This is a genomic window from Actinoplanes sp. NPDC051343 (genome assembly GCF_044455125.1).
In the GTDB taxonomy this organism is placed as follows: Bacteria; Actinomycetota; Actinomycetes; order Mycobacteriales; family Micromonosporaceae; genus Actinoplanes.
The window spans coordinates 113,181-168,547 of sequence record NZ_JBITEL010000014.1; the positions used below are offsets into that span (position 1 = coordinate 113,181).

Below are 55,367 nucleotides of genomic sequence, written 5' to 3' on the forward strand. Positions count from 1 at the left end.
GGGCGTCCCGCCACGGACAGAGTCGTGGACACTGTGGTCAATCGCCGGTGTAGCGCTGTTCGCGCCGGGGGTGGCCGCAGATGTGGTAGCCCAGGTTCTCCCAGAAGGCGGGCCGGCGGTCGGGTAGCCTGGCGGCCGTGGTCGACCCGGCGGTGAAGAGCGAGGGCGCCCGGCTGACCGCACGCGGTGCGGCCACCCGGGAACGCATCGTGCTGGCGGCCGCCGAGCTGATGGCCGTCAAGGGCGTAGCCGCCACCACCTTCGACGAGGTCCGGGTCGCGAGCGGCACCAGCAAGTCCCAGCTCTACCATTACTTCACGGCCAAAGAGGCGCTGGTCCGCGAGGTCGTCGCATATCAGGCCGGCGTGGTGCTGGAGCGTCAGGTCCAGTTGCTGCGGGGCGTCAGCTCGTTTGCCGGGTTGCGCCGATGGCGCGACGCCGTGTTGCAGCGCAATGTGCTGCGCAGCGGCGCGTACGGGTGCGAGATCGGCACGCTCGCGGCAGAGCTGTCTGATACCGACGAGGAGGCCCGGCAGGCATTGGCCGGCCACTTCGCCACCTGGGAACGGTTGCTCGCGGACGGCTTCCGGCGGATGCGCGACAACGGCACGCTGCGCGCCGACGCCGATCCGGCGACGCTGTCCGTAGCCGTGATGGCCGCCGTTCAGGGCGGCTACCTGCTGGCTCAGACGGCGCACGACGCCGAACCCATGCGGGTGGCCTTGGACATGGCGCTGGCACATGTCGAGACATTCCAAGCGAGCACAACCGGACTATAGAGTCCAACGAAGCCGAGCGTCCAGTCGAAGCACAGGCGCTGACTCCACCGCAGTGCTCAGTTCAGGACACACGCTTATTCAAGTTTCTCTCTCATGCCGACCGGCAGCTCTCCGGCAGATACAAGTGGACTTTTTAGTCCAACCGCAGGTGGTCTACGATGCGGGCGTGCCGAACACCGACAGGGAGGAATCATGAGCGGGAACACTGTCACCGATGCCTCGTTCGAAGACGACGTGCTGCGGGCCGACCGGCCGGTCCTCGGCCGACACCTACCAGGTCCAATCCATCCCATTGATGGGTCTGTTCTCCGGCGGCGAACTGGTCAAGTCGATCCTCGGCGCGCGGCCGAAACCGGCCATCATGGACGAGCTTGCGGAAATCCTGCGGTGACGGCCGGAGCGAATCCGGCCGGGCCGGCCGACGCGGGCCACCAGTTTCCCCGGGCCGACGCCGTACTGCCCGCCCCGGGCGGCGCGTCATGACCGGACCCCAGGAAAATGTCAAGATTTTCGACCTCCGCCCGCTGGAGGCGGTCGCGGGGCTCGTCCCAGGCGGCCGGCACTGCGTACCGATCATGGCGGCCTTGCCAGAGCTGAGCATCGAGACAGATGTCGTCGGCGTCCTGCACGGCGCGGACGGCCTACGCATTCTCGACCCCGAGCCCCATGGGATCGGGCAACGAGTCCTCAAGTTCTTCGAGAGCTGGGGCTACCAGGCCGAGATCATCAAGCTGTACGACGAAGGCCTGCGCAAGGGCGAGTCGATGATTGTCGTGCCGGCGTCTTACCCGGAACGGGTCGCTATTGCCCGGCTGATGGCCGGCAACGGCGGCCACGCTGTCTACTACTTCGGCGTCAGCCACGTGGAGTCACTGACCGGCCCCTGACCGAGGCGCCCTCCACCCGCGACCGGCGGCCAAGACGCAGCCGACGCGCCGCTACACGCTGACTAAGTTGTCCGCGCTTTCGGGTATACCGGCGAGTACGGCTGCTGCTGCGCCTGCACACCGAAACGGCCTGTTGGCGGGGCGGCGCTCTCGCCCTGCGCCTCGCCGACGTCAACGCCGAACGCGGCCTGACCCGGTTACGCAGGCAAGGCCCATCGTGACGATCCTGATCACCTAGGTCACTTGGGCTTCCAGTTCAGCGGCCGATTAGGATCCGTTCAGCATGGCGCGGTTGGCAGCCTGCGCCCCCAGGTCTTGGTGCAGCCACTCCGGTGCGGGCGGCACCTTGTTGCGGGTGCCCGAGACGAGGAATTCTTGCGTTTGCCGTCGGGCCTCGGGCGTGCTCAGGGCGCCGCGGTAGAACCGATCGAGAACACCCTGGATGCGGTCGAGCTCGGCGTCGACCTTCTCAACGTCACCTGGTGCGCTGCTGGCCAAGGTCTCGAATAAGTGGTCGATCTCGCTGCCCAGGTTACCGGGCTCGGTCCCGACGAACAGACGGCTCGCCTGGTAGCGCATCCGCACCTCAGCACCGAGGAGAGCTGGCGCATCGGAGCCTGCCCGGGCCGCCTGCTCGAGGACCTGGCCAGCCAGCTCATATGCGCCCAGCCGTGCATGGAGGGCGCTGAGCTCGACCATGGAGTCAACCAGATGGGAGGCTAGACCTCGGCGTTCCCAGTGCTCGATCGCCCGCTTCCGCAGTCGGACCGCGGCGGACGTGTCCCCGACTTGCTCGGCGGAAAGCGCCGCGTTCTGAGCGGCGACAGCGGAGTTCCACCAATTCTTCTCCACTTGATAGAGCATCTCTGCCCGGCGGCCGGATTCGATGGCGACGTCGTGTCGCCCGGCGTGATGTTGTGCCCGGGCCAGATTAAATGCCGCGGAGGCCCGCAGATTCCCGTCGGACAATCGATCGGCCAACTCGGTCGCCGTGCGGCCCCAGGAGAGCGCCTTTTCGATATCGCCCATCTCGCGTGCCAGCTTGCAGTTGTTGATCGCGACTGGCACCAGGACCGAGTCTTGGCCGCCCACGTTGATAAGGGCGCCGGCCCTTTCGCCGGCGGCCAGCGCACCCGCGTGGTCGTTGTCTGCCCACAACAGCAGGCTCACCTTGAACTCGGCCTCAGCGACCCGGCGGAGCAAACCATGTTCGGCAGCGATGCCGGCCGCCCGCCGCGCGCAGTCCACCGCCTGCGGCCGCGCGTTCTCGCCGAGCAGGTCGGCGTTGAGCAGGCAGAGCGTCACCGCGGCGTCCGACTCGCCGAGGGACAAGTGCAGGTGAACGCGGGTTTCATTGACTGCCACCACCCGGTCGAGCTCGCCACGTTGCTCGTAGAGGTCGTGCAGGCCGGTGGCCAGCTCCAATGCGAGGTCCAACCACTGCCGGCTTTCGGCCAGACGCTCGGCGGCGTGGAAGCGGGACGGGTCCAACTCCGCCGACAGGTCTACGCCACGATCCGTGCCTGCCACCTCGGCTAGACGGTCACGCAGATGGGAGACCGCCCGGAGCTGGAAATCGCGCACCGTCTCCTCGGTCTCCTCGTCAGCCAGTCGTTCTTTGGCGAACAGTAAAACGAGATCGAAGAGGTTGAAGGTGGCGAGGATGGAGCCGGCAAACGATCGGACCACGTGCTGCTCGGCGAGGCTGCGGTCGACCAGGCGGTTGAGCAGCAGTTCCTGTTGCAGGGCAACGCCGCCGACGCAGTGACCGAGCTCGGTGCCAGTGAGGGCCGCTCCGGGGGAGGCGGCAACGAGTCGCATCACTCGCTGGGCGGCCTGATCCAGGTTGTCGTAACTCAGCTTGATCGCGGCTCGGACGGCTCGGTCGCCCGCGTCGAGGTAGTCGAGCCGGGTCGTTTCCTCCTCGAGGATATGGAGGAGGTAGTCGAGAGACAGATCGGGCCGGCTGACGATCCGGGCGCCGATCATCTGCAGCGCCAGCGGGACGTCGGCGCACAGGTGCGCGATGCGCTGCAGCAGACGACGCTGGGTCGCCTGCTCGCCGGTCAGTATCGACAGCATCTCTACCGATGCGTCGCGGGCCAGGGGCTCGACGCGGAAGACCAGGCCACGGTCGGCGTAGCTCTGCATCCGGTCTCGCGAGGTGACGATGATTGCGGCACCAGTCAGGGCGCCGGTGAGCATCGAGACATGGGCGGCGTTCAGGGCATTGTCGAGGACGAGCAGCACTCGCCGGTCACGGAGCCGAGCGGCGAACACGGCTAGTCGGCCGGCCTGGTCGATTGGTCCTTCGCCGAGGTCGAGCCCGAGCGCTTCGGCCAGGATGCGGATCACCGTGGGGATGTCGCGCCTGGTGTCGGCGGCGAGGCCGTGCAGGTCGACGTGGAAGACGCCACCCGGGAACACCTCAGTCAGCCGTCGCGCCGCTTCGATGCCCACCGTCGAGGTGCCGACGCCGGGTTGCCCGGACAGGAACGCGGTCGCCGAGCCCTTGCGTGCCATCTGGTCGGTGATCGCCCGAACAATCTTGCCGATCAGGTGGGAGCGGCCGGTGAGGTAAGGATCAGGGTCCGGCAGCCTGCACATCTGCGCGGCGATCGAGGCCTTCTCGCGCCGGTAGTAGGTCGCGGGAGGCTCCGCGGTCGCACTGGAGCCGTTCTCGGAATGCACTAGCACCGCTTCGACCGACGTCGACCGCGGCGGTGGGAGGATCGCGGCCATGGCGCTCAGAAATGCGGGGAGGCTGGGGGAGTCCGTGCTGAGCAGCGCCTCCCGCAGGTATTGCCGGCAGGCGGACGACAGACCAGCGAACATCGGCGACTTGAGTTCGTCGGTCAGGGCCCGTGCCAGGGAGCCAAGGAGGCGCGTGGCAACGGCGACGGTGACCGGACCGGAGGCGCCGGGGGTCGGCTGCGTCCATCGTTGCCATGCCTCGTCGTGCCCAGCCAGGGCGGGGACCAGGACCCGCGGATCGAGGCCGCGGACACGGAGACGGTCCCGCAGTTCGCGGTCCTCCCGTTCGTCGTGCTGCCCGGCCCGGACCGCGGCGCCGACCAGCGACTCGACCACATCGTCGAGCTTGCCGAGTCCTTGGCAGGAGTCGTCGAGGGCCATGAGCACCTTCGTCGCCTCGAGCGCCGCCTCGTGCGGACCCTGGAGTGCCAAGATGGGGGCGGCGGTGGTAAGCCGGGACAGGGCGTACCTGGCGGGCGTCACCACCGAGAGCACCGTCCGCACCGGTTCGGCGAGCAACACCCGGCGACTGACCGTGATTTCCGCTATCCCCTCCATCAGGTCCATCAGGTCCTCGATGCGGGCCACCCATACCGAATCTCGCAGCCAGCCGTCAACGCTGTTGTAGCGGGCGGAGACGACCCCAATGGCGGCGTTGTCGGAAATCCGGAGAACCGGGGCGCCGCTCATCCCGCGAACCAGCGCCGACGAGCTAAGACGGCCCAGGGACACGCCGTCGCGCAGGGTGCCGCCCTCCCAGGTGCCGGTGGCGTCGAGGTGCCGATAGACGTGCTCGCGGTCGTCGACCTGTGCCACGCCGGTCGCGACGACCCGTGTCAGCGGGTCGACGCTGTCGGTCGGCACCAAGCCGGAGACGGACGCCGGCAACGGCTCGGCGCGGTGTAGCACCGCGAGATCGTGGCGCGCGTCAGAGACTATGACCACCGTCTCGATGGGATCTACCGGGCCGTCAAGGGGATTCGCGGCCAATGCATCCGTCCTCAAGGCTGCACCGAGCCGATCACAATCCAGATCAGCCAGGATGTGGCAGGCGGTAACCAGGAAGCCAGACGCGACCTGGAATCCGGTGCCTGCTGCCCTGCCGTCCGGACCGAGAATTCGCGCGAGGAATTCCGGTACCTGCGCCATTTGTCGTTCCCGCCTCCGCGTTTGCTGCTACGAGGCCGGCGTGTCGGGATCTTCCGCTTCGCCGCGGTAGACGATCTTGACCTTCAGCGACGCCTCGCCGGACGAGCCGGCCACGATCACGTCCCCCTTCGCCGACACCTTCACCCCGAACTCCACCTCCACCGACTCTGGCCGGCCGACCCGGCGGGAGACCCGGTCGATCGTCCGCGCCGTCGACACGGCGATCGCCTCGACCGCCGATTGCGCCCTCTCGAACGCGCCTGCCACATAGTCGGTGGCGCGTCCGGCGGCCGAGGTCTGCTCCGAGCCGGTCGCGGGGGTGACCTCCAGCAACACCTCGATCGCATCCACTTGCACCGGAATCGCCTGTACCACCGGGCCTCCAACCGTTGCCAGGTAGGAATGATCCCAGGGTTGAATGATCCTCAGCAACTCGCCCGAAAGGGCTCCGACTCGCGGCCGCCGACGATGGCAGTCCGGACGCAGAGCTGCTAGCGCTGGCCCTGCGCGTTCGGACTTGTTGGCATGTAGCCCATGCGGAGAAGCAGATAGGACGCACCGCGCAGCGTGCTAGCGACCGCCAAGCGGCGCTCGATTACCTCGGCGGCCCGGGCCAGAGCCCAGCGGACATCGTTCCAGCCGTGCAGCGCCACGACATGCCCCACCTCACGTCCACAGAAATCCCCGCCGTCAACCCCAGCGATGCCTCACCGTTCTAGTGCTCATTTAGGTTAGACCGTCAGTGAAATCCGGCGCCGGTGCTATGGCGAAAGTGGTCGGGCAACCGATCAGCGATCTATCCCCCGATACAGCCATACCGATGCCTATCAGGAGCTTCCACGAAACCGCGACCTGCGAAAACGAGATTTCCTCCGACCAAGATGGACAAGGTCCTGATGCCGATGACCTGATCAGCGCGCAGCTTCACGTCTTGTTCCAGCCCGCGCAGGCTCGCCGAGTGCGGATGATCTGTCGCCGAAGCTTTCGATACACCGGCGAAGCGCTGCTCAGACTCGCCAGCTGCTTCCGGTCCCGTTCGTGTTCGCGGTGATCCGGGCGCGGAACGAAGTCATACGTGACGCGCGTAAGCAGACGAAAGCTGCCGCTGAGCTGGTGGTCTTCCGTCGAATCGGATCGCCGGGTATTCCGGATCTGTGTGCGTTAGGTGTACTTGGTTCTGGGCCTGAAGGCCTACGGCGAACGCGGCAGCAGCATGAGTGGCTTCCCGTGGCTGAGACGCTGCGACCCAACCCAGGGCCCTGTCCGCGCGGACGTCATCGACCACTACCGTGATATCTCGGTCCGTGATCGCGTCACGGGCGAATCGCATGCCTCGGCGGAATGCGCTGTGCAGGCGGCTCTGGCGATGGTTTCCGTCGGCATCGTGCCTTGTTTGACCGCGCTGCGCAGGGCCGTGACGAAGGCCGCCGGGCGCGGCGCGGATATAGCACCGTGGCGGCGCGACGCGGACTCGTACCGGTCACCGAGGTCGGCGCCTCGCCGGCAGGTTGACCGACCCCGGTGATCGAAGCGTCGTGCTTGCCGGTGCCGCGTAGCAGAGTAGACGGTCCGGCATGCCGACAACCGTTCCTTGTTCAAGGAGCCAAAGGCTTCGTCGGACATCGCATGCCAGCTAAGCGATACCCGGCCGGGGGACCTCGGCGCGCGGCGTACGACGGAGAAGCCTCTTTGTCCTAATTTGGAGCTTATCTGATCCGGGATGAGGGAGCTGCCGTGAAACATCCTGCCTTGCCGATCGTGCTGGCCGCCGTGCTCGGTGTTTCTGCCGGGGCCGTTCCGGCGCGCGCCGACAGCCCGGACGAGTGGGGTCAGGCCGCCGCGCACGCCACCGGCGACTCCTTCAACCCGGGCGAGAGCAGGTTGACTCCAGCCGTCGCGGCCCGGCTCAAGCCGCGGTGGACGGTCCCGCTGAGTACGGTCAAGTGCGCCGACCCGTCGGGCCCCCTGGTCGGTGCGAACCGACTGGTCACCGCCGATGCGTACCGGATCAGTGGGTACGACGCCGGCACCGGCGTACTCAAATGGCGGACCCCGGTCGACGGCAACCGTGATATCGATCTTGCCGCCGTGGTCGGTGGCACGCTGATCGCCCAGTACCGCAAGTGCACCTCGGGCAAGGCGTACCTGATCGCGCTCGACGTGAAGACCGGCGAGATCCGCTACACCCGGCAGATCGCCGCACCGATGTACGGGCTGCTGGCCGACCGCGGCGTCCTGGTAGGCGGCGCGTGGGACGCCTCGATCAGCACGTACGTGCTGCGGGGCTACCGCATCGCCGACGGCGCACCGGTATGGTCCCGGGTCGGCACGGTGAACGGCGCGACGGTGTCGGCCGGCGGCCGGTTGGTGGTCAACGGCGACGACGGCCCAGCCGCCGCCATCGACGTCACCACCGGCAAGACGGTATGGCCGGCCGGCGACAACTGCTCCACCCCGATCGGCGCCTCCACCGACGGTTCCAAGTTCTACGTGCGCTGCAACCCGGACGACCGGATCCAGATCATTGACGCATCCACCGGCAAAGTGCTCGCAACTTTTCCCGACTACGGTGCGACATTCGGCTTCGCCACCGACGGCAAGCGGGTCTACCTGCACACCTTCGATGATGAGGGCCTGCTCGCGGTGGACGCGGCCACCGGGAAGAAGACCTGGAGCGCCTCGTTCGCCGACGACGGCCCAGTCGAGTTCACCCTCGGCGGAGGCGTCATCTACGGCTGGCGCGCCGACGGCAAGCCGCTGGCCGCCTTCGCAGCGAGCACCGGCAGCCCGATCAAGCTGACCGCCGACACCAGCACCCTCCGGAGCGCACCGGTGGTTGCTAACGGCAGGTTGTACGGCCGGACCGGCTCAACGCTGACCTCCTTCGCGCCGTAGTCCCTCGAATCAGCCAACCGTGACGTGCGCGTGCCGGCGCCGCTTCGCCTGGTACATCGCGGCGTCGGCCCGGGCTACGAGCGCGGACGGGTCGGCGTGCGGATCGGCCGACCAGGCGACGCCGACGCTCGCCGACGGCCGGATGGTGCCGCATAGATGCAGGGGACGGCGTACGGCGCGGGCCAGGCGCCGGCCGAGGTGTTCGGCGTGCTCCGGCGACGGGACGTTCCGTGCGATGACCAGGAACTCGTCGCCGCCGAGCCGGCCGATGCTGGCGTTACGGGTGCTCTGCCGGAGCCGGTCGGCGATGGAGACGAGCAGGCTGTCACCGGCGGCGTGGCCGTAGGTGTCGTTGACGGCCTTGAACTCGTCGAGATCGATGAAGATCACGGCCACCCCGGTATCGTCGGCGCAGGCGGCGGCGAGGGCGTCGAGCACGGCGGGCCGGTTGAGGCACTTGGTCAGGTCGTCGTGCATGGCCAGATGGAGGATCTCGTCCCGCTGCCGTGCCTGGTGGGTGATGTCGGTGAGGCACAGCAGGGCGCCGGTGGTGCCGTAGCCGGAACGGCCGACAAGCGTGCTCAGCACCGCACTGCACCTCCGTACGCCCAGGTGGGGCCGAGTCATCGACAGCTCGATCTCGACGTCGTCGCCCGCCAGTACGGTCCGGACCGCCTTGTCCAGCGCGAGCTGGTCGGCAGGCCGTACCCGATCCAGCCGGTCGGCGAGGTGCTCGCCGTCGGCCCGGCCGGTGATCTCGTCGAACTTGTCGTTGGTGAAGACGATGCGGTGATCGGTGTCGATCTGGGCGATACCGAAGGGCAGCGCTTCCCAGAGGTGGTGCAGCAGCTGAGTGCTGACCGACGTACGGTCGTCCGGCGGCCGGTCGATCAGAACGATTTCGGTATTCACCATCGCGGGGTCCGCCGCGTCGGCGGCGTTCGTGACCTCGACCCAGTCCACCGGCCGGCGGAATTCCGGTGCCGCACCTGGATCGCGCGCGAGAACGAGGCGTCACCGAGCATTTGAACCCAGGCCGAGAACGCCTCCTGGTGATCGTCGGGGTGCAGAAAATCGGTGGACCGCTTCCCGAGCATGTCCTCTCGCGTGAAGCCCAGCACGCCCAGCACCAGGTCGTCGACTTCGACGATGACGCCCGTGAGGTTCTTGCGCATGCGTCCGGGTGCAGCGGTCATGACCGCACATTCGGCGGTCCGCGTGCCGATGTTAGCCATTTCGACGTCCCGGGCCCCATTCCGGGTGCTTCAATTAATACATTGACGTACTCGAATGTATGAGGAAGTATTGTCCCGCACGCCACAGGAGGTGCCCCTCCGCCTCTCGCAAAGCCTGAATTCGGACGAAGGTCGCATGCGGTGACCATTCCACGTCCGGATCGGGGCGCGCGCCGGGAGGGAATCTCATGCCACATCGCCGCCTGCTCTATTACGTCAACACCGAGGGATGGCTGGCGAGCACCGACTTCAGCGACGGCACGCACCCGAACGACGGCGGACACCGGAAGGTCGCGGCCGCCTCGGCCCGATCATCGCCGCCAAGATCTGACAGAACTTGATCCCGGGTAACGCGGTTGCACCGACGAACTGCCGCCCTTACATTGCGTCGGGTGGACCTTTCCCGTCTCGGCACGCCGATCGGTCCGATGATCCGGATCCACGGCGGGTTCGCCAACCGGATGTACCGCCTCGACACCGATCAGGGGTCGTTCGCGGTGAAGGAGTTGAACCTCCTCGATCGCCGCTGGACCTACCGCGCCGAGGACGTGTTCAGGTTCGAACGGGCGGCCTTCACCGCTGGCATCGCGATGCCGGAGCCGATCTCGGCGAGTCAACACACACTCGTACATCGATGGGTCGACGGCGAGAAGATGCCCGAAGCGCCGGTGCCGGCGGCGTACGCGTTCGAGATCGGTGAGATGCTCGCGCGCCTCCACGCGCTCGACGTCGCCTGGACCGACGTCTCGAGCGAGGACCCGACGTCCCGGGACTGGCCCGAGCTCGCCGAGCGGGCGACGGCGACCGGACAACCTTGGGCCGACGAACTCACCTCCCAGGTCGAGACGTTGCTCGCGATCGCCCAGTTCGTCGACACCTGCGAGCGACCGGGCCCCGCCGTGTTGACCCACAGGGACATCCAACCGTGGAACCTGCTCTCCCGAGGGGGCCGGCCGGTGGTGCTCGACTGGGAGCTCTCGGGAATGCTCGACCTGTCCGGTGAGCTCGGCTCGACCGCGCTGAGCCTCGCGAAGGGACCTGGCTTCGACGACATTCGGCCCGCCGTCTTCCGCTCGGTCCTCGACGGCTACGTCGCCGGGGGCGGCGCGCTGCCGACGTGGGGCCCAAGCTGGTTCGTATTCATGATCGGCGGCTGGCTGGGGCACACGAGGTGGAACATCCTCCGCTGCCTCGCCGGTGTCGAGGCGAGCACCGGCCCTGACCTCGCGCTGTCGCACGAGTCCGTGCGCAACGGCGTACGCGGCCTGCCCGTCCTGTTCGCTCGGCTTCCGGAACTGCAGGCGCTGCTCGTGTCCTAGCGACCCGGCCCCTGCGGCGGGTGCGGAAGAGTTCGACGCGGCGGCCCTTCATAGACTGCGGCGGTGAAATACGACGAGCTCGAAGCTGCGATTCTCCAGCTGGTCCGTGGGGCCGACGACGACACCCTCCGCCGCTTCGGCGCCGAGACGGTGGCCCGGCTCGTCCGGGAGGAACTACTGCTCGACATGGACCCCGGACTTCTGACCATGATCTCGGCACTCGAGCATTGGACGACCTACCTGGAGACGGGCCAGAAAGGCGAGCTCTACGAGCTTGCTATCCGCTCCATCGAGCAGGTCGACTTCCACGTCTCGGCCGATCTCAGCGACTTTCTGGCCAAACCGGAGATGGCCGCCGAGTACGAGCGGATCGAACGTCTGCTCACCGCCTGATGGGGACTGCTTCTCAGACGTGGCCGCCGCTCGCCGGCCACCTGGGTGGCCCGCTGCGAGTCGCGCCCGGTGATGATGACATTCGCGCCCCGGCCGGCGTACTCGGCCGCCAGCAGGCGACCGGTTCCCTGCGTTGCTCCGATGATCAGTACCGACTTCACGGTTCCCCATCCTTCTGACGATGTCTCGCAGGGAGCGCGGCGTTCACTGAAGTGGTTGTTCGGTGAGGTTGCGCAGCACGAGGGCGTTGGGTGCCTGGATGAGGCGGCCGCCCTCGTCGACCCGGCCCAGTTGCACGGCGGCCAGCCCGAGTTGCCCGGCGAGGTCGGCGATCCGGTCGCCGGCCCGTGGTGAGTCGGTCGCGATGAGGATGACCCGCCGGCCCAGCTTCGGGTCGAGTTCGGCGGCCAAGGTGTTCGCCGGCAGATGGTTGAAGGCCTCGACGACGTCGGCGCCGGAGAGTTGTTCGGCGACGTACCGAGTGGACAGCCGGCCCCGCAGAACTTCGGCCGAGCCGGGCGCGTAGTGCGCGTTCATGGTGTCGACGACGGTCTTGCCGGTCCAGTCCGGCAAAGACTTGGCGAACTGCTCGACGGCCAGAAACGGGATCGCCACAAAGATGATTTCGCTTTCCAGTGCCTCTTCCAGCGGTACGGCGTGAACGCCGGCGCCGAGCGATGCGGCGAATTGGCGGATCGACTCGGGTCCGCGGGTGCTGGCGATGCTGACCGGGATGCCGGCCCGCACCGTCGTCGTCTCCATCACCAGCGGCGAGATCCAAGCGCGCAACCACGACCTCGAGGACGCCGGCACCTTTGCGGTCGACCAGCTGGTCGGCGCGGTGGCGGTCGACGACTTCGAGGCCCTGCTCCTGCCGGGCGGGACCGTGAACCCGGACAAGTTGCGGATGGAACCGGCCGCGGTGCGGTTCGTCCGGAACTTCGTCCAGTCGGGCAAGCCGGTCGCCTCGATCTGCCACGGGCCGTGGAACTTCGTCGAGGCCGACGTCGCGCGAGGCCGCCGGCTGACCGGGGCCGCAGGTCGGGCCTGACTCGTCGGTGAGATGGCGCTGCTGGAAGGTATAGAGCAAGGTGAACGACGGGCCGACGAAAGCGACCGCCACCCCGACGATCACCACCACGGCGACCATGGTGGAGTCGGACGCGGCCTCGTCGGCAATGCCGGCATGGGTGCCGAGCAGGTACGGGTTTTGCGCGACGCCCCAGCCGACGACCATGGCGGCGACCGCCAGCCCGGCTACGAGTCGCCCTTCTCGTCGAGCCAGCCGCCGGGATCGGGGTGATAGCCGTACGCCGCAGCCCGTACGGTCTCCTCGTCCTCCAGCCCCGAACCGATCGCACCGCCGACCGTGGCCAGCGAGCTGACGATCCAGGCCAGGGTGAGGTAATCGGCGAGCCCGATGGGCGCTTGCAGCGAGTGCTGCAGCACCGACGGGCGGATCAGCAGCCATGCGGCGGCCGCCGTCCCGACGAACAGCGCAACGTAGGACAACGCGGTGGCCAGGCACAGCGTGAGCACCGTACCGATGTTGAAGAGCCGGGCCAGCTCGGGCGGCGTACCGTTACCGGACTTTTCCCAAAGGTCGTGCGCGATGATGAGCCAGCCGATCAATGACCCGATGCCCAGCATCATGATCACTGTCAGGCGCACTGCGCTCAGCGCCTCGGCCATCTGCCAGATGGTGCTGGTAGTGAGCGCGAAGGCCGCGGTACCGAACGCGCCGACCAGAAGCTTGGACAACCCGAGCAGGGCCCGGCCGGGCCGGTTGGCCCGTACCATTCCGGTCACCAGCCGCAGCCCGCCCCGGACACGGGAGGCGACCAGGCCACTCTCGCCGTTGCCGCCGGCAGCAAGGACGCGATGGATAGCCGATACGACATTTACGAGATGCCCCAGCGGTTCCCGGTCCTCCGGCGCGCCGTCGAGCGTGGACGGTTGCAGCAGTCCCTTGACGAGGCCGGGCGCGACGGCTCGCACTGCTCGTAGTTGGCCGAGGCCGAGGGCGGGCAACGACAGCACGGCCGCGTGGCGGGCGGTCGACGTCCGCACCACGATGGGCACCCGCTGCATCTGCAGCGGCAGGTCGGTCAGGCAGATCGCGACGTCCCAGCCCTCGTGTTCTCGGCGCTCGGTCACGTCGTCGAGCAGGGCCTCGACACCCCCGTCGCGGCGCGGCGCGATCGAGCCCCACCCGGTCCGGACCTTCCACCGCACGTGGTCGTCGATTTCCCGGTCCAACAGGTCGGCGAGCTCGTCGGCGAGCCGCCGCGCGACCCGGGCGGGGTGGTCGGGTGGCGTGGCGATCAGGCCTACCACGACTGTCCGGTAGCCGTCGGCCGTGTCTTCGCTGTTCGGGTCGTCCGTCGTCACCATTGCCGACGCATGCCCTCGCGGCGCCGGCTCATGCCGGTGGATTGCCTTCGGCTCGGCTCGGATGGCTTCTTGTCGCCATGCGGGTTCCTTACAGCGGTCGATAAAGGGTTAGACAGGGTTCCCGGGGGCACCCGAGGTCTGAACGCTCCACCCTTGGTCGTGGGCGACGCGATGGACCTCACCTCGCTCGGTGCGGCTTCGCCCCTGTGACGGACGCCGCCGGCGGATCGTGGGTGTCACCGGCGCCGTTGTCGGGATCACGGTGGTGGACCTACCTATTGACCCCAGCGCAGACCGCCCGGGCGGATGAGATCGGCTCCGTGCCGGGTGCGGGGAGCTGCGCGCGAAGGAGGATCCATGGATCTGACGGCCACAACAACCATTCGCAAATCCGTGCCGGAGGTGTATGCGTTCTGGCACGATCTGGCGAACCTTCCGACCTTCATGGCGCATCTTGACGAGGTCCGCGCTACCGGTGACCGAACGAGCCACTGGATCGCCGGCGCCCCGTTCGGCAAGAACGTCGAGTGGGACGCGGAGATCGTCGACCAGACGCCCGGCAAGAAGCTCGCCTGGCGGTCGACCGGAAAACCGGACGTGCCGAACGCCGGTACGGTCCTGTTCGTGCCCGCCCCGGACGGTGTGAGCACCGAGGTGCACGTCGTCCTGGTCTACGACATCCCGGGCGGCGCGGTCGGCAAAGCGGTCGCCAAGTACTTCGGCGAGGAACCGCACCAGCAGCTCGACGATGACCTGCGCCGGCTCAAGCAGGTAATGGAGACCGGCGAAGTGGTCCGGTCCGACGGCGCCCCGTGGGGCAAGCGGGCCCGCAAGGAGTTCCCGCAGCGTCCGGCGCAACCGTTGTCGGACGTCGAACTCGAGAAGGGAGCGGACGCGTGAGGGCGAACACCTGGGCGGGCCGCAACAAGGTCGAGGTCCGTGACGTGCCGGACCCCAGGATCTTGAACAAGCGCGACGCCATCGTACGCATCACCTCCACTGCGATCTGCGGCTCGGACCTGCACCTGGTCGACGGGTATGTGCCCACGATGCAGGATGGCGACGTCATGGGTCACGAGTTCATGGGTGAGGTGATCGAGGTCGGCGCCGGCGTCGATCATGATCGTCTGCGCATCGGGGACCGGGTCGTCGTGCCGTTCCCGATCGCCTGTGGCGCCTGTGGCGCCTGCGCCGCCGAGCTGTACTCCTGTTGCGAGAACTCGAACCCCAACGCGGGGATCGCGGAGAAGATGTTCGGCCACCCGGTCGCCGGGATCTTCGGCTACTCCCATCTGACCGGCGGCTTCGCGGGCGGCCAGGCGCAGTACGCGCGGGTGCCGTTCGCCGACGTCGGTCCACTGAAGATCGAGTCCGATCTGACCGACGAGCAGGTGCTGTTCCTCTCCGACATCCTGCCCACCGGGTACATGGGTGCCGAGATGTGCGACATCCAGTCGAGCGATGTGGTGGCGGTGTGGGGTGCCGGCCCGGTCGGCCAGTTCGCCATGGACAGCGCCCGGGTGCTCGGCGCCGCGAAGGTCATCGCCATCGACAAGGAGCCGTACCGGCTGCGGATGGCGGAACAGGCGGGCCACACCGCGGTGAACTTCGAGGAGGTCGACGTGCGGTCCCAGCTGCTGGAACTCACCGGGGGGCGGGGACCGGACAAGTGCATCGACGCGGTCGGCCTTGAGGCCACCCACGGCAGCGCGCACATTGCCGCGTACGACCGCGTCAAGCAGGCCGTACGGTCGGAGACCGATCGCCCGCACGCGTTGCGCCAGGCGATCATGTCGTGCCGCAGCGGCGGCGTGGTCTCGGTCATCGGTGTGTACGGCGGCCTGCTGGACAAATTCCCCGCCGGCGCCTGGATGAACCGGGCACTGACCCTGCGCACCGGACAGTGCCACGTGCAGCGCTACATGAGCCCGCTACTGCGCCGCATCGAACGCGGAGAGATCGACCCGACCCGGGTCATCACCCACACCATGCCGCTCGACGAGGCTGAACGCGGCTTCGAGATCTTCAAGAACAAGCAGGACGACTGCGAAAAGGTTGTCCTCAAACCCTGACGGCCAACCACAGCCGGCGTGCAGCCAGGAGGGTGTCCTCCTCGAAGAAGTCCCGGCCGCTGCAGGAGATGACCGCCGTCATCTCCTGCTTCAACCGCTCGACGGACGCCTCGATGATCTGCACCGAATCACCGCTGTGATCGCCGGCCCCTTCGGTCGTGCTCAGGTCGCCTTGACCTCGATCTGCCGGGGACGGCTCGCGGCGGCCTTGCCCAGCCGTACCGTCAAGACGCCGTCGTGCAGGGACGCCTCGACCTTCTCCGGGTCGACGTCACCGGGCAGTGTCACCATGAACTCGAACTGCCCGACCCGCCGCGTCTGGCGGCGCAGCACCCCGGTACGTTCCTTTTCCTTGATCTCGCCGGTGATCCGTACCTCGTTGTCACGCAACTCGATGTTCAGTTCGTCCCGGTTGACGCCGGGTAGGTCGAGCTGGAGGACATACGCGTCATCCGTCTCTTCGATGTCGGCCGGGGGAGCCCACACCGGCGGCTGCTGGGAACCGAGAGCCCCCACCGGATCGCGGAAGAAGTTGTTGATGATCTGCCCCATCTGATCCTGGAGCTGTTCGATCTCGGCTACCGGGTCCCCGCGGCGCGCGGGCGTGGCGTACTGCCGATACCGGCGCGGAAGCGTCATGGTCACGGTCTGTCCTTTCTTTCGAGCGCCTTTCCGGGCGGCGGCGCTGCACTGTTCCGTGAATCGCCACCATCGTCGTCGCGGCGGGGGTGGGGCCGCCTCACCCCGCGAAGGGGATCGGGCGCTCCTGCAGGACCGCGCCGCGAGGTGATACGGGACCGGATCGGCGCGCTGCGCGGCCGGTCCTGTCCGCCGATCGATTCCACCAGCACGACCGCTGTTTCGTGCTGGCGCATTTCCGGTGCGTGGTCCTCGGCACCACGGTGTTCTCTCCGTTCGTCGCAATCTGATTCCGGTTCCCGAACATGCCGGCCGAATGCTCGACGGGCGACTCGACAAGGCCAGCTCCTGGACCGTGTTCCTGGGCTTTCACATGACGAGTTCAGGTTCCTGAGAGGTTCTCCGTCCGAGGAGGGGCGCGGGCCGTTGAGGTGCCCCAGCTGCGAAAGGCTCGCGTCGATGATCACTCCGGCAGCACGCCGAATGATCCGCCCGGCTCGGGCGAAAGCGGCCGGGGGACCGAACCGCCGGACGATTCAGTCCGATCCGGTAGTCCTGATCCGGTCTTTTCCGAACGGTGCATAGTGCCTCGGCTCGCTCCGATGCCGGCAACGCGCGACCTCGCCGCGGACCGCAACGGTGACTGTGTCGTCCGCGCGTTGATGCGACGTCCAAATCGTCGATGCCGTGGCAGTTCCCGGCACTACGCAGGTGGCGCCGAATCATCGAGTATCGCCGCTCGGAGCCACGTCGGTCCGCGCATCAGCAGGTGGCAGAAGTGCACCTGTGATACACCGAATTCGGCGGCGATATGCGCCTGGGCCAGATCGTCGTAGAAGCGCGGCACCCTTATCCGTTGAATGCGATCCGGCAACCGTGAGCAGCTCGATAACCGCGATCTGGTCGGTGAGTGTTCCGGCGATTCCTGCCGACCCCGTCACCATCTCGTACAAGCGTTCGGGATCGGCTGGGTGCCGAATGGAACCGGGAAGTAACCAGCGGGGCACTCCTGGTCCAGCCACCGCTGACCTCGGGGTACGCCGCATCGCCGATGGCAGGTCGTACTTCTCGAGGCAGCCGCGGAGGTTTCGACGGTCGCCCGCAGTGGCCGGTGCAGGAGGGCCGGCGGCTGCTTAACTGCGGCGACCGTACCGCCTCTTCCCACCGCTTTCAATGCGGCCGGTACCGTGTAACTCAAGAAGCTCGATTCTTTTCGCGGCGCAAAGGTGTACCTGCTTCCCCGACGTGGTATGTCTACGTCGGAACCTCGTCCGGCGCGGCGTCCTGCTCTGCGCCTACCGGCTACATAAGGGTGTGCGGGGTGCGACGAAGAAAGGGAATTCGAGAAATTTGCGGGGCTATGATCACGCCGCCGAGCGACGTCAGACATAGCTGTGTCCGGCGCCGCCCGGAAAATGATCCGACCTTTATGGCGCATCCCGACAAGGTCAATCAGGCGGCTGCCGCTCGATCAGGCGCCGCACGGCTTGGATGTTCAAGAACAAAGCAAGACAACCGCGAGAAGGTCGTACTCAAGCCTTGACGCCGGGGCTGCCGGCGCGGGAGGGCCGGGGCTGCGGCCATCGAATGCTGGTGGGATGGAGCGTCATGCCAGATGTTCTGGCAAGCGCAGTGCAACTTGCGGTGGAGATCAGTCACATGTCCGCCTCGGCCGGCGACTCGAGTCATTTGCTGGACGTCCTGTGGGAGCCGCTGGAACGGCTGGTGCCGTTCGCCGCGGGCTGGATCGGGATGTTCGCTCCCCAGCAGCGGCGGCACGTGACCGCGGCGGTGGTGGGTCACGACGGCATTGGCCGCTCGTACTTAGAATCACCCACGTTCACCGAGCAGATCGATGCGGTCGCGCTGTTTAAGCGGCGCCGGCCGATGTGCCTGCGGGACGCGCCGCTGCCGGCCCTCGAATACCCGTCCTGGTCCGAACTCTGGTGGCCGGCCGGATATCGCGAGGGCCTCAGCGTCCCGCTGGTGACCCGTGACGGCCGGAGACTGGGGGTGATGTCGCTGCTGACGGATACCCCCGACCAGCCCAGCGATGAGGCCCGCGACGCGATCGGCATGGTGGCGCCGATGCTGGCGGACGCGATCGATCCGATGAGCACGGTGGTCGGACTCGCCGCCCTGGTCTCGAACGCGCGGGCCTCGGTGGTGGTGGACCGCGTCGGAAGGGTGCACCAGGTGCCGGGCCTGCCGTCGCATCCGCTGCTCACCGGAGAATCCCGGGTTGTGCCCACGACCCTCGGGAAACTGACCAACCACCGGACGCATGTCGCGTTCCTATGCCCTAACCCCGGTGCGGAGAGCCAGGACGACTACATGATGGTCACGGGTATCGCCTGCCCTCCGGGGCCGCCGTCCTACCTCACCGCCCTCGTCGTGTTGTCCCGGGCCGGCGATCTGCACGGCCTGACCCGCCGCGAACTGGAGGTTCTCGGGTTCCTCATCGACGGCCGGGCGAACCAGCACATCGCCAGCAGATTATTCATCACCGAGCGCACCGTCGCGGCTCACCTCGAGCACATCCGGGCCAAGTTCGACGCGCCGAGCCGGACCGTGGCCGCGGTGCGGTCGCTGCACGAGGCCCTGTACATCCCGCAGGAACTCGCCGGCATCTGAGGCCGTTCCCCGCCTGAGGACCGCACTGCTGCTCCCGGTAGTACCCACCGTGGTGGCGGGCACCGCACTGACAGCCTTCTCGGCCGGGTCTGCTCGGCCTGTACCTCCGCACCCCCGCAATGCGGGAGGAGGGCAGCCTGCGCCCGACCCAGCAGGGCATGGCCATCGCCGAGGACATCTGGATGTTCGGCATCGGTCTCACCCTGCTCATCGACGGGCTCGAGGACGAGTGCTGACCGCGGCGCACCGATTCCGGGCGAAGGCATTGGCAATGATGCCAATCGACGTCGGCACCTGGCCACGGTAATCCTGGATATCGCATGCGTCGCGGGCCGCGTTGCGCGGCACAGACGAACATTTCGTAGCCGACAGGAGGTCCGTCGTGGTCGACGTCGTACGCGACCAGGGGAGCGTTCCGCGGCCGACACGCCGGATGTGGCTGCGTATCTTCCTTGTCGGACTGGCACTCTGGGTGGCCACTGTCGTGGTCATCTTTCTCACCGGCAACCCCAACCTGATCCCTACGCTGGTGCTGCTCGGCAGTTTCCTCGTGCCGGTGACCTTCGTCGTGTGGGCGTTCGAACGCCGGGGGACCGGCGAGCTGACCGCGGGGCTGATTTTCTCGACGTTCCTCACCGGCGGCGTCCTGGGTGTGCTGGGCGCATCGGTGCTCGAGTCCTACCTCTTGCACCCGTCACCGTGGTTGTTCTTCGGCGTCGGGTTGATCGAGGAAGGGGTGAAATTCGTTGCGCTGATGGTGCTGACCCGTCATCTGCGGACCCGGTCCCTGCGCGACGGCATGATCCTCGGTGCGGCCGTCGGTTTCGGTTTCGCCGCCTTCGAATCCGCCGGCTATGCCTTCACCGCCCTCTTCACGGTCGACGGTCTGTCGATCATCCAGCTCGTGCAGAGCGAGCTGATCCGGGGCCTGCTGGCGCCGGTCGGACACGGCCTCTGGACCGCCATTCTGGGCGGGATACTGTTCGCCACCTCGCGGCGCGGCCGCTTCACGATTACCGGCAAACTGGTCCTGTCGTACCTCGGTGTGTCCATCCTGCACGGTCTGTGGGATTCGATGCACAGCATCGCGTTGTACCTGACCCTGCTGCTGACCGAGGGTGAGCGGCTGCGCCCGTCGCCGCAGGGCTGGCTGATCGAGCCCAGCGCGGAGCAGGTCAATCTGTTCTCCATCCTGCAATGGGTCGGCTTGGCGGTTATCTCGATCATCGGGATCGCCTGGCTGATCGTCCTGTGGCGCCGGTCGGCCCGGCTGGACCGTGTCGCCCCGCCTATCCACGTCCCGCCGTCGGTGTACGGCACCGGACGCTGAGAAGGGACCATCCGTATGCCCGTGTTCGGAGTCGCCAGGTTCGAACGCTTCTTCCGGCTCGCCGCCGAACTGGACGTCGACAAGGACGACCTCAAACGTTTCTCGGACTTCGTCGAGCACAAGGTCTACGACCTGCTCCTGACGGGGCAGGCCACGGCGTCGGCCAATCTCCGCGATGTGGTCGAGCCGCACGACCTGCCCGTCACCAAAGGGCTCCAGGAGAACATCTACAGGTTTCGGAAGATGGATGCGGACATCGAGCTGAAGCCGGTCCTGGACCGGCTGGCGACGTACCCGCCGCTGGACCGCGTGCCCAGTGAGGAGACCGAAAAGCGGCTGCCCGAGATCGTCGGGGGACTGGCCCTGGCACTGGGCAAGATCATGAAGATCGTCGACCCCGAGGTGAAGAATCCGCAGATCCAGCAGTGGGAACGCGCCATGCGGATCTTCGACGAGCTGATGTGAGTACGCGATGAGGAGCGCAGCCGGATGACGGACGTTGCGGCCATCCTGAACGCCCATCCGCGCACGTTGCCGGGCATCGACGAGGACGCGCTGGTGATCGCCGTCACGGAGTGCCTCAATTGTGCGCAGAGCTGTACGTCCTGCGCGGACGCATGCATCGCGGACCCGTCCGCGGCGCACCTGGGCAGGTCCGCCGGCATGGCCCTCAACTGCGCGGACATGGCCACTTCGGCGGTGCGGGTACTGTCCCGGCCCACCGCCTACGACCGTGCGGTGACCGAGGCGGTGCTGCGGGCGCTCATCGAGAACTGCCGTGCGGGCTACGAGGAACACCGGAAACACGCCCCGGCGAACGAAGCCAGCGTGATCTGCGCGGAGGCCTGCCGCAAGTGCGGTCAGGCCTGTCGGCACCTGCTGGGCTCGCTCGGATGAGCCGGCGGCCTACGAACGATCACGATGCGGGCGCCGGAGCGCCAGTGCGGCAACAGAGCAGTCGACAAGAGCCCGGAGGCGGATCATGACCGATACCTTGAACCCCGTACCCCACCGGCCGGCCGCGGACGACCGGCTCAGCACCATCGGCACGGATGTCCCCGCGGCGGACAGCCGACCGGTCGGCGCGGACGACCGCGCTGTGATCGGCGTCTTCGCGGACCTCGACTCGGCGCAGGCCGCCGTGGAGCGGCTGGCCGCCGCGGGATTCCCGATCGACCACATCTCGGTGATCGGCAGGGACCTGCAGAGCGAGATCCGGTTGAACGGGTACGTGACCACCGGGGACATCGCCGGCCCAAGTGCCGCGACCGGCGCCTGGGTGGGCGGACTCTTCGGCCTCCTGGCGGGCAGCGCACTGCTGTTCGTTCCCGGCGCGGGCCCGCTCATCGTGCTCGGTCCCTTGGCGGCCGCCGCGATCGGCGCCGTCCCGGGAGCATTGGTCGCCGGCGGCGTCGGCGCGATCCTCGGCCACTTCGTCGCCAAGCAGCACATTGCCAAATATGAGCAACTCGTCAAGGCCGGTAGCTACCTGGTGGTCGTGCACGGCGCCGAGCAGGATGTGGCAAGGGCCCAGCAGGTGCTCACCGATGCCGGCGGCAGCGACGTCCAGCGCCATGACAAGTACCGCGGCAGCGCGATCGGTCCCATCTCCCAGGTCGTGGAGGGAATGCGGGTTCACGACGCAGCCGGCAAGGAGGTCGGCAAGGTCGAGTTCGTAAAGCTCGGTGATCCTGAGGCGATCACCACTCTCGGCGAGGAGACGGACAACGGCGAGCCCCGGGTAGTCGGCGAACTGGGGGAGCGGCTTCTGCGTCTGGGCTTCGTCAAGGTCGACCGCAAGGGTTTCCTCAAGTCCGATGGGTACGTCGCCGCGGACGAGATCGACCGTGTGCAGGACGGTGCCGTCCACCTGACGGTCACCGACAAGGAAATTCTGAAGGAAGCCGAAGCCTGAGCCCATGACTATCGCCTCCGACCCGCACGTCGTCATGATCCGGCCGGTCGTCCCGCAGACCCCGGAAGGCTGCGCCGAATGCCTGCGTCTGGGCACCCCCTGGGTGCACCTGCGGCTGTGCCTGACCTGCGGGCATATCGGCTGCTGCGACTCGTCACCGATGCGGCACGCGCGGGCGCACGCGCACACCGTAGATCATCCGATCGTTCAGTCGTTCGAGCCCGGGGAGAACTGGCGCTGGTGCTACGTGGACGAGACGATGGTCTGACCGGAACGACACAAACAGTCGCCGGGGTGCTCGTCCAGGACGAGCACCCCGGCGGACGTCTGGATCGTGGTTCACGGGTTGATCGTGATCAGGTTCTCCACCTCGGCGACACCGGGCGCCGACCAGGCGACACGCTCGGCTTCGCGGCGCTCCGCCCACGACCGTACGCTTCCGGTCAGAATCACCTTGTGGCCCTCGGCGGTGACATGGATCCGTTCCGCATCGGTCTCGGCCGTGCGTACCAGGGCGTCCTCGATTTTTTTCTTGAGATCACCGGACGACGGGCCGGTACGCGGCCGCACGCTGATGAGATTGCTGACCCCTTTGACGCCGGTGAGGTACCGGACCACCCGTTGCGCCTCCCGCCGCTGGTAGTCCCAGGCCACCTCGCCGCGCAGGGTGACCCAGCCGCCGGACACCGAGACCTTCACCACGTCGTCGGGTACGAGCGAGTCCATCTCGAGCGCCCGCGTGACTGACTGAGCGAGGTCGACGTCGGTCTGCTCGTGGCTGGGCGACAGGCGTACCTCGATGTTGTTGACGACTGCCCTGACCCCGCGGACACGAAGCGCCGCGCGTTCGGCGGCCCACTTCTTGCTGTACGTGTCCACCCAGCCGGTCAGGGTCGCCACCCCGTCCTTCGCGGCCACGCCGATCTCGTTCGGCGCGACCTCGGCGTCCCACTTCAGCTCGCGCAGCACCTCACGCTGGATGTCCTCGTCGCTGCGGGTAATCACTGTGCTGGCCATGTCGGTCCTCCAAGACCTCTCGTTCGTCTGCGGTGCCGCCCCGCTCGCGCCGCCGGCGGGCCAGGGCCTGTCCCGACCCTCGGCCCGGACCGGATGACTCCGGCTCACCCGCGGCAGGGTAGAAGCGCATCTGCGCCTCAGGAAAAGCCGGCGAGCACGTCGCGGACGCGGTCCGCCGTCCGTGCCACAGCTCGCGCGCCGGCCCGCGCCGGGTCCCGCGGATCCGCTTCGGCGGCGACCGCCGCCTCCGCCGCGCGCACCGCCTGACCCATCTCCCTGCGCTCCTGCACCGGCACGCTCCTGCGGAGCTCCGGGAACTCGTCATGTTCGGCACGGCGGGAGTGAGCGGTCACCATGTCGCGCAGACCGCCGATCGTGTCGTCGAGGTGGCCGTGGGCGGCGGCGCGCACGGTGTCGGACAGCGCGTCGCTGATCTGGCTTTCCTCTTCGAGTAGACGGTCGGCCAGATGGTCGTCCGGGTGCCCTCGCCGCACGAGCGGGCGGATCATCTGCTCCTCCGCGATCTCGTGCACCGCGATCAACTGCGCCAGGTCACCGAACGCCAGACGCGCCTCGTCTCCGGAGCCGGCGGCACGGCCGCACAGCCGGTTGATCCGAGCGTGCTGCGCGGTCAGCAGTTCCAGCACGTCCTGCCCGCGGTCCGTCGGCTTCCGATCCCGTTTCCGGCGGCCGCGTTCCGGCCGTTCCGGCTCGCGGACCCGGACCAGCGGCCGGTCGGCCCGCAGGCTCACCGGCTCGGGCAGGCCCTCGCCGATCACCTCCTGCGGGTCACGACCGCCGTAGCGCCGCAGCAGATCCGAAGCCGCGCGCAAATGCGCCAGCTGCATCTGCAGATGCAACTCCCACATCCGCCTCAGCCGCCGGTCGTCCTCTTCCGCCATGAACCCGTAGTAGAGATAGCGGCCCGCCGACTCGTGCACGACCAGCGCTTCCCAGCCACCGTCGATGGGTTCGGGCCGGTACCCGGCTGCCCACCGGCCGGCCGCGTGCACCATCCAGTCGTGCAGTAGAGACAGCGGCTGCGTCACCGGGGCGGAAGGTGTCCGGGTGCGAGCCGGCGCGGGGTCCTGGGGAGGCCACAACCCGTCCACCTCCTCGGCGATCTGACCCGCCCAGGGGAGATGCGCGCGCTCGCCGAACTCGGCGTAGCGGCGCAGGCGCTGGAGATGCTGCCACGCCTGCTGCCGGTACGCCGACGACCGGTCCGGCTCGCGCTCGTTGCGAGCCGCCCAGCCGGCCATATTGAACGCCGCCCGTTCACGGTCGATCGCGTCCTCCGCCGCGCTACCGGCCGGTGCCCGTACCGCCGCTATGTGCCGGCGCCGCACGGCGGTCGCGTCGCCCAGGCTGCCCACCGACCGGCGTGCGTCGTTGTCCTGGACGCGGTTCGCGAACTGCCGGTCGAAGTGCTCGCCGTTCGCTTCCACGGCCATCATCATGCTGATCCGGTAGCGGGTGCCCGGAGCGGTCGCGCGGGCGTCGACCGGTTCGAGGTCGAAGTCGTGCCAGTGCCGGCCATGATGGTCGACCGGGATTCCAGGGTGGTCCAACGGTTCGAACACGAGACCTCCTCGCGTCGGGGATGCGGCGGGGCCCGTGCATCTTCCGGTGGACCCGCCCGGCGACATCGTCGCGCCGGGGCGGCCGAGCACGGGTCACCTGGAGTGGGTGGTTCCGCCGGCCGAGGTGTCGACGGCATCTCATCCCGGCCGGATGAGGGGCGCTCACAGCAGGCGCAGCTCGCGCGCCAGCCGGACCGCCTCTTTGCGCCGGTCAGCGCCGATCTTGCGGTAGATGTTCTTCACGTGCGTCTTCAACGTGTTGACCGAGATGTACAGCAGGGCCGCGATCTCGACATGCGACAACGTGCCCTGCAGATACCGCAGCACGGTCCGTTCCCGGCTGGTCAACGGCTCGACCAGAGTGCCGGTCATGGCCGGCCCGCGGTCCTGGTACGAAGGCAGGTGCGGCCCGGCCGCCTCCGCGACCACCGGGTCGATCGTGGCGGTGAGTGCGGCCACCACCGGCGGGTACGCGGACATCGCGGGCGCCACCGACTCGATCAGGGCCCGTACCGGGTGTCCGCCGGCGGTGAAGCAGCGCCGATGCCCTTCATCGTCGGCCACCTTCAACGCGACACCGAGACCGAGCATGACCTGATCTCGGTGCCCGGCTGCCTTCCCGGCCAGCGCGGCGATGAGACCCGCGCGGGCCCGGCAGGTCAGTGACGTGCAGCTATCGGCGCGGGTGAGGTACGGCGCGACCACGGTGCTCGCCTCGGCCGGTCGGCCCTCGGAGAGCAGGACAGATCCCTCGACGACCGCTGTCTGGGCTGGCACTGGCTCCTCGTCCGGCCAGGATGACAGGCGCTCGCGGGCGGCAGCGGGGTCGCCGCACGCGAGTCGCAGTTCGGCCTCCGCCAGGGTGAGGGCGCGCCGGGCCGGCGCCGGCAGTTCCGCAGTGCCAGATTCGTGATGCGCGTCCCGCAGCGCGTCGTGCGCCTCGGTCAGCCGGCCGGTGGCCACCCGGATGCGGGACTGCAGGATCGTCCCGGTGAGCTGGATCAGCCGGTCGCCGCAGGAGCTGTCCAGGGCTGCGTCGGCGCAGCACCAGGCGTCGTCGAGCCGGTCCCACTGGAAGTACGCCTCGGCCAGCGCGAGCCTGCTCCAGCTCAGATCGGTCAGCTGCCCGAGACCCCGCCGGGAGCCCCGTTCGAGCGCCTCCCGGGCGGCCCGGGCCGCGTCGTGCAGATGACCGAGCGTCGCATGCCAGGCCGCCAGATGACTGGTGGCGCTGATCTCGACATGATCGAGGTCGCACCGCCGGGCATGGGTCTGCGCCTCGCCGAGATACCGGCCTGCCTCGTTCGATTGTCCGAGGTGCAGCTTCGCCGCGCCTACAGACAGCAGGGCGAGTGGCCGCAGCATGGCCGCCGCCGAGGAGTCCGGAGCCGGTGCGGCCAGGATCTCGGTGGCCGTCGAGCACACGCGGTGCAGGTGACCGTCGAGCCTCGCGGTGGCCAGCCGGAAGGCCGTCATGATGGACGCCACGGGTTCGCCCTCGTCCGGGGCGGCCTCGGCCAGGTGCAGCAGATGCCGGGCGGAAGCGGTGTCGCCGGCGTCGAGACGTTCCGCCGCCATCGCCAGGACGACGTGCGCCGGCGGGTCGGGACCGGGCATGGAGGTGACGATGGGCGCCCCGTCGAGCCGCCGGCTGCCGATCGTGATGTCCGGCCAGTGGCGATGCAGCACGTCGCCCGCCCGCTGCCATTCGCGGGCCGCGAGTAGATGCCGCAGCGCCTCGACGGGTGGTCCCTGAACGAGGTGCCAGTCGGCCGCCCGGCGGTGGGCCCGGCCGACTCGGTCGCGATCGTGCCGGGTGAGTTCGCGGTACAACACCCGGCTGAACATCGGATGCAGGCGATACCAATCGCCGGGCGCGAGGTACCGGCGGATGAACGCACCCTGCCGCTGCAGGTCGTCCAGGACGGCGGCGCCGTCGACGCGATCGGTGAGCGTGTTGAGCAGATCGGCGGTCAGGCGCTCGGCGACCGACGCGTCCACGAGCATGCGCCGCACCTGGGGATCGAGCCGGGCCAGCACCTCGGCGCCGAGATAGTCGGCGATGAGGTCGGTTGCCCTGGCGTCCAGCAGTGGCTGGGCAGGCTCGGTACGGTTTGCCATGGCGGTGACGGCGAACCGGAGACCGGTGGCCCAGCCTTCCGTCCGGGCGTGCAGATCCGCGGCGGCCAGGTGCGGCAGCGCCACCTGCTGGCCTGCGAACAGGCCGGCTACTTCATCGACGGAGAAGGCGAGTTCGTCCTCGCCGAGCGTGACGAGCTGCCGGTCCATCCGCCAGCGGTGCAGGGGGAGCGCCGGAGCGCCGCGGCAGGCCAGCACCAGCCGCACCGGCCCGTCGGTGGTCCGCACCGCCTGCGCCAGATCGGCCAGCGCGTCCGCGCCGGCGACGTCGTTGCAGTCGTCGACCACGATCGCCAGTGGCGACGACGTGTTCCGGAGCATCGCGGCGAGCCGGGCCGGGCCGTCCGCCGGATCGGCGGTGGCGGCCTCCTCGGACCGGATCGGTGCCCGGCTGGCGACCGCGGTGGTCAGCCGGTGCCAGAATCCGGCCCTGCTGCCACCGGGCACCCAGACGGCACGACCCCGTTGGCGGTGTGTCCATGACGCCAGCAGGGTCGTCTTCCCCCAGCCGGCCGGCGCGGACACGACGGTGAGGCGCGCGTGCCGGGCGTCCAGACGGGACAGCAGGTGCGGCCGCGCGACATGGAACAGCTGCCGGCCGAGTGCGGGCACGCCAGCCGGCCTCGGGTCGAGCGCGGGCGAATCAGGCAGCGGGCCGGAGCGCCAGTCGCCGGTCGGTGCTTCCTCGATGATCGTCATCCGAGCGGCCCTCACCCACGTCGCGGCGGAACGTCCTGTCTCGATCCCACCAACGCGGATGGGGATTGTCGATTGGCAGGACTGCCGATCCGTGATGGTCGTGCCGGTCAGCTGGGTCAGGGTCGCACGGTTACGCGGTTCTCGACCTGGGTCACGCCCGGCGCCGACCAGGCGACCTGCTCGACCTCCTGGCGTTCCGCCCGGGACCGCACGGTTCCGGTCAGGACCACGCGGCTGTCGGTGGCGGTGACGGTGATCGCCCGGGCGTCGACCAAGGCGCTGCGGATCAGCGCGCCGGCGATCCGGTCCTTCAAGTAGTCGGGCATCGGCGTGCTGTCGGAGGCCATGGTGTTCCTTCCGGGCGGCCGACGGGACTGCCTGAGACTGGTCCCCGGACGGATGAGCCCGGCTCACCCACACCGGGTTAGCCGACGGCGCCGGCCGCCGGATTGGCAGATCTGCCAATCGACACCCTCGGCGACTGCTGGTGCTCTGGAACAGGGAAGCGGAGCCCGCGATCCCGTGTGTATCCCGGGCGACGCAGCCCCGCGATACCTCAACCCCACCCGCGATGTTGGAGGAGCGCGTCATGCCCAAGGCAGTCGGCATCGATCTCGGCACCACGAATTCGGTGATCGCGACCGTGGAAGGCGGGCAGCCGACGGTCATCGCCAATGCGGAGGGTTCACGGACCACCCCGTCGGTGGTGGCCTTCACCGAGCAGGGCGAAAGACTGGTCGGTCAGCTGGCTCGCCGTCAGGCGATCCTCAACCCCAAGGGCACCATCTATTCGGCGAAGCGCTTCATCGGACGCCGCTTCGACGAGGTGTCCAGCGAGCTGAACACGGTGACGTTCGACGTGGTTTCCGGCCCCGACGGTGCAGTCCGGTTCAAGATCCGCGACAAGCTCTACGCACCGGAGGAGATCTCCGCCCTGGTGCTACGCAAGCTGGTCGAGGACGCCTCGAAGTTCCTGGGCGAGCGTGTCACCGAGGCTGTCATTACCGTGCCGGCCTACTTCAACGACGCGCAACGCCAGGCGACGAAGGATGCCGGCCGTATCGCCGGGGTCGAGGTACTGCGGATCATCAACGAGCCGACGGCGGCGGCGCTGGCGTACGGCCTCGACAAGAAGGAACACGAGACCGTCCTGGTCTTCGACCTGGGTGGTGGCACGTTCGACGTCAGCATCCTGGACGTCGGTGACGGCGTGGTAGAGGTCCGCTCCACCGCCGGCGACACCCACCTGGGCGGCGACGACTTCGACCGCCGGCTCGTCGACCACATGGCCGACGAGTTCCAGAAGACGGACGGCATCGACCTGCGCCGCGACCCGCAAGCCCTGCAGCGGCTCTTCGAGGCGGCCGAGCGCGCCAAGGTGGAACTGTCGTCGGTCACCCAGACGACGGCCAACCTGCCGTTCATCACGGCGGATGCCAACGGCCCCAAACACCTCAACATGACGATCACCCGCGCGAAGTTCGAGGACCTCACCAACGATCTCGTCGAGCGGTGCCTGGACCCGGTGGAGCGGGCCATGTCCGACGCGAAGGTAACCGCGAACGACATCGACGAGGTCATCCTGGTCGGCGGCTCGACCCGGATTCCGGCCGTGCAGAAACTGGTCCGCCGGCTCACCGGCGGCAAGGACCCGAACATGACGGTCAACCCCGACGAGGTCGTCGCGCTCGGCGCCGCGTTGCAGGCCGCGATCATCAAAGGTGAGGTCAAGGACGTCCTGCTGCTCGACGTCACCCCGCTGTCGCTGGGCATCGAGACCATGGGCGGCGTGATGACGAAGGTCATCGGCCGCAACACCACCATCCCGGCCCGGCGCACCGAGACCTTCAGCACCGCGGCCGACAACCAGCCCGCTGTGGACGTGGTGGTACTGCAGGGCGAGCGGGAGAAGGCGGATGACAACCGGGTGCTCGGCCGGTTCCGGCTGGAGAACATTCGGCCGGCGCGACGTGGCGAGCCACAGATCGAGGTCACCTACGACATCGACGCCAACGGCATCCTCAACGTGTCCGCCAAGGACAAGGACACCGACGCGGAGCAGCGCATCACCATCAGCGAGAGCTCCAACCTGGATAAGGGCGACATCGACCGCATGGTCCAGGACGCCGAACGCCATCGTGGTGAGGACGCCCGGCTGCGCGAGATGATCGACGCCCGCAACGAGCTCGACTCCGCGGCGTATCAGGTGGAACGGCGGCTGAACGAACTGGGCGACGCTGTACCCGTGCACGAGAAGGGCCGCGCCGAGATGCTCGTCAACGACGCGCGCCAGGCGATCAAAGATGAGGCGCCGCTTGATCGGCTCCGCTCGCTGACCGCGGAACTGCAACAGGTCTTCCAGAGCCTCGGTGCCGGCGGCGGTGGCCCGGCGGCCGGTGGCGCGGACGGTGGCTCGTCCTCACCGGGCAACTCGTCGGGAAGCCAGGATGACGACGACGTGATCGACGCCGAATTCACGACCGGGTGACCGACGATGACCGATCAGGAACGCGAGCGGGCGGCGTCCAGGGCGGTAGCCTCCCCCGGCCCGCCGGAACCGGCCACCGACGGTGTGGACCCGCAGGTCCGTGGCGAGATCGCGGAGCTGCGTGACCAGCTGGCCCGGTCGGAGGAACGCTACCGGCGGGCGGTGGCCGACTTCGACAACCTGCGTAAGCGGATGGCACGCGACGCCGACCGGGAGCGCGAAGACGAGCGGGCCCGGGTGGCGGCGCGATGGCTGCCCGTCCTCGACAATCTGGAGCTCGCCCTGCAGCACGCCGCCGCCGAACCGGCATCGATCGTGTCCGGGTTGGAGGCCGTCCGCCAACAGGCGCTCGCCGTCCTGGCCGACCTCGGTTATCCGCTGCGCGCCGACCTGAACGAGCCGTTCGACCCGAGCCGGCACGAGGCGGTGGCCGTACTGCCGGCCACCGACGCCGCGCCGGGCACGATCCTGCAGGTCGTCCGGCCCGGTTACGGCACTGACGAGCGGCCGCTGCGGCCCGCTTCCGTGGTCGTGGCGAAGGGCGCCTGATGGCGCCGTCCCGCGACTTCTACGACACGCTGGGCGTCTCCCGAGACGTCAGCGCGGAGGACATGCAGCGGGCGTATCGCAAACTGGCCCGGACCTATCACCCCGACGTCAACAAGGATCCGGGTGCGGAGGAGCGGTTCAAAGACATCTCCGAGGCTTACGACGTGCTCTCCGATCCGGAGCAGCGGCGCCGGTACGACGCCTTCGGCCCGGACTTCCGCCAGGTGCCACCGGACGTGGACCCGCAGACCTGGGCACGGGCCGGCGCGGGGACCGGCGGCGGTCGCGCCCGCCGAGGTGGCGGTGGACGTGCGCGTCGCGGCGGAGGTGCCGCGGACGACGCGTACACCCAGTCCGGTCACTTCCAGGACATCGACCTGGAGTCCATGTTCGGCGGGATGTTCGGCGGCCGTGGCGGCGGTGGCTTCGGCCCGCTTCCGGGCGCGGACCAGGAGGCCGAGATCGAACTGACGGTCGAGGAGGCGTACACCGGCGGGCGCCGGACCGTCACGCTGTCCGGCCCCGACGGCAGCCGCACGTTGGACGTGACGATTCCGCCCGGGGTGACCGAGGGCCGGCGGATCCGGTTGAGCGGCCAGGGCGGCCGCGGCGGCGACGGCGCCTCGGCCGGCGACCTCTACCTCGTGGTCCGACTGGCACCGCACCCGCGGTACCGGGTCAACGGACGGGATATCACCACCAACCTGCCGCTGGCACCGTGGGAGGCCGCACTCGGCGCGTCCATCGTGGTTGACACCCCCGGCGGCGAGGCGAAGGTCCGGGTCCCCCCGGGTACGTCCAGCGGTCGGCGGCTGCGGCTGAAAGGACGGGGACTGCCGAACCCCCGCGGCCGGCCGGGTGACCTGTACGCCGAGGCCCGGATCATGGTCCCGCCCGAGCTGTCCGACCAGGAACGGCGGTTGTTCGAGCAACTCGCCGTCGTCTCCACCTTCGACCCGCGGAGGCGGCCATGACCTTTCCCCTCGCCCGGACACCGGGACCCGCGATCAGCCGGCTGAGCCTGACGACGTTCAGTCATACCGGCGGTGTGCACCCGGAGATGGTCCAACGTCTCGTCGCGCTGGGCATCCTCGACCCCGAACGCGACGCCGCCGGAAACCTGTGGTTCGGGCGCGACCAGTTGCTCGCTCTGGCCCGTGTCCGGCGCCTGCGCGCCGGTCTGGGCGTCAACTACGCCGCCCTCGGCCTCGTGATCGACCTCCTCGACCGCGTGGCCGCCCTCGAGCATGAAGTTCGTGTCACGACCTCTCGACGCACCGGAGGCAGATCGTGGACCTGAACCGCCTGACCCAGAAATCGCAGGAGGCCCTTCACGACGCCCAGACCAAGGCGCTGCGGTTCGGCCACACCGAGATCGACGTCGAGCACCTGCTGCTCGCCCTGATCGAGCAGCCTGAGGGTCTGGTGCCCAGGCTGCTCCCGGCGACCGGCGTCGACCCGGACAAATTACGGGAACAACTGGAGTCGGAACTGAACCGGCGGCCCCGGGTCAGTGGACCGGGCGCCGCACCCGGCCAGGTCTTCGTCACCCAGCGCCTGTCCCGGCTGTTCGACGCCGCCGAGCGGGAGGCGAAACGGCTCAAGGACGAGTACGTCTCCGTCGAGCACCTGGTGATCGCCATGCTTCAGGAGGGACGGGGCTCCACGGCCGGCCGGCTGCTCAGCGACGCGGGACTCACCCGTGACGGCTTCCTCCAGGAGCTGACGAAGATCCGAGGCAACCAGCGGGTGACCTCGGCGATGCCGGAGGTCGCCTACGAGGCACTGGCCAAGTACGGTCGCGACCTCGTCGCGGACGCCGCCGCCGGGACCATGGACCCGGTCATCGGACGCGACGGCGAGATCCGCCGGGTGATCCAGATTCTGTCCCGCAAGTCGAAGAACAATCCGGTTCTCATCGGTGAACCCGGGGTGGGTAAAACCGCCATCGTGGAGGGCCTGGCCCAGCGGATCACCAACGGCGACGTGCCCGAGGGACTGCGGGACAAGGTGGTGTTCGCCCTGGACATGAGTTCCCTGGTTGCCGGCGCGAAGTACCGCGGCGAGTTCGAGGAACGGCTCAAGGCCGTGCTGTCCGAGGTGAAGGCCGCCGAGGGACGGATCCTGTTGTTCATCGACGAGCTGCACACCATCGTCGGCGCCGGGGGCGGTGCCGAGGGCGCGATGGACGCCGGCAACATGCTCAAGCCGATGCTCGCGCGCGGCGAGCTGCACATGATCGGCGCGACGACGCTGGACGAGTACCGCAAGCACATCGAGAAGGATGCGGCACTCGAACGCCGGTTCCAACCGGTGGTGGTCGAGGAGCCGTCCGAGGAGGACGCCATCTCGATCCTCCGCGGACTGCGCGAGCGGCTGGAAGTCTTCCACGGGGTGAAGATCCAAGACGCGGCGCTGGTCGCCGCGGTGGTCCTCAGCCGCCGGTACATCTCCGACCGGTTCCTCCCGGACAAGGCGATCGACCTGGTCGACGAGGCGTGCGCGATGCTGCGTACGGAGATCGACTCGATGCCGGCCGAACTTGACGAGCTCACCCGGCGCCTGACCCGCCTGGAGATCGAGGAAGCTGCGCTGTCCAAAGAGGAGGATCCCGCGAGCCTGGCCCGGCTCGACCAGCTCCGCAAGGAGCTCGCCGACCTGCGGGCCGAAGTGGACGCGTTGCGCGCCCAGTGGGACGCCGAACGGCAGGCCCTGAGAAGGGTGCAAGAGCTGCGCCGGGAGATCGAACAGATCCGGCACGAGGCGGAACAGGCGGAACGCAACTACGACCTCAACCAGGCCGCCGAATTGCGGCACGGCAGGCTACCGGAGCTGGAACGCCGGCTGCAGGCCGAGGAGCAGCGGCTGGCCACGAAGCAGAGCGGCAAGCGGCTGCTCCGCGAGGTGGTCACCGAGGCCGAGATCGCCGGCATCGTCGCCCGGTGGACCGGCATTCCGGTCAGCCGGCTGACCGAGGGCGAACGCCAGAAGCTGCTGCGGATGGACGAGATCCTGCACGAGCGGGTGATCGGACAGGACGAGGCCGTGCAGCTGGTCACCGACGCGATCATCCGGGCCCGGTCCGGCATCAAGAACCCTCGCCGGCCGATCGGGTCGTTCATTTTCCTGGGACCGACCGGAGTCGGCAAGACCGAGCTGGCGCGCACCCTGGCCGCTGCGCTGTTCGACACCGAGGACAACATGGTCCGGATCGACATGAGCGAATACCAGGAACGGCACACCGTGAGCCGGCTCGTCGGGGCGCCCCCGGGATATGTCGGCTACGAAGAGGGCGGTCAGCTCACCGAGGCGGTCCGGCGCAAGCCGTACTCCGTGGTGCTCTTCGACGAGATCGAGAAGGCGCACGCGGATGTGTTCAACACGTTGCTGCAGGTTCTGGACGACGGGCGTCTCACCGATGCGCAGGGCCGTACTGTCGACTTCCGCAACTCCGTGATCATCATGACCTCGAACATCGGCTCCCAGTACCTGCTCGAGGGCATCTCCGACGCTGGTGAGATCAAGCCCGAGGGCCGCGAGCTGGTCATGGGCGAACTGCGGCGGCACTTCAGGCCCGAGTTTCTCAACCGGGTCGATGACATCGTGCTGTTCAAGCCGCTTACTCAGCCGGAGATCGAACGCATTGTCGACCTGATGTTCAACGAGCTTCGCGAGCGGCTGGCCGAGCGGCGAATGACGCTGGAGGTCACCGGCGAGGCACGGCGATTCATCGCCCGCCAGGGCTTCGATCCGGTGTACGGCGCCCGGCCACTGCGCCGCTTCATCGCCCGCGAGGTGGAAACCCGCATCGGCCGGGCGCTGCTAGCCGGCGACGCCCGCGACGGCGCGGTGATCCGGGTGGACCTGGTCGACGGCGAGCTGACCGTCACGTACGAGAAGTCGGCGGAGGAGTGACGTGGACAGCAAGGTGATCGAGTGCCCGAACTGCGGGCGCAAGAACCGGGTCGCCGGGGCGGCCGAAGGCACCCCGCACTGCGGCAACTGCCACAAGCCGCTGCCCTGGATAGCCGAGGCTGGCGACGACGACTTCGGCGACGTGGCCGAGCGGGCGAACATCCTGGTCCTGGTGGACATGTGGGCGACCTGGTGCGGCCCGTGCCGGCAGGTCAGCCCCGCGCTGGAACAGGTGGCCCGCGACCTGGCCGGCAAGGTCAAGCTGGTCAAGGTCGACGTGGACAAGGCGCCGAAGGTGTCCGAGCGGTTCACGATCCAGGCCGTACCCACGCTGATCCTGATGCGCGACGGCAGGGTGGTGGCCCGCCGGGCCGGCGCGTCACCCGCTTCCGCCCTGCGCAGCTGGGTGGACGAGGTCCTGCGGAGCGCGGCGTGAACCCGGACCAGGAGCGGCTTTCCGAGACACCGGATCTGGCCGGCGCCTATCCCCGCCTGTCCGACGAGCAGATCGGGTTGCTGAGCCGGCACGGTGAAAAGCGGCCGGTCCAGCGCGGTGAGGTGCTTGTCGCCGAAGGCCAGCGGGACCGCGACTTCTTCGTCGTGTTGTCCGGCAAGGTCGCGGTGATCGAGGGGTACGGCACGCCGAAAGCCCGGATGGTTCGGGTACATGCCGCCCGCCGGTTTCTCGACGAACTCGGTCTGCTCACCGGCCAGCCGTCCTTCGTCTCGATGGTCGCGCAGGAACCGGGCGAGGTTCTCGCGGTGCCTCTGCACGCGCTGCACGAACTGGTCCGCGAGGAGCCCGACCTCGGGAACCTGATCCTGCGCAGTTTCCTTGCCCGCCGGGAACTGCTGATCGGCGGCATCACCGGCATCAAGATCGTCGGTTCGCGGTTCAGCCCGGATACCCGCCGGCTGCGCGAACTCGCTGCCCGCAACCGCGTGCCGCACACCTGGATCGACCTGGAGGAGGATCCGGGCGCCGAGGAGTTGTTGCGCCGGCTGGCCATCAGCGCGACGGACACACCGGTGGTGATCTGGCGCGACACGGTGCTGCGCAACCCCTCGAACGCGGAACTGGCGCGGGTCGCCGGCCTGCGGCGTTCCGGCCAGGACGAGGCGATGTGCGATCTCGTCGTGGTCGGCGCGGGCCCAGCCGGTCTCGCCGCCGCCGTGTACGGCGCTTCTGAAGGACTCGCGACGGTCGTCCTCGACATGGTGGCCACCGGCGGGCAGGCCGGTACCTCCTCCCGGATCGAGAACTACCTGGGTTTCCCGGCCGGCATCTCGGGCGCTGAACTGGCCGACCGCGCCGTGGTGCAGGCGAAGAAGTTCGGCGCCGACCTCAACGTTCCGGTCGAGGCGGTACGGCTGGGATGGCACCACAGTCACCAGATCGTGTACCTCGACGACGGGGCGCAGTTGCGGACCCGGACGGTCGTAGTCGCTACCGGCGCGCGGTACCGGAGACTCGACGTGCCGCGCCTCGCGGAGTTCGAGGGCACCAGCGTGTACTACGCCGCCACCTTCATGGAGGCGGTCTTCTGCGAGCAGCAGCCGGTGTCGGTCGTCGGCGGCGGCAACTCGGCCGGCCAGGCCACGGTCTTTCTCGCCCGGCACGCCGCGCGGGTACGGCTGATCATCCTGCACGACGATCTGAACCGCGACATGTCCCGCTACCTGGTCGACCAGATCGAGCGACTGCCCAACGTCGACGTGCTGCGCAACACCCAGGTCGCCGAGCTGATCGGTGACGACGGCCGGCTGCAGGCGCTCGGCGTGCGCGACACCAGGACCGGTGAGCGGCAGGAGATCCCGACGACGGTCTTGTTCGCCTTCATCGGGGCGCAGCCGTGCACCGGCTGGCTGGCGGCCAGTGTCGCCCTGGACGAGCGCGGTTACGTCCTGACCGGAGCGCAGGTGCGCACCGACGCACCCCAACCTGTGCTGCTCGAAACCAGCCGCCCCGGCGTCCTGGCAGTGGGCGACGTGCGCAGCGGCTCGATCAAACGGGTCGCCTCCGCGGTCGGTGAGGGGTCCATGGCCGTTCGCCTGATCCATGACCACCTGGCCAAGTTCGGAGATGCTGCCGGTCGGCAGCGGTCCCGCATATGACGTCCGGAAGGAAACCATCATGTTGGAGACACTCAGCCGTCACTGGTGGGCGGTGGCTCTGCGTGGCGTCGCCGCGATCATGTTCGGTGTGCTCGCCCTCGCCTGGCCCGCGATCTCCGTCTTCGCGCTGGTCATCGTCTTCGGCGCCTACGCGCTGGTGGACGGCGCGTTCACCCTGGTCGCCGCGGTCGGCAACCGGAACGGCCGCGCACGTGGCAGCCGCGTGTGGCTCTTCGTCCGCGGTATCGCCGGCATCCTGACCGGCATCATCGCGGTCGTCTGGCCGGGTATCACCGCGCTCGCCCTGCTCTGGGTGATCGCCATCTGGGCCCTGGTGACGGGGGTGTTCGACATCGTCGCGGCATTCGAACTCCGCAAACAGATGCGGCGCGAATGGCTGCTTGCCCTGAGCGGTGCGTTGGCCGTGCTGTTCGGCGTTCTGCTGCTCGTCTGGCCGGCGGCCGGAGTCCTGGCCCTGGTGGTGCTGATCGGTATCGCGGCCATCGCCTTCGGCGTCACGCTGCTGATGCTCGGCCTGCGTCTGCGCCGGGAGCGGCGCCACGATCCGGCAGCGGCCGGACACCACCGTCGAGCTGCCACAGCCTGAATGCGTACGGCTGGAGGCCCGGACGTGCGATCGGCCGGTGCCGTTCATCCGTGTGGCAGCCGTAGCGTGAAGGTGGCCCCGGCTCCCGGCTCGCTTCGCACGCTCGCGGTGCCGCCGTGTGCCTCGATCAGCTTCCGCACGATCGACAGGCCGAGCCCGCGCTGCCGGGCGGTCTAGCCATCCGCGAGTTTGCAGCCGACGCCGTAGAACACGTGGGGGAGTGTAAGTCCGGTCCGCCCCGGTAAACCGAGCCGGAACGGGATGGCTACCGGATCACAACAAGTTTCTGACAACGAACGGCGACATTACCGGGCATGCCGAAAACGAGAGCCCTCCTCAGCGTCGCCGGCCTGCTGCTCCTCGGTGCCTGTGCCTCGCCGGCCGCCCAGGGTGACAAGCACGTCGCGACGCTGACGAGCGCCGGGGCGACACCGGCCGGCAGCACACCCGGAGTGGACAGCCAACGACCGCAGATCCGCCTCGACACGAGCGACGCGGAGCACGACCGGTTGTACATCGCGTACGACGACTGCCTGGTGGCGCACGGCGTGAAGGTGCTGACCGGGAAACCCGGTGAACCCGCGATGGGCATTTCGGACACGATCGGCCGACCGTCCCGGCTGCTCGACCGAAGCGGCGAGCCGAAGTCGGCCTACCTGGCGTGCCAGAGCAAGCAACCGCTGGAGCCGGCGGAACTGGACGAGAGCAGGAACCCCAACTACGCCGCCCAGTGGAACGACAACGTGAAATGCCTGCGGGCGCACGGCGTGATGGTGCACGTGGTCAAGCCCGGCGAGTGGACGTACGACTCGTCGAACGGCGCGACCCCGCCCAACGAGGCCGAACTCGAAAAGACCTGCTTGATCCAGGCGTTCGGTGGCCATGACTCGTCGAAGTAGCGCGATCGCCGGGGTGGTGGCGGCGGTCGCGTTGGTCGGCGGCGGGACCGCCTTCACCACCCTGCGTCCACGGCCGAAGACGGTCCCCGCCGCAGCGGAGCCCGCCGTCACCACGACGAACGTCCGCCGGATCCCGGGAGCCCTTCAGCCCAGTCAGGCGATCGTGGTCTCCGGGCCGGGCCGGATCAGCGCGGTCACCGCGCAGCTCGGCGACCCGGTCGACGAACCGCTGTTCTCGATCAGCTCGACGACCAAGCTGGTCACTCTGCCGATGAGCCCGACCGACGCGGGGGCGCTGCATAGCGGCATGGCGATGTCGATCACGCTGCCGAACGGCAGTGAGGTCCCGGGCAAAATCTCCGCGATCAGCCCGATCGTGACCGGTGGCGGCTCCGCCGGCGCGGACGATGCCGGTGGGGACAGCGCGTAGGCCAAGGAGACCGTGACTGTCATCCCGAAGAAGACGGTCACCTCGTACGATTCGGCGACCGTCCAGGTGCGGATCACGACCACCACCCGCAAGGGGGTGCTCGCCGTCCCGGTCGGCGCACTGGTCGCGCTCCGCGGCATCCTGGCCCCGGTGCCGCTCGCGCCCGACCTCGATCAGTCGGTGCTGGTGGGCTGGGACGCCGCCCGGTCGACACTCGGCTTCGACGGCCATCCGACCGTCCTGTACGTACGCTGTCAGGAACCGGCCCTGGAACAGGTACGTGACGTGCTGCCGGCCACGGTCAACCCCCAACTGCCCGGGATGGTGCGGGTGAGCCGGCCGTCGGACGCGCTGCTCGCCAAGCGGGCCACGCAGAGCGCGTTCGGCTCCCTGCTGCTCGGCCTGGCCGGGGTGTCGCTGCTGGTCGGCGGCATCGGCGTGGCGAACACGATGGTGATCTCGGTACTCGAACGCCGTCGCGAGATCGGCCTGCGCCGGGCCCTGGGCGCCCACCGCGGCCAGATCCGCATCCAGTTCCTGGCCGAGTCGATCGCGCTCGCAACCCTCGGCGGCGCGGCCGGTGCCGCACTCGGAACGGCCGCCACGATCGGATACACCACGTGGCACCTATGGCCCGCTGTCGTGCCGGCCTGGTCGGTCGGCGGAGGCATCGGGAGCGCCCTGGTGGCCGGCGTGGTGGCCGGCGTCTATCCCGCGATCCGGGCGGCGCGGCTCACCCCCACAGAGGCTTTGGCCGCCCCGTAGACCGCCCCCCGCCCATGGAAACCACCACCATCGCGGCCGGCCGGTGAGCTCACCGGTACCTTCAGGCCATGGCCGTCGGATATTTAGTGCGGTAGACTCTCGCCACCTTGTCGGTCAATAGACCTGGTGGGTTGAGATATGCCGATCGTTCCTGCGGCGCCGCTTGCGCTGTCCACCGACCAGCGCGCCGAGCTGGTCCGGATGGCGACGTCCGCCGTGCTGCCGCAGCGGCGGGTCGTACAGGCGCGCGCGCTGCTGTGGGCCGCGGACGGAGTGGCGAACGAGGAGATCGCCCGGCGCGCCGGGGTCGACTCGGACACGGTGCGACGGTGGCGCAAGCGTTTCGCGGACGATGGCACCGCGGGCGTGGGATCGGTGGCGAAGGGCCGCGGGCGCAAGCCGTCGCTGCCGCCCGGAACGGTTGCGGAGGTTCTGCGCCTGACGCGTACGGAGTCGCCGCCAGGCGGTGCGCAGCGCTGGAGCACCCGGTCGATGGCCGCCCGGGCCGGCGTCGGGAAGGACACGGTGGCGCGGATCTGGGCCGAGCATGGCCGCACGCCGCGCCAGGGCGAGGCGCCCGGCGAGACCGCGGCAGGTGCGGCCCCCGAACCGGTCGGCGCGGTGCCGACGATGGCCGACGTCGCCCGGCGCGCGGGAGTCTCGGTCAGCACGGTGTCCTACGCGATGACCGGCGCCCGGCCCATCGCCGAGGTCACCCGGGAGCGCGTCCGGTGGGCGATGCTCGACCTGGGTTACACACCGAACGCCCTGGCCCGCGGGCTGCGGGGCAAGCGCAGCCGGATCCTCGCGGTCCTGTTCCCCAAGAACGAGTGGCACATCGATCTCGGCTCGATGGAGTACATCCTCGGCGCCTCCGATCATGCCCAGCAGCGCGGCTATCACCTGTTGCTGTGGACCACCGGGGCGGAGCAGCTCGACGACCTGGCCGGGCTGGCCCGGCAGGGGCTGGTGGACGGCGCCCTGCTGATGGAAGTCCGGCTCGAGGATCCGCGGATCGACGTACTCCGCGACTCGCGGCTGACCTTCACCATGCTCGGCCGCAATGCCGGGCCCGGTGACCTCGACTACGTCGACACCAATTTCGACCAGTGCGCGACGCTGGCGGTTGAGCATCTGGCCGGGCTCGGCCACCGCGATCTCGGCTTCGTGCACCAGAACGCCGCGACCATCGAGTCCGGGCGGGGCAATGCGATCCGGCTGCGGGACTGCATGGTGCGGGCGGCGCGGGAGGCGGATGTCACGCTCACGGCGCTGACCTGCTCCCGAAGCGTCGAGGGCGGCCGGCAGGCGTTCGCCGAGCTGATCGCCGCCGACCCGCGGACGACCGCGGTGATCGCCTTCAACGAGCAGGCGACCCCCGGTCTCATGGCCGCCGCGGCCGACACCGGCCGCCGGATTCCCGGCGACTTCTCGGTCCTCGCCGTCGACATGCCGGCGCAGGCGGCCCGGATGGCCACGCCGACGGTCACCACGGTCGGGCCGGGTGCCGCCGCGATGGGCAAGGCGGCGGTGGAGATGCTGATTCGCCGGATCGAGGGTGGACAGCCCGCCCGCCCGGCGCAGGTGCTTTTCGACGGTGAGCTGACGGTGCGGGCGAGCTCGGGGCCGCGCGGGCGTTGACACGCCCTCCGGAGCGATTTAACGTCATCGGTTAATCGAATCGAATCGATGCCGTCAAGGGCGCCATGCCTCCCAGGAGCGTGAGTCGATGCCGAAGAGAATCCATCTACGAACCGCGACAGTGCTGGTGGCCGCCGGCGCGCTTCTCGTGAGCGCCCTGCCCGCCGGCCCGGCGAGCGCAGCGTCCACATTCACCCAGACCGACCTCGTCCGGACGACGAACGCCTTCCTGAACGCCTTCTACATCAACGGCGGCGACTTCAAGACCAGCCGGTCCGACAGCAGCGCCATCCACTTCTGGGAAGCGTCTTTCAACCGGGAGACCCTGACCGACGCCTCACGGCTCACCGGACAATGGAAGAGCCAGATCAGCGAAACCTACTACCGGTACGAGAACACCCACTCGGCCGACCGCTTCGGCAACCCGAAATGCTGGATCGGCAATGACTCGGACTGGAACGACGACTACTCCTGGGCCACCCAATTCGCCCTCAGCGCGTACGAGGCCACGGGTGACCCGCACATGCTCGCCCAGGCCAAGTGGCACACGGACTTCTTCTACACGGACTTCTACGACAACATCGACGGCGGCGGGTTCTGGCGGGAGCGCGGCGTCCAGGACCAGAAGGACGTCCCGTCGAACGGCTTCGCCATCGCGGCAGCGGAGCTGGCCCGCTACTACCCGAACAGCACGGTGCACAACAACCCGCTGAACGTCGACAAGACCTACCTGCAGATCGCCCAGGACACCTACAACTGGCTCAAGACCAGCTTCCTGCGCTCCGACGGCGGATTCCAGAACTCCATCTCCGGCCGCAGCTGGGACGACAACCTCTACACGTACAACGCCGGCGTCTTCCTGGAGCTCGCCGCCAACCTGTACGACCTGACCAAGAACACCACGTACATCACCGACGGCCGGCGAGTGGCCGACTTCGCGAAGAGCCACTTCACGACCGGCAGCAACCAGGTCATCGTCTACGAGGACCACGTCGGCGAGGACGGGCTCTACCGGCCCGACCCGGTCAGCAACTACGAGATCGTCTTCAAGGGCATCTTCCTTCGGGGGCTCTACAAATTCATCACCATGGGCTGGCAGAGCCAATACCTGGACTGGCTTGGCAACAACGCCCAGTCGTCGTACGACCACCGGAGCAACGACCTTCCCTCGGCCACCTTCGATCAGACGCTGACCAACGGCCGGTCGACCGGAATCGCCTCCGGCCTCGCGGCGATGACCTACACGCTCGCGGCCCGCAAACTCTCCGGCCGCATCGAGGGTGAGAACGGCCAGAAGTACGGAACGGGCCGCAACGAGACGGCCACGTCGGCCTCCAACGGTCAGCTCGTCGGCAGCATCGACATCGCGGGCGCCGGCGTCGAGTTCCGCAACGTCGCCGCGGCAAGTTCGCTGACCTTCCGGACGGCAAGCGCCAAAACCGGAGCCAAGCTCGGTCTCTACGTCAACGGAGTCAAGGCCCGCGACGTCAGCTTTCCCAACACCGGAAGCTGGAACGCGGCTTTCGCCGACACCACCGTCGCGGTACCCATCCCCGACGGCGCGACGATCAGAGTCCAATTCGACAGCGGCGACGTCGCGGCGAACATCGACTACCTGACACCTTCCGGAACTTCGACCAGCGCCACGTTCTTTGCCGACGAAGGCTATTCCGGAACGGCCGCCTCCCTCGCCAAGGGCGACTACGACGTCGCACAGATCGAAGCAGCGGGCCTGGCCAACGATTCGATGACCTCGGTCAAGGTGCCCGCCGGCTGGACGGTCGAGGTCTTCCAGGACGGCGGCTTCAACGGCACCAAGTGGACGTACACGTCGGACACCCCGAACGTCGGTTCGGCGGCGAACGACCAGATGTCCTCCGTACGCATATCTTGAACTCCTCTCACCTGCCGCGACGCGCGACCCGGCGGCGCGCCGGGTCGCGCATCGCGGCCACGACCGCGCACGCCGCCGCGGCTGTGATGCCCGACCAGCGCAGGTGAGCGGGCGTCCACTCCCGGCCGAAACCGACGAGCATCGGGGCCTGCGGAATCGACGCGGCCAGCAACAGCGCCGCCAGCAGCACGGGCGTGGTGATGATGCCGGGCTGGTCGAATCCCTGGCGACGGGCCCACGCGGCCACGGCCCACATCACCGTGACCGCGGCGGCCAGCTCGGTCGTGAGACCCATGCCGAGGTTCCATCGATCGCCGGCCGGAGCCGAGGGGAGATAGACCGCGAGCACCGCCGCCCACACCGGCACGACGACCGCCGCGGCACAAGCGATCCGCAGCCACAGGCGGCGCGCCAGGCCGTACGGGCTGGCCTGCAACGTGATCGCGGCGCTGTCGTCGAGCGCGTAGCCGGCGCCCAGGGCCAGCAGCAGACCGAGGACGCGCAGGTCGCCGACGGCGTCGTGGGTGTCGCCGAGGCGGGCCACCAGGTACGCGGCGACGGCGGCGGCGCTCGTGACGAACGGGGCCAGGTGCAGGCTGCGTACCAGGTGGCCGCTGCGGACCAGTTCCCGGGCCACGGAGGGTGTCATGGCAGCTGGAGCCAGCCGAGGACGAGGGTGGCGGCCAGGACCGGCCCGCCGACGAGGACCAGCCGGCGGCCCTGGGAGCGGTACACGGCGGCGATGGCGGCGCAGGCGCAGAGCCCGGTCAGGTACGCGACGTGCAGCCACGGCCGGCCCGGCACCGGCGTCCAGCCCTCGAATGTCATCCCGGTCGTCCACCACATCCACCAGGCGCCGTCGTCGAAGCGGCGGAACGCGACGAGACCGCCGAGCGTCGCGACCACGAAGGTGATCAGCACGCCGCCGGCGAAGGGCAGCCAGCGGGCGGCGAGGACGCCGAGCAGCCCGGCGCCGGCGATGACGAGCGGAAGTTGGGCCAGCTCGCCGGCGTTCATCAGGTCCTTGGCCGGGATGTCGTCCAGGCTGCTGATGACGGCCATGGCCGCCGCCGCGACGGCGCCGATGCCGACCAGAGGCAGCGCGATGCCCAGGCTCATCGCCCAGGTCCGGCGGGTGTCCGAGGTCGGGGTGGCACGCACCATCTCCTCGGCCCGGCTGCGGCGGGCGCCGCCGGCGACCAGGTTCGCCGCAAAGAGGACGATGATCGGCCCGAAGAACGCGACGGCGGTGAAGATGGTGCCGTACCAGTAGTCGGCGTTGCGGCCGTCGCCGGCCCCGTCGGCCGCGCTGGTCACGGCGACGACGACCGGTACCAGCCACAGCACGGGGTGCCGGACGAGGCGGCGGGCCTCCCGGCCGATCAGGGCGGCGGTGCTCATGAGTGGGTGACCTCCCGATCGGGTTCGCCCATGAGCAGGAGGTACGCATCCTCCAGCGTGGGCGGGATCAGCTCGGCGCCGGCCGGCGGGTCGCCGACGTTGCGGTAGACGCCGTCGCCGGTGCGCCACGCCGCGAGCGCGGCCGGCGACCTCTGGGTGTCGGCCCACACACGGCCCGCGGCCTGCGCGGTCAGCTCGCTGGGGGTACCGGTGAATCGGACCCGGCCCTGGTGGAACACGGCGATCCGGGTGCACAGGGCGGCGATGTCCTCGGTCTGGTGGCTGGACAGGACCACCGTGCGGCCCTCGCCGGCGTGCGAGATCATCTCCCGGAACCGCAGCCGCTGCTCGGGGTCGAGACCGACCGTCGGCTCGTCCAGGAGGAGCAGGTCGGGATCGCCCAGCAGGGCCTGGGCCAACCCGACCCGGCGGCGCATGCCGCCGGAGAGGGCCCGGATCCGCTTGGCGCTGACCGACGCCAGCCCGGTCCGGTCGATGACCCGGCGGACCTCGTCGTGCCGGGTCCGCCGGCCGGTCATCTGCTTCAGGATCGCCACATAGTCGATGAACTCGAAGACGGTGAACCCCCGGTGGAAGCCGGCATCCTGCGGCAGGTAGCCCAGGCGCTCGCGGATCCGGGTCCGGTCGTCGGGGCGCGCCGGATCACGGCCCAGCAGGGTCACCGTGCCCCGGTCCGGCGCCAGGACGGTGGCGATGATCCGGAGCAGGGTCGTCTTGCCGGCGCCGTTCGGTCCGAGCAGGCCGGTCACCCCTTGGCCGGCGTCGAGGTCGACGTTGTCCAGCGCCGTCGTGCGGCCGAAGGATTTTGTCGCGCTCCGCACGCGTACGGTCATGCGCTTCTCCCGAGTTTGATCGTCACGGTGTTACGGGTGACGGCGAGCCACAGGCCGCCGCCGACGGCCACAGCGAGCCAGAAGATCTGGGCGCCGGCGCCGAAGGCGAGGTCGAGGTGGCCGGCCATGGTGGTCGGGGTGGTCACCAGCACCCAGACCGCTGCCACGACGCCGACGGCGACGACGGGTGTCATCCGGGCCATCAGCGCCAGGGCGGCGCAGGTCAGCCCGGCCGTGGGCAGCAGCCAGGCGGCGGCAAGCCAGTGCGAGCCCGGTAGTGCGAGCCCGGCCGCGGCCACGATCGGCACGCTGACCGCCTGGACCGCGGCCGTACGGATCAGCAGCAGGCGCAGTCCCGGGTACGGCGCGGCCAGCCCGATCTCCCGGGTCGGGTCGAGGCCGCCCGCGAAGGCCACCGCGACCCCGGCCAGCGGCCCGAGCGGGGCGGCCACGAGAAACATCCGCAGCAGGCGCTCGTCGACCTGAGCCGCCCAGACGGAGAGCGCGAGTACGGCCGCGATCCCCAGCAGCCACGGCCCCCGCAGGGTCGGCGTGGCGGCGACCAGGCGCGCCGTCGCCTCGCCGACGCCGAGCCGGGCCAGCACCCGTTCGGGCCGGCTCGGCCGGGGGGCGTCGACCCGGTCGACAACCTCGTCCCAGATCGCCTCGACCCGCCGGGTATCGACGTGCGAGGCGATCGCGTCCCGGCAGGCCGCGCACTTCATCAGGTGCGCCTCGGCCGACGCGGCCAGGTCCGGCGGGGCGGCGCCCTGCGCGTACCGGCGGATCGCCTCGGGATCCAGGTGCCAGACGGTCATCCGAACCTCCCCGTCATGCCAGCCGCTCCCGCAACAGGGCGCGGGCGCGCATCATCCGTGTCTTGACCGTGCCCGGCGGGATGCCCAGCAGCCGGGCGGCCTCCCGCGTGGTCAGCCCGTCCAGGACCGTCGCCTGTACGACGGCCCGCAGCTCGGGGGACAGGGCGGCCAGGGCCGCACCCACGTCGCCGTACTGGACGGCAAGCAGCACGTGCTCCTCGGCCGACGTCTCGACGCCGGCGAACTCCATCAGCTCATCGGCCGGCGGCCGGCTCCGCCGCAGCGCGTCGACCAGCCGGCGGATGCCGATTCCCCAGATCCACGCGGCCACCTCACCCCGGCGGTCCCACCGCCCGGCCGACCGCCAGACCGCCACGAACGTGTCCTGCACGACCTCGTCGACGAGCTCGGGCGACGAGCACCGCCGCCCCAGGCGTACCAACAGCCACGGCAGATGCCGCCGGTACAGCTCGGCGAACGCCTCCCGGTCGCCGTCCATGATCGCCGCGAGAAGCTGGGAGTCGTCCCGAGGGTCCGGCGGTCGCGTCAGCATGCGTGACCTCCCGGTTCCCGTAGCTCGACGAGGTGCCCGGCGATGCGGCTCCCATCCATGCCCTGTTCGTCGTACCGGGCCGGGCGAACGGTTCACAGGATGGGCCGGCAATTACTCAGAGCCGCGCTGAAGAAGGCGGGAAGTGTCCGTTGCAATAGTGTGCGAGGCACAGTATCGTGTTGGGCATGACAATGGATGCGACGCTCGCAGGGCACCTGCAGGAGCTTCGTCGAGGCACGGTCGTCGTTGCCGGCCTCACCGTCCTGCGCACCCCGGGTTATGGCTATTCGCTGCTCGAGACGCTCAGCGCGGCCGGCTTCGAGGTGGAGGCCAACACGCTCTATCCGCTGCTGCGCCGCCTCGAGTCGCAGGGGCTGCTGACCAGTTCGTGGAACACCGACGAGGCCCGGCCGCGCAAGTTCTACGAGACCACCGAGGACGGCGCCAAACTGGCCGCCGCTCTCCGAACTGAATGGGCGCGGCTCGACCGCGCGATCACCGATCTCGACAGTGTTCCTGCCACCGAAGGGGAGTGAGTCATGACCAGTCTTGTCGACCGTTACGTTTTCACCGCCGTCCGTCGCGTACCGGAAGGGCAGCGGGCCGAAATCGACCGTGAGCTCCGTTCCTCGATCGAGGATGCGGTCGAGGCCAAAATGGAGGGCGGCGCCACCCGCGACGAGGCCGTCGACGCGGCGCTGCGCGAGCTGGGCAACCCGAGCCGCCTGGCCGACCACTACGCGGGCCGCCGCAATTATCTGATCGGTCCCGAGCTCTACCCGGGATGGCGCATCCTGCTCAAGCTGCTGCTCACCACGGTGCTACCGCTCGTCGTGGTGATCACCGTCGTCGTGCAGTTGTTCGAGGATCCTTCCAAGGCGGTCGGTGAGGGGTTCGGCACGCTGTTCAGCGTCGGCATCAACCTGGTCTTCTGGGTCACGCTGGTCTTCGCGCTGATCGAGCGGGCCGGGATGCGTGACCTGCCCACCGCCGATTGGGTCGCCGTCCGTTCGAACCGGTCGTGGACCCCGGACGACCTGCCGAAATACCAGCCACACGCGATGACTCTGGGCCAGCTCGCCACCCAGCTGTCCTGGCTGGCGGTGCTGGTGGCGGCGCTGGTGCTGCAGCAGTTCACCTTCACCGACCAGCCCCTGCTCGACCCCGCCGGATGGCACCTGTGGTGGCCGTTGCTGCTCGTGGCGTTCCTGCTCCGCGGCGTCTTCTATACGGTGGTCTACCGCCAGGCCGCCTGGACCCGCGCGACGGTCCTCGGCAACGCCGTCGCGGCCCTGCTCTGGGCCGTCCCGACGATCTGGCTGCTGGCCGCCGGTCGGTTCTTCAACCCGGCGTTCCACGGCCTCGACCACGCCGACGTGAGGCACTGGGTCACGGCATCGATGATCGTGACGGTCGCCGTGGCCACCGTCTGGGACATCGTCGACGTGATCCGGCGGGCGTCGGCCGCTCGTCGCGGCGTGCCGGCCAAGCCCTTGGACGACCTCTACACGCTGGTCTGACGGCTTGATCCACGGGAAAGTGCGGCGGCTTCCTCGTGCAGAGCGGTGATCATCGCCCGGGCCTGCGGTGTCGGGTCCGGGCGGGTGATCGACAGCGTGGAGCGTCCGGGCCAGTCGCTTTCCAGGACCCGGACGGGACGTACGCCGGCCGGCAGGGCCGGGCGGACCAGCGCCGGTACGACCGTGATGCCCAGGCCGGCGGCGACCATGCCGAGCCGCGTGGACCAGGAGCGGACCGTGGTGGCGACGCGTGGCTCAGGCAGCGTCGGCCACGCCCCGAACTGCGGCTCGCCCGTCGTCCGAACCGACAATCGCTCCCTGCTCCGCCGGCTCGAAGCCTAGAAGCGTGACGGCCGGGGTCAGGTCGTGGTCAGGGCCTCGGTCGGTGGAAGGCGGCCCGCGCGGATCGCCGGATACAGGCCGGCGAGGGCGCCGATCGTCACCGACGCAGCGACTCCGCCGGCGATGGCGGTCGCCGGAATCACCAGCGGCCAGCCCTGATAGCGGGCGTAGATGCTGACCACGGCGAGACCGATCGCTGCTCCGGCGAGGCCGCCGAGGGCGGACAGCGCCACCGCCTCGGTGAGGAATTGCGTCAGGATCTGGCGTCGGCGGGCCCCGAGGGCGCGGCGCAGGCCGATCTCCGGGCGTCGTTCCAGCACCGAGATGATCATCGTGTTGGCCACCCCGACCCCGCCCACCAGCAGGGAGACCGCGCCCAGGCCGAGTAGCAGGCGGCCGAAGGTGTGCTTGGCCGCCAGCTGGGCGGTGAGGGCGTCCGAGGGGCGGCTCACCGCGACGGCGTCCGGGTCCTGCGGGTTGGCCGTGCGGGCCAGCAGGGCCCGCACGGCGGTGACCGATTCGTCGGCCGAGCGGGTGTAGATGCGCGTGGGATGACCGTCGAAGCCGAGGCGTCCGGTGGCCACATCCCAGCCGACCAGGGCCGACGTGTCGATTTCCGGAGCCAGCTCGAGTGGACGCAGGACGCCGGTCACGGTGAACCACTGGCCCGCGATGAAGACCTGCTGCCCCGGCCGGCCGACGCCGAGCAGGCGGGCCGCCGTCGCACCCAGCACCACGGCCGGGTACCGCTCGGTGGCCGGGTTGAGCCAGCTTCCCGCGCCGAGCTTGCCGTCGAGGGTGCGCAGGAGGTCCAGGCGGGCGGCGTCCACCTCGATGCCCTGCGACTGGCGGGGATCGACCTTGTCAGTGCGCCGCACCGTGACCCCTTGGACCGTGCCGGTCGCGCTGGCCGACCGTACCGGCCCGATCCGCTCGACCATCGCGACGGCGTCCACGGGCAGCGGAGTGTTGCGGCCGAAGAGGTTCTGCCCCGGCCCGACCGTGAGCAGATTGGTGCCGAGGCCGGCGATCTTGTTTACCAGCTCGGCCTGACTGGCGGCGCCGATGCCGAGCACGCCGACCATGGCGGCGATCCCGATCGCGATGCCCAGGGCGGACAGCGCCGCCCGCAGCGGCCGGCTTCGCAGCCCGAGCAGGCCGACGCCGATCAGATCGGTCGCACGCAGCCGGGCCGCCCGCGGCAGCGGCGGAAGGGTGGTGGCCTGTCGGTTCACGCTGCCGTCACCCCCGCGCCGCTGTCCGAGCGGATCTCGCCGTCCAGGATCTCCACCCGGCGGTCGAACGCGCGGGCGATGCCCTCGTCGTGGGTGATCACGGTGATCGTGGTGCCATCGTCGTGCAGCTCGTGCAGCAGCTGGATGATGGTTTCGCCGGACCGGGAGTCGAGCGCGCCGGTCGGCTCGTCGGCCAGCACGATGGCGGGCCGGGCGACCAGCGCCCGGGCGATCGCGACCCGCTGCCGCTCCCCACCGGAGAGCTCGTGCGGGCGGTGGCCCAGCCGGTGCCCGAGCCCGACCCGGTCGAGCGCCGTGGCCGCCTCGCGCAACCGCGCCTTGCGGGTGATGCCGTGGTACAGAAGCCCGTTGGCCACGTTGTGCACCGCCGTCAGGTGGGAGGTGAGATAGAACTGCTGGAAGACGAAGCCGATCCAGCCGGCGCGTACGGCCGAGAGCCGGCGGTCGTCGAGCGAGGCCACATCGTGGCCGAGGATGCGCACCGTTCCGTCGGTCGGCCGATCCAGGGTGCCCATCAGCTGCAGCATGGTCGACTTGCCCGACCCGGAGGGCCCGACGACAGCGGTGAGCTCCCGCGGCCAGATCCGCAGCGAGGCATCCCGGAGCGCGAACACCCCGCCGGGATAGGACTTGGTGACCCGATCCAGTTCGATGACCGGTGGCGTGTCGGTCATGTCGCCGGCACCGTCACCTTCATGCCCGCGGCGAGCCCGTCGCCCCTGACCTCGACCCGGCCGTTGGCGAACGCGCCGAGCTGGACCGCGACGATCCGGCTGCCGCCGCCGTCCGCGACGACCTGCACCCCGAAGCCGCCCTCGGCCAGCGCGAGAAGCGCGTCGACCGGCACGGCGAGGACTCCCTTGTGCGTGGTGCCTCGGAAGTCGACGGTCACGGGCGCGCCGTCGAGCGCGCCCGTCACGGCCGGGTCGTCCAGCGCGATCGTGACCGGGATGGTGGCCGAGTTCTGCTGGCCGTCCTGTTTGTCCTTGGCGGTCGCGACGGTGCCCACCGCGGTGATCCGGCCGGTGGCGGTCCTGCCGTCCGGCAGCCCCACGGTCACCCGGCTGCCCTTGACCGCCAGCGCCCACTTCGTGACCGGGAGGTCGACGGCCACCTGCTTGCGCGTACCGGTCGCGGTGAGAATTTCACCGGCGGCCGGCGCCCCGGTCTTCGCGGGCACGTCGGCGACCCGGACCGGGCCGGGCAGCACGATGACGTCCCCGAGCGCGACCTGGCCGGTCCGCCGGATGCCGAGCGCCTTCTGCCACTGCCGCACCCGTGCCGCGGTCGCGGCGGTGTAGGTGTCGTCCACGGTCAGACCCTCTCCGAAGCCGAGCGCCCGGAGATTGCGCTCCAGGGTTTTCACGTCCGGGCCGTCGGCGACGCCGTCATGCAGATCGCGCCAGAACGGCGTCTTCCCGTAGAACAGGGGAACCGGCTGGTTGTCGCCGTCGTACAGGTGCTGCCCGCGAACGATCGTGTCGCCCGGCTGCGGGAGCCAGGTCACGATCCGGCTCCGCTGGGCCGTGACGGTGGCCGTCCCGGCATAGCCGAGGATGCCGTCGACCTGCTGCGTCTCGACGAGATCAGTTCTGGTCACGGCCACGGTCGGTGGCGGTTCGGCCGCGGGCGCCGGGTGCCGGTCGCCGCCGGTGGCGACGACGACGGCTCCGGCGCCGAGACCGGCAGTCGCGGTTGCGGCGACCGCCAGCCCGATTTTCGTACGCGTCCTCACTTGCTGCCGCCCGGCGCGGGAACTGCCTTCGAGCACTTGTTGAAGACGTCCATCAGCTGTGGGGTCATCGCCGGGGCGGTGGCGCTCTGCCCGGGAACCGGGTCGGGCCAGTCGACGCCGTTGTCCCGCATGCATTTGGCGAACTTGCGCCGGCGTTCCTGCTGGGCGGGATCGTCCGGGTCGTATCCGGTCCGGCCCTGCTCGGCGGTCTGATACTGCTTGCATTTTTCCATCGCGTTCTTCAGGGCGGGACTGTCCATGGGCAGCGTGACCATGCCGCCCGGTGGCGGGTCCTGCACGTCCAGGCCCTGCCCGCGCAGGCACTGCGTCCACTTGACGGTGTCACCGGACCCCGTCGAGGCGCTGGGCGCGGCCCCGGCCGGCTTCCCGCCTCCGCCCCCGCATCCGGCCAAGGCACAACTCGCCGCCAGGACCAGTCCGACCGCCGCCGTGCGCATCCATCGCTCCATGTCCACTCCCGTACCGCTCCATCACCCGCCGGCGGACGCCGGCCTCGATCGGAAGTTGTACGGAGGCCGGTGTTTCACCGGCGTTTCACGAGCGCCGAAAGGGCGCTGTTATGCCGGTGAAACGGCGACGGCGCTACGGTCGGGGCCGTGCGAGTACTCGTGGTGGAGGATGAGCGGACGCTGGCCCGGTACATCGCCGAGGGCCTGCGAGAGCAGGCGATGTCGGTCGACGTCGCCTATGACGGCAACGCCGCGCTGAACAAGCTCGTCGACGACTCGTACGACCTCGTCGTGCTGGACCGCGACCTGCCCGGCACACACGGTGACGAGGTCTGCCGGCGGCTGATCGAGCGCGGCGGCCGCGCCCGGGTGCTGATGCTGACCGCGTCGGCCGAGGTCGGCGAACGGGTCACCGGGTTGCGGCTGGGCGCCGACGACTACCTCGGCAAGCCGTTCGACTTCGACGAACTGGTCGCCCGGCTCGACGCGCTCGGCCGCCGGTCACAGCCCGCCGTGCCGCCGGTGCTCCGCCTGGGCGACATCGTCCTCGACTCGACGCAGCGGCAGGTGTCGCGAGCCGGCCGGCCGCTCGCCCTGTCGAACAAGGAGTTCGGCGTGCTGGCCGTGCTGATGGCGGCGAACGGCGCCGTCATCAGCGCCGAGGAACTTTTGCGGACGGCGTGGGACGAGCACGCGGATCCGTTCACCAACGCCGTACGCATGACGCTGCACCGGCTGCGGGCCAAGCTCGGCGAGCCCGACGTCATCGACACCCTGCCCGGGGTCGGCTACCGGATGGCCGGCCGGGAATGCTGAGCCATCTGACGCTGCGCTCGCGGCTCACGCTGCTGCACACCGCCGTCTTCCTCGTCGTGGGCGCGCTCGTGGTGACGATGGTCTACCTGCAGAATCGCGTCGTGGTGCGCAGGGTCGGCGTGCTACCGGCGTACCGGCTCGACGAGCCGGCCCACCCCACCCAGCCCGGCGCCACGTCGTTGCCCACGGAGTTGATGAATGCGATCGCCCTGCAACGCAACGACGCGATCGGCACCATCCTGATCCAGTGGATCGTCGCGCTGGCCGTGATGACGCTCCTGGTCGGCCTGCTGGCCTGGTGGGTGACCGGACGAGTGCTGAACCGGGTGCACGTGATGACCGCCCAGGCGCGCCGCATCTCGCTGGCCAACCTGCACGAGCGGATCTCCGTGCCGGGACCGGCCGACGAGATCAAGGAACTGTCCGAAACCTTCAACGACATGCTGGGCCGGCTCGACGAGGCCTTCAACAGCCAGGCCAGGTTCATCGCCAACGCCTCCCACGAGCTTCGTACACCACTCGCGGTCGCCCGGACGACGTTACAGGTCGGGCTCGCGACCACGGATCCGGTCCGGGTCCGGCGCGTACGCGAGGAACTGTTGCGCAACAACGACCGGTGCATCGCTCTGCTCAACGGGCTGCTCACGCTGGCCCGCGGCGAACAGGGCCGGCACGGCGAGGAGACGGTGGAGTTCGCCGGCGTCGTCGAGGAGGTGCTGGCGGAGGCGGCAGCAGCGCATCCGCCGGACGGCCCGCGGCTGCTGCTCGACGAGATCGAGCCGTGCACCGTCTCGGGTGACCCGGTACTGCTCGCCCGGCTCGTCCACAACCTGGTAGACAACGCCGTCCGCTACAACGTGCCCGGCGGCGAGGTGCGCGTACGCCTCGACCCGCACGGGCATCTGACGATCAGCAACACCGGACCGGCCATCGCCGACGACGAAGCGAACCACCTGTTCGAGCCGTTCTTCCGAGGTGCCGGACGGGCCGGGCACACCGATGGCGCCGGCCTCGGACTGTCGATCGTCCGAGCCGTCGCGGTCTCCGTCGGCGGCCGGGCCACCGCCCGGCCGCTGATCGGTGGGGGCCTCGCCGTCGAGGTGTACCTGCCCACGAGCACCCGGCAGGCCGCATCCGGATCGGTGGCAGTGGATGCCTGACGCGCGTTCCCGGTACGCGTGCGATCATCGGCCCTATGGGACTCGAACGCGCTGACCTTGTCGCCTGGTACGAGCGGTACCTCGCCAGCTGCAACGAGCGCCGCTTCGATCAGCTGGGCGGGTTCGTCGACGAGCAGGTGACCGGATCCGGGTCGGTGGACGGGCGGGTCGCCTACGTCGAGAGGGTGAAGGCCGTCTGCACCGGCTTCCCCGACTATCACTGGGAGTTGCAGGACGTGGTCGTCGAGGACAATACGATCGCCGCGCGGCTGATCGGTCGCGGGACGCATAACGGAATCTTCGACGGCATCGCACCCACCGGCCGAAGGATCACCATCCAGGAGCTGGTCATCTACCGCATCGTCGACGGCAAGATCATCGGCTGCTGGGGAGATCTCAATCCCGTGGTTCGCGACGCCCTGACCACCGCGTAGGAGCATGGCGCCGGGCTGCCCCCGGCGCCGTGTTTCAACTCCGTACGGCGCCGGCCAACTCAGCTGTTGACGAAGGCGTTCGCGGCCGAGATGCCCTTGCTGTCGATCGCGCTGTTCGATTCGACGGGGCTCGGCACGCTGCCCGGGAAGACGATGTAGGTCACGCCCGAGTCGACGCCGCCGGACTCCGGGTTCGAGTCGATGCCGAGCGCCTTCGCGGTGGCGTACGAGGCCTCACCGATGATGTTGCTGGGGCCTTCGTCGGCGAAGACGGCGTACACGACCTTGTTGTTGTAGATGATCGCCGCGACGCTGCCCGGCTTGATGCCGTTGCCGCTGTAGCTGAACCGCGAGCTCGGCAGCGGGATGACGAAGTAGTGCGTGCTGTCGGCCTGGAACGACTTACCTTTCGACGTCTCGAACGAGGTCTGGTTCTGGTACCAGGGGTCGGTGTCCTCGTTGCAGTTCGAAGTGCGCACGCCGTCGCAGTCGATGTCCATGTCGGCCTTCCAGAAGAACGCCGAGCCCTGCTTGCAGATGTTGACCGTCGACGATTCGCCGTCGTCGGTGGCGTACTTCCCATGCGAGACCACGCTGCAGTTGGTCACCTTGGCGAGCAGGGCGGCGGCGCTCGGGCCGCTCGCCGCCAGCGCCGGGGTGGTGGCCACGAAGGTCGCCGCCAGCGCGGCAAGTCCGACGAGCCCGGTCTTGAAAGTACGGTGCATCGCTCCTCCTGGACCGTTAGGCAACCTGCCTGACAATTAGGTGGTGCTGACCGTATCGATCGCGATCGAAGTGTGCAAGACAACAGTCTGTGTCGATTTCGCGGTGCGTCGGACGTGTTGACGCCCATCCATGCGAAAGCTAGCTTG

General features: G+C 69.2%; 58 protein-coding genes and 1 pseudogene. 34 read left to right on the top strand and 25 right to left on the bottom strand.

Translation table 11 applies throughout. The features are described 5' to 3' along the window. Window positions 1-137: 137 nt before the first annotated feature. From ACIA5C_RS37515 to ACIA5C_RS37525, 3 genes are all read left to right on the top strand, one after another. Window positions 138-779, top strand: a complete 642-nt coding sequence (locus ACIA5C_RS37515) for a TetR/AcrR family transcriptional regulator (protein WP_396063725.1) — start codon at window positions 138-140, stop codon at window positions 777-779. A 214-nt stretch (window positions 780-993) separates the two neighbouring features. After that, window positions 994-1,170, top strand: coding sequence for a hypothetical protein (locus ACIA5C_RS37520; RefSeq protein WP_396063727.1), 177 nt, complete (start codon window positions 994-996; stop codon window positions 1,168-1,170). Window positions 1,171-1,258: 88 nt separating this feature from the next. Next, window positions 1,259-1,666, top strand: a complete 408-nt coding sequence (locus tag ACIA5C_RS37525) for a hypothetical protein (RefSeq protein ID WP_396063729.1) — start codon at window positions 1,259-1,261, stop codon at window positions 1,664-1,666. Between the two features lie 267 nt (window positions 1,667-1,933). Here the strand turns inward: ACIA5C_RS37525 and ACIA5C_RS37530 are convergent, their stop codons facing one another. The 3 genes from ACIA5C_RS37530 to ACIA5C_RS37540 form a co-directional block, all read right to left on the bottom strand. Continuing rightward, the gene (locus tag ACIA5C_RS37530; protein WP_396063731.1) at window positions 1,934-5,569 is read right to left on the bottom strand and encodes an NB-ARC domain-containing protein; all 3,636 of its coding nucleotides are present in this window, start codon (window positions 5,567-5,569) and stop codon (window positions 1,934-1,936) included. A gap of 27 nt (window positions 5,570-5,596) precedes the next feature. Continuing rightward, entirely contained in the window at window positions 5,597-5,926 is a 330-nt protein-coding gene (locus ACIA5C_RS37535; protein WP_396063733.1) for a CU044_2847 family protein, read from the bottom strand. A gap of 134 nt (window positions 5,927-6,060) precedes the next feature. Beyond that, a complete protein-coding gene (locus ACIA5C_RS37540) occupies window positions 6,061-6,234 on the bottom strand; it encodes a winged helix-turn-helix domain-containing protein (protein WP_396063735.1) in 174 nt (57 codons plus the stop codon). 1,069 nt (window positions 6,235-7,303) lie between these two features. Here ACIA5C_RS37540 and ACIA5C_RS37545 point away from each other — a divergent pair. Next, on the top strand, window positions 7,304-8,464 hold the full coding sequence (locus ACIA5C_RS37545; RefSeq protein WP_396063737.1) for a PQQ-binding-like beta-propeller repeat protein: 1,161 nt from the start codon (window positions 7,304-7,306) through the stop codon (window positions 8,462-8,464). Between the two features lie 9 nt (window positions 8,465-8,473). Here the strand turns inward: ACIA5C_RS37545 and ACIA5C_RS37550 are convergent, their stop codons facing one another. Further along, window positions 8,474-9,379 (bottom strand): diguanylate cyclase domain-containing protein, encoded by a 906-nt coding sequence (locus ACIA5C_RS37550; protein WP_396063739.1) that lies wholly within the window; start codon window positions 9,377-9,379, stop codon window positions 8,474-8,476. Next, the gene (locus ACIA5C_RS37555) at window positions 9,373-9,660 is read right to left on the bottom strand and encodes a PAS domain-containing protein (RefSeq protein WP_396063741.1); all 288 of its coding nucleotides are present in this window, start codon (window positions 9,658-9,660) and stop codon (window positions 9,373-9,375) included. The genes ACIA5C_RS37550 and ACIA5C_RS37555 overlap by 7 nt, the downstream gene beginning before the upstream one ends. A 431-nt stretch (window positions 9,661-10,091) precedes the next feature. Here ACIA5C_RS37555 and ACIA5C_RS37560 point away from each other — a divergent pair, with 431 nt between their 5' ends. Next, entirely contained in the window at window positions 10,092-11,018 is a 927-nt protein-coding gene (locus ACIA5C_RS37560) for a phosphotransferase family protein (protein ID WP_396063743.1), read from the top strand. A 63-nt stretch (window positions 11,019-11,081) separates the two neighbouring features. Next, a complete protein-coding gene (locus ACIA5C_RS37565) occupies window positions 11,082-11,411 on the top strand; it encodes a hypothetical protein (RefSeq protein WP_396063745.1) in 330 nt (109 codons plus the stop codon). Window positions 11,412-11,615: 204 nt separating this feature from the next. Here ACIA5C_RS37565 and ACIA5C_RS37570 read toward each other — a convergent pair whose 3' ends face one another. Next, window positions 11,616-12,173 carry an NADPH-dependent F420 reductase gene (locus tag ACIA5C_RS37570; RefSeq protein ID WP_396063747.1) on the bottom strand — a complete coding sequence of 186 codons (558 nt, stop codon included), beginning with the start codon at window positions 12,171-12,173 and terminating at the stop codon, window positions 11,616-11,618. Between ACIA5C_RS37570 and ACIA5C_RS37575 the strand changes: the two genes are divergently transcribed. Together ACIA5C_RS37575 and ACIA5C_RS37580 are read left to right on the top strand one after the other, a co-directional pair. Next, complete coding sequence (locus ACIA5C_RS37575; protein WP_396063749.1) at window positions 12,145-12,462, top strand: DJ-1/PfpI family protein; 318 nt, start codon at window positions 12,145-12,147, stop codon at window positions 12,460-12,462. The two genes, ACIA5C_RS37570 and ACIA5C_RS37575, sit on opposite strands and share 29 nt — an antisense overlap. Window positions 12,463-12,474: 12 nt before the next feature. Beyond that, window positions 12,475-12,714, top strand: coding sequence for a hypothetical protein (locus tag ACIA5C_RS37580; protein WP_396063751.1), 240 nt, complete (start codon window positions 12,475-12,477; stop codon window positions 12,712-12,714). Here the strand turns inward: ACIA5C_RS37580 and ACIA5C_RS37585 are convergent. Then, window positions 12,669-13,805 carry a hypothetical protein gene (locus ACIA5C_RS37585; protein ID WP_396063753.1) on the bottom strand — a complete coding sequence of 379 codons (1,137 nt, stop codon included), beginning with the start codon at window positions 13,803-13,805 and terminating at the stop codon, window positions 12,669-12,671. The genes ACIA5C_RS37580 and ACIA5C_RS37585 overlap by 46 nt on opposite strands. 357 nt (window positions 13,806-14,162) lie before the next feature. Between ACIA5C_RS37585 and ACIA5C_RS37590 the strand changes: the two genes are divergently transcribed. Then, window positions 14,163-14,705, top strand: a complete 543-nt coding sequence (locus tag ACIA5C_RS37590; RefSeq protein ID WP_396063755.1) for an SRPBCC family protein — start codon at window positions 14,163-14,165, stop codon at window positions 14,703-14,705. Continuing rightward, a complete protein-coding gene (locus tag ACIA5C_RS37595) occupies window positions 14,702-15,877 on the top strand; it encodes a zinc-dependent alcohol dehydrogenase (RefSeq protein ID WP_396063757.1) in 1,176 nt (391 codons plus the stop codon). Before ACIA5C_RS37590 ends, ACIA5C_RS37595 begins: the two co-directional genes overlap by 4 nt. Here ACIA5C_RS37595 and ACIA5C_RS37600 read toward each other — a convergent pair. Beyond that, window positions 15,867-16,001 (bottom strand): hypothetical protein, encoded by a 135-nt coding sequence (locus ACIA5C_RS37600; protein ID WP_396063759.1) that lies wholly within the window; start codon window positions 15,999-16,001, stop codon window positions 15,867-15,869. The two genes, ACIA5C_RS37595 and ACIA5C_RS37600, sit on opposite strands and share 11 nt — an antisense overlap. Window positions 16,002-16,039: 38 nt before the next feature. Continuing rightward, window positions 16,040-16,516: an Hsp20/alpha crystallin family protein gene (locus ACIA5C_RS37605; RefSeq protein ID WP_396064077.1), complete on the bottom strand. Its 477-nt coding sequence runs from the start codon at window positions 16,514-16,516 to the stop codon at window positions 16,040-16,042. A 1,608-nt stretch (window positions 16,517-18,124) separates the two neighbouring features. On the opposite strand from ACIA5C_RS37605, the gene ACIA5C_RS37610 reads away from it, so the two are divergent. The 6 genes from ACIA5C_RS37610 to ACIA5C_RS37635 all read left to right on the top strand — a co-directional run bounded on the left by ACIA5C_RS37610 (window position 18,125) and on the right by ACIA5C_RS37635 (window position 22,663). Then, a complete protein-coding gene (locus ACIA5C_RS37610) occupies window positions 18,125-19,150 on the top strand; it encodes a LuxR C-terminal-related transcriptional regulator (RefSeq protein ID WP_396063761.1) in 1,026 nt (341 codons plus the stop codon). A 382-nt stretch (window positions 19,151-19,532) separates the two neighbouring features. Next, window positions 19,533-20,480, top strand: coding sequence for a PrsW family intramembrane metalloprotease (locus ACIA5C_RS37615; protein WP_396063763.1), 948 nt, complete (start codon window positions 19,533-19,535; stop codon window positions 20,478-20,480). Window positions 20,481-20,495: 15 nt separating this feature from the next. After that, window positions 20,496-20,945 (top strand): DUF1931 family protein, encoded by a 450-nt coding sequence (locus ACIA5C_RS37620; protein WP_396063765.1) that lies wholly within the window; start codon window positions 20,496-20,498, stop codon window positions 20,943-20,945. Window positions 20,946-20,969: 24 nt separating this feature from the next. Then, the gene (locus ACIA5C_RS37625; protein WP_396063767.1) at window positions 20,970-21,377 is read left to right on the top strand and encodes a four-helix bundle copper-binding protein; all 408 of its coding nucleotides are present in this window, start codon (window positions 20,970-20,972) and stop codon (window positions 21,375-21,377) included. A 202-nt stretch (window positions 21,378-21,579) separates the two neighbouring features. After that, window positions 21,580-22,395: a general stress protein gene (locus tag ACIA5C_RS37630; protein ID WP_396063769.1), complete on the top strand. Its 816-nt coding sequence runs from the start codon at window positions 21,580-21,582 to the stop codon at window positions 22,393-22,395. A gap of 4 nt (window positions 22,396-22,399) precedes the next feature. Next, the gene (locus ACIA5C_RS37635; protein ID WP_396063771.1) at window positions 22,400-22,663 is read left to right on the top strand and encodes a UBP-type zinc finger domain-containing protein; all 264 of its coding nucleotides are present in this window, start codon (window positions 22,400-22,402) and stop codon (window positions 22,661-22,663) included. A 71-nt stretch (window positions 22,664-22,734) separates the two neighbouring features. On the opposite strand, the gene ACIA5C_RS37640 is transcribed toward ACIA5C_RS37635, so the two are convergent. The 4 genes from ACIA5C_RS37640 to ACIA5C_RS37655 form a co-directional block, all read right to left on the bottom strand. Further along, a complete protein-coding gene (locus tag ACIA5C_RS37640) occupies window positions 22,735-23,412 on the bottom strand; it encodes a BON domain-containing protein (RefSeq protein WP_396063773.1) in 678 nt (225 codons plus the stop codon). 137 nt (window positions 23,413-23,549) lie between these two features. After that, a complete protein-coding gene (locus ACIA5C_RS37645; RefSeq protein WP_396063775.1) occupies window positions 23,550-24,995 on the bottom strand; it encodes a hemerythrin domain-containing protein in 1,446 nt (481 codons plus the stop codon). A gap of 162 nt (window positions 24,996-25,157) precedes the next feature. Further along, a complete protein-coding gene (locus ACIA5C_RS37650; protein WP_396063777.1) occupies window positions 25,158-27,833 on the bottom strand; it encodes a LuxR C-terminal-related transcriptional regulator in 2,676 nt (891 codons plus the stop codon). A gap of 116 nt (window positions 27,834-27,949) precedes the next feature. Further along, complete coding sequence (locus ACIA5C_RS37655; RefSeq protein ID WP_396063779.1) at window positions 27,950-28,180, bottom strand: BON domain-containing protein; 231 nt, start codon at window positions 28,178-28,180, stop codon at window positions 27,950-27,952. A gap of 242 nt (window positions 28,181-28,422) precedes the next feature. On the opposite strand from ACIA5C_RS37655, the gene dnaK reads away from it, so the two are divergent. Genes dnaK through ACIA5C_RS37695 form a run of 8 tightly spaced genes read left to right on the top strand, consistent with a single transcriptional unit; the run spans window position 28,423 to window position 37,507 of the window. Then, window positions 28,423-30,321 (top strand): molecular chaperone DnaK, encoded by a 1,899-nt coding sequence (gene dnaK, locus ACIA5C_RS37660; protein WP_396063781.1) that lies wholly within the window; start codon window positions 28,423-28,425, stop codon window positions 30,319-30,321. Window positions 30,322-30,327: 6 nt separating this feature from the next. Next, a complete protein-coding gene (locus ACIA5C_RS37665) occupies window positions 30,328-30,870 on the top strand; it encodes a nucleotide exchange factor GrpE (RefSeq protein WP_396063783.1) in 543 nt (180 codons plus the stop codon). Next, window positions 30,870-31,844, top strand: a complete 975-nt coding sequence (locus tag ACIA5C_RS37670; protein WP_396063785.1) for a DnaJ C-terminal domain-containing protein — start codon at window positions 30,870-30,872, stop codon at window positions 31,842-31,844. Before ACIA5C_RS37665 ends, ACIA5C_RS37670 begins: the two co-directional genes overlap by 1 nt. Then, the gene (locus tag ACIA5C_RS37675; RefSeq protein ID WP_396063787.1) at window positions 31,841-32,170 is read left to right on the top strand and encodes a chaperone modulator CbpM; all 330 of its coding nucleotides are present in this window, start codon (window positions 31,841-31,843) and stop codon (window positions 32,168-32,170) included. The genes ACIA5C_RS37670 and ACIA5C_RS37675 overlap by 4 nt, the downstream gene beginning before the upstream one ends. After that, window positions 32,161-34,785: an ATP-dependent chaperone ClpB gene (gene clpB / locus ACIA5C_RS37680; RefSeq protein WP_396063789.1), complete on the top strand. Its 2,625-nt coding sequence runs from the start codon at window positions 32,161-32,163 to the stop codon at window positions 34,783-34,785. Before ACIA5C_RS37675 ends, clpB begins: the two co-directional genes overlap by 10 nt. Window position 34,786: 1 nt before the next feature. Further along, on the top strand, window positions 34,787-35,221 hold the full coding sequence (gene trxA, locus ACIA5C_RS37685; protein ID WP_396063791.1) for a thioredoxin: 435 nt from the start codon (window positions 34,787-34,789) through the stop codon (window positions 35,219-35,221). Further along, window positions 35,218-36,900, top strand: a complete 1,683-nt coding sequence (locus ACIA5C_RS37690) for an FAD-dependent oxidoreductase (protein WP_396063793.1) — start codon at window positions 35,218-35,220, stop codon at window positions 36,898-36,900. Before trxA ends, ACIA5C_RS37690 begins: the two co-directional genes overlap by 4 nt. A 19-nt stretch (window positions 36,901-36,919) precedes the next feature. After that, entirely contained in the window at window positions 36,920-37,507 is a 588-nt protein-coding gene (locus ACIA5C_RS37695) for an HdeD family acid-resistance protein (RefSeq protein WP_396063795.1), read from the top strand. A gap of 44 nt (window positions 37,508-37,551) precedes the next feature. Here ACIA5C_RS37695 and ACIA5C_RS37700 read toward each other — a convergent pair. Further along, window positions 37,552-37,662, bottom strand: a pseudogene (locus tag ACIA5C_RS37700) (ATP-binding protein); the annotation flags it as partial. 159 nt (window positions 37,663-37,821) lie between these two features. Between ACIA5C_RS37700 and ACIA5C_RS37705 the strand changes: the two are divergent. The 5 genes from ACIA5C_RS37705 (at window position 37,822) to ACIA5C_RS37725 (ending at window position 43,136) form a co-directional block, all read left to right on the top strand. Further along, window positions 37,822-38,406: a hypothetical protein gene (locus ACIA5C_RS37705; RefSeq protein WP_396063797.1), complete on the top strand. Its 585-nt coding sequence runs from the start codon at window positions 37,822-37,824 to the stop codon at window positions 38,404-38,406. Continuing rightward, window positions 38,390-38,836, top strand: coding sequence for an HlyD family secretion protein (locus ACIA5C_RS37710; RefSeq protein ID WP_396063799.1), 447 nt, complete (start codon window positions 38,390-38,392; stop codon window positions 38,834-38,836). The genes ACIA5C_RS37705 and ACIA5C_RS37710 overlap by 17 nt, the downstream gene beginning before the upstream one ends. A gap of 12 nt (window positions 38,837-38,848) precedes the next feature. Beyond that, window positions 38,849-39,601: an ABC transporter permease gene (locus ACIA5C_RS37715; protein ID WP_396063801.1), complete on the top strand. Its 753-nt coding sequence runs from the start codon at window positions 38,849-38,851 to the stop codon at window positions 39,599-39,601. Between the two features lie 138 nt (window positions 39,602-39,739). Beyond that, window positions 39,740-41,242 (top strand): substrate-binding domain-containing protein, encoded by a 1,503-nt coding sequence (locus ACIA5C_RS37720; RefSeq protein ID WP_396063803.1) that lies wholly within the window; start codon window positions 39,740-39,742, stop codon window positions 41,240-41,242. Between the two features lie 88 nt (window positions 41,243-41,330). Further along, the gene (locus ACIA5C_RS37725) at window positions 41,331-43,136 is read left to right on the top strand and encodes a glycoside hydrolase family 76 protein (protein WP_396063805.1); all 1,806 of its coding nucleotides are present in this window, start codon (window positions 41,331-41,333) and stop codon (window positions 43,134-43,136) included. A gap of 7 nt (window positions 43,137-43,143) precedes the next feature. Here the strand turns inward: ACIA5C_RS37725 and ACIA5C_RS37730 are convergent, their stop codons facing one another. From ACIA5C_RS37730 to ACIA5C_RS37750, 5 genes are read right to left on the bottom strand one after another with little or no spacing between them, the layout of a single operon-like run. Further along, complete coding sequence (locus ACIA5C_RS37730) at window positions 43,144-43,785, bottom strand: hypothetical protein (RefSeq protein ID WP_396063807.1); 642 nt, start codon at window positions 43,783-43,785, stop codon at window positions 43,144-43,146. Next, window positions 43,782-44,537 (bottom strand): hypothetical protein, encoded by a 756-nt coding sequence (locus ACIA5C_RS37735; protein ID WP_396063809.1) that lies wholly within the window; start codon window positions 44,535-44,537, stop codon window positions 43,782-43,784. The genes ACIA5C_RS37730 and ACIA5C_RS37735 overlap by 4 nt, the downstream gene beginning before the upstream one ends. Further along, window positions 44,534-45,391: an ATP-binding cassette domain-containing protein gene (locus ACIA5C_RS37740; protein WP_396063811.1), complete on the bottom strand. Its 858-nt coding sequence runs from the start codon at window positions 45,389-45,391 to the stop codon at window positions 44,534-44,536. Before ACIA5C_RS37740 ends, ACIA5C_RS37735 begins: the two co-directional genes overlap by 4 nt. Beyond that, entirely contained in the window at window positions 45,388-46,209 is an 822-nt protein-coding gene (locus ACIA5C_RS37745) for a hypothetical protein (RefSeq protein WP_396063813.1), read from the bottom strand. Before ACIA5C_RS37745 ends, ACIA5C_RS37740 begins: the two co-directional genes overlap by 4 nt. Before the next feature lie 13 nt (window positions 46,210-46,222). After that, window positions 46,223-46,762: an RNA polymerase sigma factor gene (locus ACIA5C_RS37750; protein ID WP_396063816.1), complete on the bottom strand. Its 540-nt coding sequence runs from the start codon at window positions 46,760-46,762 to the stop codon at window positions 46,223-46,225. Window positions 46,763-46,947: 185 nt separating this feature from the next. Here ACIA5C_RS37750 and ACIA5C_RS37755 point away from each other — a divergent pair, with 185 nt between their 5' ends. Beyond that, window positions 46,948-47,298 (top strand): PadR family transcriptional regulator, encoded by a 351-nt coding sequence (locus tag ACIA5C_RS37755; protein WP_396063818.1) that lies wholly within the window; start codon window positions 46,948-46,950, stop codon window positions 47,296-47,298. Between the two features lie 3 nt (window positions 47,299-47,301). Continuing rightward, window positions 47,302-48,282, top strand: coding sequence for a permease prefix domain 1-containing protein (locus ACIA5C_RS37760; RefSeq protein ID WP_396063821.1), 981 nt, complete (start codon window positions 47,302-47,304; stop codon window positions 48,280-48,282). Here ACIA5C_RS37760 and ACIA5C_RS37765 read toward each other — a convergent pair. From ACIA5C_RS37765 to ACIA5C_RS37785, 5 genes are read right to left on the bottom strand one after another with little or no spacing between them, the layout of a single operon-like run. Further along, window positions 48,267-48,593, bottom strand: coding sequence for a LysR substrate-binding domain-containing protein (locus tag ACIA5C_RS37765; protein ID WP_396063823.1), 327 nt, complete (start codon window positions 48,591-48,593; stop codon window positions 48,267-48,269). The two genes, ACIA5C_RS37760 and ACIA5C_RS37765, sit on opposite strands and share 16 nt — an antisense overlap. 48 nt (window positions 48,594-48,641) lie before the next feature. Further along, complete coding sequence (locus ACIA5C_RS37770) at window positions 48,642-49,859, bottom strand: ABC transporter permease (RefSeq protein WP_396063825.1); 1,218 nt, start codon at window positions 49,857-49,859, stop codon at window positions 48,642-48,644. Next, on the bottom strand, window positions 49,856-50,554 hold the full coding sequence (locus tag ACIA5C_RS37775) for an ABC transporter ATP-binding protein (RefSeq protein WP_396063827.1): 699 nt from the start codon (window positions 50,552-50,554) through the stop codon (window positions 49,856-49,858). The genes ACIA5C_RS37770 and ACIA5C_RS37775 overlap by 4 nt, the downstream gene beginning before the upstream one ends. After that, entirely contained in the window at window positions 50,551-51,615 is a 1,065-nt protein-coding gene (locus ACIA5C_RS37780; RefSeq protein WP_396063829.1) for a peptidoglycan-binding protein, read from the bottom strand. Before ACIA5C_RS37780 ends, ACIA5C_RS37775 begins: the two co-directional genes overlap by 4 nt. After that, window positions 51,612-52,085 (bottom strand): hypothetical protein, encoded by a 474-nt coding sequence (locus ACIA5C_RS37785; protein WP_396063831.1) that lies wholly within the window; start codon window positions 52,083-52,085, stop codon window positions 51,612-51,614. Before ACIA5C_RS37785 ends, ACIA5C_RS37780 begins: the two co-directional genes overlap by 4 nt. Before the next feature lie 147 nt (window positions 52,086-52,232). Here ACIA5C_RS37785 and ACIA5C_RS37790 point away from each other — a divergent pair, with 147 nt between their 5' ends. From ACIA5C_RS37790 to ACIA5C_RS37800, 3 genes are read left to right on the top strand one after another with little or no spacing between them, the layout of a single operon-like run. After that, on the top strand, window positions 52,233-52,901 hold the full coding sequence (locus tag ACIA5C_RS37790) for a response regulator transcription factor (protein WP_396063833.1): 669 nt from the start codon (window positions 52,233-52,235) through the stop codon (window positions 52,899-52,901). Then, on the top strand, window positions 52,895-54,061 hold the full coding sequence (locus tag ACIA5C_RS37795; RefSeq protein WP_396063835.1) for a sensor histidine kinase: 1,167 nt from the start codon (window positions 52,895-52,897) through the stop codon (window positions 54,059-54,061). Before ACIA5C_RS37790 ends, ACIA5C_RS37795 begins: the two co-directional genes overlap by 7 nt. A gap of 35 nt (window positions 54,062-54,096) precedes the next feature. Then, window positions 54,097-54,495, top strand: a complete 399-nt coding sequence (locus ACIA5C_RS37800; protein WP_396063837.1) for an ester cyclase — start codon at window positions 54,097-54,099, stop codon at window positions 54,493-54,495. Between the two features lie 59 nt (window positions 54,496-54,554). Here ACIA5C_RS37800 and ACIA5C_RS37805 read toward each other — a convergent pair whose 3' ends face one another. Beyond that, window positions 54,555-55,220, bottom strand: a complete 666-nt coding sequence (locus ACIA5C_RS37805) for a glycoside hydrolase family 75 protein (protein ID WP_396063840.1) — start codon at window positions 55,218-55,220, stop codon at window positions 54,555-54,557. Window positions 55,221-55,367: the final 147 nt, after the last annotated feature.

What these genes read in the sequence shown, in the direction of transcription:
- ACIA5C_RS37520 (WP_396063727.1), top strand. Translation starts at nt 994, where the DNA reads ATGCCTCGTTCGAAGACGACGTGCTGCGGGCCGACCGGCCGGTCCTCG.
- ACIA5C_RS37525 (WP_396063729.1), top strand. Translation starts at nt 1,259, where the DNA reads ATGACCGGACCCCAGGAAAATGTCAAGATTTTCGACCTCCGCCCGCTG.
- ACIA5C_RS37530 (WP_396063731.1), bottom strand. Translation starts at nt 5,569, where the DNA reads ATGGCGCAGGTACCGGAATTCCTCGCGCGAATTCTCGGTCCGGACGGC.
- ACIA5C_RS37550 (WP_396063739.1), bottom strand. Translation starts at nt 9,379, where the DNA reads ATGGTGAATACCGAAATCGTTCTGATCGACCGGCCGCCGGACGACCGT.
- ACIA5C_RS37555 (WP_396063741.1), bottom strand. Translation starts at nt 9,660, where the DNA reads ATGACCGCTGCACCCGGACGCATGCGCAAGAACCTCACGGGCGTCATC.
- ACIA5C_RS37575 (WP_396063749.1), top strand. Translation starts at nt 12,145, where the DNA reads ATGCCGGCCCGCACCGTCGTCGTCTCCATCACCAGCGGCGAGATCCAA.
- ACIA5C_RS37570 (WP_396063747.1), bottom strand. Translation starts at nt 12,173, where the DNA reads ATGGAGACGACGACGGTGCGGGCCGGCATCCCGGTCAGCATCGCCAGC.
- ACIA5C_RS37580 (WP_396063751.1), top strand. Translation starts at nt 12,475, where the DNA reads ATGGCGCTGCTGGAAGGTATAGAGCAAGGTGAACGACGGGCCGACGAA.
- ACIA5C_RS37585 (WP_396063753.1), bottom strand. Translation starts at nt 13,805, where the DNA reads ATGGTGACGACGGACGACCCGAACAGCGAAGACACGGCCGACGGCTAC.
- ACIA5C_RS37590 (WP_396063755.1), top strand. Translation starts at nt 14,163, where the DNA reads ATGGATCTGACGGCCACAACAACCATTCGCAAATCCGTGCCGGAGGTG.
- ACIA5C_RS37605 (WP_396064077.1), bottom strand. Translation starts at nt 16,516, where the DNA reads ATGACGCTTCCGCGCCGGTATCGGCAGTACGCCACGCCCGCGCGCCGC.
- ACIA5C_RS37610 (WP_396063761.1), top strand. Translation starts at nt 18,125, where the DNA reads ATGCCAGATGTTCTGGCAAGCGCAGTGCAACTTGCGGTGGAGATCAGT.
- ACIA5C_RS37620 (WP_396063765.1), top strand. Translation starts at nt 20,496, where the DNA reads ATGCCCGTGTTCGGAGTCGCCAGGTTCGAACGCTTCTTCCGGCTCGCC.
- ACIA5C_RS37625 (WP_396063767.1), top strand. Translation starts at nt 20,970, where the DNA reads ATGACGGACGTTGCGGCCATCCTGAACGCCCATCCGCGCACGTTGCCG.
- ACIA5C_RS37635 (WP_396063771.1), top strand. Translation starts at nt 22,400, where the DNA reads ATGACTATCGCCTCCGACCCGCACGTCGTCATGATCCGGCCGGTCGTC.
- ACIA5C_RS37640 (WP_396063773.1), bottom strand. Translation starts at nt 23,412, where the DNA reads ATGGCCAGCACAGTGATTACCCGCAGCGACGAGGACATCCAGCGTGAG.
- ACIA5C_RS37650 (WP_396063777.1), bottom strand. Translation starts at nt 27,833, where the DNA reads ATGACGATCATCGAGGAAGCACCGACCGGCGACTGGCGCTCCGGCCCG.
- ACIA5C_RS37655 (WP_396063779.1), bottom strand. Translation starts at nt 28,180, where the DNA reads ATGGCCTCCGACAGCACGCCGATGCCCGACTACTTGAAGGACCGGATC.
- dnaK (WP_396063781.1), top strand. Translation starts at nt 28,423, where the DNA reads ATGCCCAAGGCAGTCGGCATCGATCTCGGCACCACGAATTCGGTGATC.
- ACIA5C_RS37665 (WP_396063783.1), top strand. Translation starts at nt 30,328, where the DNA reads ATGACCGATCAGGAACGCGAGCGGGCGGCGTCCAGGGCGGTAGCCTCC.
- ACIA5C_RS37670 (WP_396063785.1), top strand. Translation starts at nt 30,870, where the DNA reads ATGGCGCCGTCCCGCGACTTCTACGACACGCTGGGCGTCTCCCGAGAC.
- ACIA5C_RS37675 (WP_396063787.1), top strand. Translation starts at nt 31,841, where the DNA reads ATGACCTTTCCCCTCGCCCGGACACCGGGACCCGCGATCAGCCGGCTG.
- ACIA5C_RS37695 (WP_396063795.1), top strand. Translation starts at nt 36,920, where the DNA reads ATGTTGGAGACACTCAGCCGTCACTGGTGGGCGGTGGCTCTGCGTGGC.
- ACIA5C_RS37705 (WP_396063797.1), top strand. Translation starts at nt 37,822, where the DNA reads ATGCCGAAAACGAGAGCCCTCCTCAGCGTCGCCGGCCTGCTGCTCCTC.
- ACIA5C_RS37710 (WP_396063799.1), top strand. Translation starts at nt 38,390, where the DNA reads ATGACTCGTCGAAGTAGCGCGATCGCCGGGGTGGTGGCGGCGGTCGCG.
- ACIA5C_RS37720 (WP_396063803.1), top strand. Translation starts at nt 39,740, where the DNA reads ATGCCGATCGTTCCTGCGGCGCCGCTTGCGCTGTCCACCGACCAGCGC.
- ACIA5C_RS37725 (WP_396063805.1), top strand. Translation starts at nt 41,331, where the DNA reads ATGCCGAAGAGAATCCATCTACGAACCGCGACAGTGCTGGTGGCCGCC.
- ACIA5C_RS37730 (WP_396063807.1), bottom strand. Translation starts at nt 43,785, where the DNA reads ATGACACCCTCCGTGGCCCGGGAACTGGTCCGCAGCGGCCACCTGGTA.
- ACIA5C_RS37735 (WP_396063809.1), bottom strand. Translation starts at nt 44,537, where the DNA reads ATGAGCACCGCCGCCCTGATCGGCCGGGAGGCCCGCCGCCTCGTCCGG.
- ACIA5C_RS37740 (WP_396063811.1), bottom strand. Translation starts at nt 45,391, where the DNA reads ATGACCGTACGCGTGCGGAGCGCGACAAAATCCTTCGGCCGCACGACG.
- ACIA5C_RS37745 (WP_396063813.1), bottom strand. Translation starts at nt 46,209, where the DNA reads ATGACCGTCTGGCACCTGGATCCCGAGGCGATCCGCCGGTACGCGCAG.
- ACIA5C_RS37750 (WP_396063816.1), bottom strand. Translation starts at nt 46,762, where the DNA reads ATGCTGACGCGACCGCCGGACCCTCGGGACGACTCCCAGCTTCTCGCG.
- ACIA5C_RS37755 (WP_396063818.1), top strand. Translation starts at nt 46,948, where the DNA reads ATGACAATGGATGCGACGCTCGCAGGGCACCTGCAGGAGCTTCGTCGA.
- ACIA5C_RS37760 (WP_396063821.1), top strand. Translation starts at nt 47,302, where the DNA reads ATGACCAGTCTTGTCGACCGTTACGTTTTCACCGCCGTCCGTCGCGTA.
- ACIA5C_RS37775 (WP_396063827.1), bottom strand. Translation starts at nt 50,554, where the DNA reads ATGACCGACACGCCACCGGTCATCGAACTGGATCGGGTCACCAAGTCC.
- ACIA5C_RS37785 (WP_396063831.1), bottom strand. Translation starts at nt 52,085, where the DNA reads ATGGAGCGATGGATGCGCACGGCGGCGGTCGGACTGGTCCTGGCGGCG.
- ACIA5C_RS37795 (WP_396063835.1), top strand. Translation starts at nt 52,895, where the DNA reads ATGCTGAGCCATCTGACGCTGCGCTCGCGGCTCACGCTGCTGCACACC.
- ACIA5C_RS37800 (WP_396063837.1), top strand. Translation starts at nt 54,097, where the DNA reads ATGGGACTCGAACGCGCTGACCTTGTCGCCTGGTACGAGCGGTACCTC.
- ACIA5C_RS37805 (WP_396063840.1), bottom strand. Translation starts at nt 55,220, where the DNA reads ATGCACCGTACTTTCAAGACCGGGCTCGTCGGACTTGCCGCGCTGGCG.